Here is a 48,268-nt window from a genome sequence, read left to right as displayed (position 1 = left end):
GCTTTAAGTATGAAAGAACAAAGACGAAAAGCCTTCCATTCCTTTTATCGGGTCTAATCTACACTAAATAAAGGAATTTAAAGGAAAACATAAAGATATAAAGAATCATAAATAATCTGTAATAAAGAAACGAACTTGCTGTAGTGTCAACATAAAGAGCATACTTTTAAAGTGACCCTGATATAATTTGAAGTGAAACTATTAATGAAAATGGATACTTGTGTAATTTGATAAGAGGGATTTACAATTGTATTTTAGAATCGTTGTAGTTATTCATGCAGTACAAAATTACCATTTTATCTATTTATCTACTATAATAAGACCTACAAAAGAAGGAGGGATCTACATTGAAAAAAATCTTTTCATTATTTTTCGGGCTCTTTGCTTTAATGACTATTCCAGCACTCACAGTGAACGCTTCGGAATCATACCCGGATTTAGATCAGGTACCATGGGCAAAAAGTGAAATATTGTACTTGAGCGATCATGGAATCATCAGTGGCTATCCCGATGGGTCATTTAAACCAAAGGAAGAAGTGACTCGGGGTCAAGTAGCCTTAATGGTGATTAAAGACTTATATCCAGAAGCCACTCCACAACAAAGCAATCCGTTTGTGGATGTTCCAATGGGCAAGTATTATACGGATGCGGTTCGTGTCGCGTATGAAAAAGGAATCATTTCTGGATATCCAGACCAGACCTTTAAACCGAATGCATACATAACTCGCGCTGAAGTGGCTCTTATCGTAGACCGTGCCTATTCCATCAATCGTGAAGGGAACCCTCAGGGATTCACTGATGATCATACATTCCCATGGGCACAAGAAAGCATTTTAGACTTAAATTCTAAAGGGATTATTAACGGATACACGGATGGAACCTTCCAACCAGGAAATGATATTACCCGTGCTGCATTTGCCAAAGTGTTAGGTGCTACCATCAATCCGGAGTTTCGTGTACCAGGTTCTCCTGCACGATTGGAAACTACGTTTGACGGCCTTCACCGTTCTTATAAACTTCGGGTATTTGCAGATAATGAGGAAACGACGATCAATGACTTGCCTTGGGCTGGAGCCAACGAAGGGGACATTCTCCATTCAGGCTATTATGAAATGACATTACAGCTAGGCGACTCGTCGCCGATGGATCAAAAAGTTGCCATTGGGGACTTCACTTACAACGAATCACAACAAAATTTGTATGTCCTTGATAGCAATCCTGATGTATTAGTTGCAACAGAAGTTCAGAGCTCCAATGTGACGTGTGGACAATTATTTTATGCTAAAAATGGAGAGATGAATAGAATTGGGGTTATGGATACAGATAACTCTACGTTCTGCTTCGCACAAGACGGAATCAAGCATGTAAAGGAAAACCATTTCCAAACCATCATTTACAATAATTCAACCTGGTCTTTCTTTATTAATGATTGGAGAATTAATTTTGAAAATGGAGCAGCCACGAATACAGCAACCTATGAAGTCAAAGACCAACAAGGATGGAATGTCTTTGACCGCTTCATGAATGATCCTGATTATTATTACAAGCCTTAAACGCACCCATGCCATTACATTTCTCATCAGAAAAAGCGTAGCATCATAAATAGGATGCTACGCTTTTTCCATTTCATCACTTCGAATGGTTCATGGGATATCTGTGCTGATACATTGAATAAATCACAGGATTACTCTAATCCATTTATTGCTGATTTTAATTTACTATTCGTTTCCTCATTTCCAAGTTCATAAAATACCAATATGTTTTTACGCGTGTACTTTTCGTGTTCAGCGACTCCAGCTGCGGCTGATTTTTCTTCAAAATCATCCATTCCTTCTTTTCGTTCATCTGTAGATGGAAATACATAAATAGAAAGTGTATCACCATCTATAAAATAGGCTTCGGGAGAAACACCGTTTAACTCTCTAGTGAAAGCATTGATGCTTGGTAAATCTGCATCCTCTAAAACCAACCCTTGATCTGTAATAGCCGTTTGCACCTCTTCTAATGTGATAAGATCCTCTTCTTTTACGCTTTGTTGGCTGCAGGCACTAAGAACGGAAATGATGAATACATAAAAGAATATTTTTTTAATCATATCATTACCTCCTGGAAATGCCCCTTTTATAGATAAGACACAGTAAATAATAGATATTATTTTTAAAGGTTTTCAATCTATTGAGCGATCACATAACCACATTCTCATTAAAAAGGACAACCACCTACTATACTTATTCAGTAAAAGTACAGGAATTCCTTTCCAGATGGCCATGAACATATCCCTTTCCTAGCTGGGGAGTAGGGGAAGTTTTATTAAAAAACACCTTCACAGTCGTTATAAGACTTTGAAGGTGTTTTATATGCTCAGATTCTATGATGATTAATTATTGTCAGTCAGTTACTCTGAAGCTGTCTTCCAAAACTCTCGCTACAAAAGAGGCAAATTCTGCTCTAGTAATTTCCTGTTCCGGTTTGAAGGTTCCATCCGGGTACCCGACCGTTATATTATTGGCTGCCAGGGTTTGAATATAGGAATCCGCCCAGTGCCCTTTCGTATCGGAGAAAATATTGGTTTGGCCTTGTAATTGATAGGCTCTTGAAACGATGGTTGCCATTTCTGCTCGACTTAAATTTTCATTCGGGTGAAAGGTTCCATCTTTGTACCCTGAGAGGATATTGGCTTTGGCGGCTGCACCAATGTACCCGCTCGCCCAGTGATCTTCTGAAACGTCTGTAAAGTCAGACCCAATCTTCTCAAGTTCAAGTTCCCTGGAAATAACGGTTGCTGCTTCAGCCCTCGTTATATTTACATCGGGCTGGAAGGTACCGTCTTTATAACCCGATAATAAGTTGTTTTCTACTAAATAATTTATTTTGTCTTCAGCCCAATGACCTTTGATATCTTTAAAAGTAACATCATTGGAAGGCTTATCAATCGTTACCTCACTAGACTGGATTGCTTCCACGTTTCCTGCATGATCGACACTACGATAGTCGACGGTATGAGTTCCTTCTTCGCTTACAATAACAGTAGAGTTATATTCCAGCCATTCTCCCTGATTGATTCGATATTCTGTCTTGCTTACTCCAGACAGTGCATCAGAAGAAGCCAACGTTACCTCCACACCACCGTCTCGCTTTTCAGTACTCATAGCTGTACCTGGAGCAGTTGTATCCAACTTAACGTTGACACTTTTAACCTCTTCTTCATTGCCTGCCTGGTCGAAACTGCGATAAATAACAGTGTGGCTGCCTTCTTCATCAACCAACACAGGAGTCGTATATTCTTTCCATTCTCCCTCATTGATCCGATATTCTGTCTTAGCCACTCCTGATAATGTATCAGTGGAACTCAAGGTTACCTCTACTTCGGAGTTGTGCCATTGGTCGCCTACATTACCAGCCGATGTTTGTGGAGCATGATCGTCATATTTTACAGTTATACTCTTAAACTCTTCTACGTTCCCAGCTGTATCGACACTGCGATAGTCAATGACATTCTCGCCTTGCTGCTGGAAGGTAATAGGACCGCTATAGTCTGTCCATTCCCCTTCGTTCATTCTATACTCGATCGCAGCTACACCTGACAATTGGTCTTTAGCTGTTAGTATGATCTCTGTCGCTTTATTCGCCCATTTTTCAGGAACTCCATTAACAGATGTAACTGGTGCCGTTTTGTCTAATTTAATTGTTTCACTTTGAACTTCTTCTACATTGCCGACGTTATCAATACTTCTATATTCAATCGTTGTCGATCCTTCTTGATCTAACTTAATAGGATCACTATAGTCTTTCCAATCACCATCATTGATTTTATATTCGATGGAAGATACGCCTGACAGCTCATCTGAAGATGATAAGGTTAGCGCAACATCCTGACTGGACCAGTCCACCGGTACTTCTTCAGCTGTGGTCACTGGTGCGGTTTTGTCCACTTTAATCACTTTGCTTTGTGTCGCTTCAACGTTTCCTGCATGATCGATGCTACGAAATTCTACATTGTTGCTTCCTTCTTCTTCAACGAGAATAGAAGTATCGTAGGTTACCCATTCTTTTTCGTTCACCCTATATTCCGTTTTTGAGACACCTGACAAACCATCGGAAGAACTTAACGTTACTTCTACATTGGTATTATGCCATTCATCATTCACAGAACTCATTGTAGTTTCTGGGACTCCAAAATCAAGATTAACATCGACAGTCTGAATTTCTTCCTGGTTCCCTGCTTGATCTGTACTTCGATATTCAATGACATGTTTACCTTCTTCATCGATCGTAATAGGTGTATCGTAGGCAGTCCACTCACCTTCGTTCATTCTATACTCAATAGAACTTACACCTGAAGATTCGTCCCTAGACGTTAAGGATAGTTCGATTTCTTCATTACCCCAGCCAGAAGGAATTTCAGAAGTTGTCGTCACCGGCGATGTTTTATCTATTTTGATGATCTCGGTTTGAATTTCCTCTATATTTCCAGCATGGTCTACGCTTCGGTAATCAAGCTGAACTTCGCCTTCCTGGCTAATTTCGAAAGCCTCTGTATATTCGGTCCAGCTTCCTTCATTTATCCGATACTCTACCTTTTTGATGCCGGCTTCTTCATCGGTTGCGCTTAAATTAGCTGTAACATTTGAAGGGTACCATTCATTCTTCATTGGAGTGGAAGAGGTTATATCCAAGCTTGTTATTGGGGCAATCTTGTCCGTTTCTTCTACGACTACATCATACGAACTGAAATCTACATATTCTGAGGTTTCTCGTTTATACTCTGAACCACCATAAGAGTTGTTGTAATAATAATGGTTATCTTGTTCATCTAATACGTATAAAAAATCTATTTTCCAATGTCCCGAAACATCATATTCTCCAATTTCGAAACTACCTTCGTATTTCCCAGTTGCAGAGTTCATATTTAATGTTATGTGCTTGGCTGCTGTTCCTTCAGGTGCTTCATACCTAATACTGACCCTTTTCACACCTGATAAATTATCATTTACATTAGCGGCTACCTTTACGATTTCCCCCCTTGTCACATTTGTGGGGTTTACACGAAGATCGTCAAGCTTAGGTGGCTCTTTATCTTCTTTCGTTCCAGAAACTACTACATCATACGAACTGAAATCTACATATTCTGAAGTTTCTCGTTTATACTCTGAACCACCATAAGAGTTGTTGTAATAGTAATGATTATCTTGTTCATCTAATACGTATAAAAAATCTATTTTCCAATGTCCTGAAACATCATATTCTCCAATTTCAAAACTACCTTCATATTTTCCCGTTGCAGAATTCATATTTAATGTTATGTGCTTGGCCGCTGTCCCTTCAGGTGCTTCATACCTGATACTGACTCTTTCCACACCTGATAAATTATCACTCACATCAGCTGATACCTTTACTATATCCCCTATCGTCACGTTTCTAGGTGTTACTTGCAGTTCTTTTAGCATAGGCGGCTCTTTATCTTCTTCTGTTCCAAACACTACTACATCATACGAACTGAAATCTACATATTCTGAGGTTTCCCGTTTATACTCTGAACCACCATAAGAGTTGTTGTAATAGTAATGGTTATCTTGTTCATCTAACACGTATAAGAAATCTATTTTCCAATGTCCCGAGACATCATATCTTCCAATTTCAAAACTACCTTCATATTTTCCCGTTGCAGAATTCATATTTAATGTTATGTGCTTGGCTGCTGTTCCTTCAGGTGCTTCATACCTAATACTGACTCTTTTCACACCCGATAGATCATCGCTCACATCAGCTGTAACCTTCACTTCATCCCCAACCGAAGCCTCCTGTTTTGATACAGTCAACATATTCAATGTGGGTGGAGTAACATCCGAACCTGCATGACTAACCCCTGGAGCTCCCAGCGAGACAATAAGCGCCAGAATGGCAAGCACAAGAACATGCTCTATTTTTCCTTTTTTAAATAACATACACTCACTCTCCTCTTTCTTTTACGAAGAAAAAACCTTCTCTTTATGTATTCACACATTATTTACACAATCTCTATTTTAGTATAAAAGCATGATGAATTGTTAATTATTTTTAAATAAATACGACTAAAGTTTTTAAATCAAAACAACACTTAAGCTTCATTTAATAAGCTTTAATAACCAATAAAAAATGGCGTAGTACCATCCATAAACGGTTGATACTACGCTAGCCTTTAGTTCGATCTTACAGTTAAAGTTAGCACTATCATTTACTAAGCAAAAAGTCTGTCTGCATTCTCTTACAGACACTCAAAGAGGTGAAATTGAATAAATCTATTATTGATTCAAATTAAATCCATATAAATACTCGACCAACTTGTTAAATTCATCATCAGAGGAACACTCAATTTGTAGATCAATAAAAGTCATCACAACTTCTTCATCCTCAAACGGGAAATGGCTGTTATCTACATTGGTTAGGATTTCCCGCTTGGATAATCCCTTTTTAAGTAAAACATCAACGGCCTGTTTCATCGAAGATACTTCTGCCATGTGTATGCCCCCTTATTTGATATCTTTCCTCGCTTCTGCATCCCTTCGTCAGGTTCTTTTTAATGTTAGGAATAGCGAGGATGACAAGAATTAACGTAGATTCTTGTACTAAATATTTACTACACTATTCATCCAAATTCCTGCTTCTCCTAGAAAAAACGACTTTACAATTAAGAATAAACTTAGCTGGTAATCAACAACATAAGTCTCCAAAAAACACAAATACATATGAAATCGATAAAGATACGAAATACTAGCGAAAAACACTGCTGTTAAGCTTTCTTTTCGTTTTCTAACACGCTTGAGATTGGGCGCCAAATAAAATTAATTTTCACACTTTTCTATAAAATCCATTGACACTGATCCTTTCCCTTGCTAACATGGCACTTAACCAAATAACGAAAGAACATCTTATCCAGAGAGGTGGAGGGACTGGCCCTGTGAAACCCGGCAACCGCTATATTGATAGCATGGTGCCAAATCCTACTGAGTGAATGCTCAGGAAGATAAGAGATTTACATAATCTCTAGCCTCTCTATCACTGATAGAGAGGTTTTATATTTTCAATTGAATAATGTTTTCTTATCCAGAGAGGCAGAGGGACTGGCCCGTTGACGCCCGGCAACCATCAAGCATTCGCTTGAAAAGGTGCTAATTCCTGCAGGAGATGATCCTGGAAGATAAGAAGAGCCAAGAGCCCTCTTCTTATTTTTGTGAAGAGGGCTCTTTCTATTTTTAAAAAAGGAGTGGCTACATAGATGAGTATCGTACTTTTAGATGGCATTCGTACCCCGTTCGGTAAATGGAAAGGGGCTTTGAAAAAGAAATCCGCAGCAGAACTCGGATCGCACGCATTAAACGCTCTAATTGAGAGAAATCCGATAGCCGAAAAGGCGGATGGTGTGTTGCTTGCTCAAGTGATCCAGGCTGGCGGTGGCCAAAACCCTGCGAGGCAAGTCGCTTATAAGGCAGGGGTAGACATCGGTTCACCCGCTATCACATTGAACAATGTCTGCTTAGGGGGAATCGCTACAATCACGGATGCCTCCCGTAGACTGCAGCTGAACGAAGGAGAATTATACATTGTCGGTGGCTTCGACTCGATGACGAATGCTCCTCATACCGCTCCAGTAAGGGCCTCTGCAGGACTCGGTCATAGCATCCTCAAAGACACGTTACTTAACGACGGCTTGTGGTGCGCCTTAACGGATGTATCGATGGGAGCTCTTACCGATGAGAAAAACCGCTCCTTTGAAATCAGTCGAGAAGAACAAGATGAATATGCTGCCCTTTCTCAGCAACGAGCAGCTAAGGCTCAAGAAACAGGATGGCTGCAGCCGGAAATCGCTCCTTTTGCAGGTTTGCTTGAAGAAGATGAAGGCATCCGCAAAGGAACGACAGTCGAGAAGTTATCCAACCTCTCCCCCGCCTTTTCCAACGAAGGCACGATTACGGCAGGCAATGCGTCACAGATGACGGACGGGGCGAGCGTTGGGATCGTTACCACGAAAGAGAAAGCTGAATCACTCGGGCAGAATCCGTTGGCTGAAATCATCGATTGGTCAGAGATTGCCGGACCAGATCCGAGTTTACAGACGAAACCATCGCAGGCGATCCAAGAACTATTAGATAGACACCAGTTGACGACTGACGATATCGATCTGTTTGAAATTAATGAAGCGTTTGCCAGTGTGGTGATCGCCAGCTGCCGCGAGCTTGGCATCGATTATGACCGGGTCAATGTCAATGGTGGCGCAATCGCTCTTGGTCACCCGTTAGGCGGCACAGGATTCCGGCTCGTCTTGACCCTTGCCAATGAACTGAAACGGCGCGGCGGAGGAAAAGGGATCGCTTCCCTTTGCGGCGGTGGCGGCCAGGGAATGGCCCTGTTGATTGAAGTTCCTCATTCATAACCCGAAAGGAGATAGATCTAATGACTACATCGATTACCGCTCAGCGTTCCCCTTATCTATGGGAGCCATCGAGCGAAAGAATAGAACAATCGCATATCAAAGCCTTTGCTGAATTTACCGGCCAGCCGCTTTTTCCATATGAACGGTTCCACCGTTGGTCCGTTTCCCACCTCTCTGAATTTTGGTCAGCTGTTTGGGATTATGCAGGAATTATCGGAGAGAAAGGTGACCGTGTGTTTATCCCTGGACCTTCGATGCCCGATAGTACATGGTTTCCGGAAGCACGGTTGAATTTCGCTGAAAACCTGCTGCGTGGATCTCTGGATCGGACCGTTGCCTATGAAGCAAATGAGACAGGGGTTCAACGAAGCATCACTTTAGAAGAGCTGAGGCAATCCGTAGCCAAAGCCCAGGAAGGGTTAAAACAGTTAGGTGTGCAAAAAGGCGATTGTGTCGCCGGAGTCACGACGAACAATATCCAGGGGTTGGTCGCCCTGCTTGCGACCACCTCCCTCGGGGCGACATGGACCTCCTGTTCCCCGGACTTCGGGACGAAAGGAATCGTCGACCGCATTGGTCAGGTGAAACCGAAAGTATTATTTGCTACTACCTCTTATCAATATAAGCAGAAACCATTCGATATCGTGGACAAAATCAAACAGACAACGGAGCATCTTGAAGGACTATCCGCCCTCGTCACGTTCGGAGGCGAAACTTCTATAGAAGGACTCCAATCTCTATCCTGGGACGAGCTTTGCAACAATGAAGCCAGTGAGCCGACGTTCGAACCCGTCCCTTTTGACCATCCCTTATATATTTTATATACATCAGGAACAACGGGATTGCCGAAAGCGATCGTCCACTCGGTCGGCGGGACGCTCCTGCAACATGTAAAAGAGCACCAGCTCCATTGTGATGTCCAGCAAAATGATGTGTTGTTCTGGTACACGAATACCGCCTGGATGATGTATCCATGGCTCGTTTCAGGGTTAGCCAGTGAAGCGGCAATCCTGTTGTATGATGGCTCTCCTGTAAGGCAGGATTCCCTCACCCATTTGTGGGACATTGCGGATGAAGTCGGCATCACCCATTTCGGCACAAGCCCTAAGTATTTAGATACATTGATGAAAGCAGGCGTCGATCTGAAAAGCAGTCATTCTCTCGACACTTTGAAAAGTCTGCTATCCTGCGGAGCTCCACTAGCACCTGAACAGTACAACTGGATCTATCAAACCATCAAACAGGATCTGTTCCTTGCTTCCATTTCCGGCGGAACAGAAATCATCGGCTGTTTTGTGATGGGATCACCCGTTCATCCATTGAAGCGAGGCGAAATCGCATGCAAAGCTTTAGGAATGGCGGTTGATGTATTGGATGAGCGAGGAGCATCGGTTTACGAAGAGAAGGGTGACCTTGTTTGTACCCAACCATTCCCAAGCATGCCGCTCACCTTTTTCGGTGAAGGTGGAGAGGAACGTTACCGGAAGAGCTACTTTTCCAAACGTCCAGGGATTTGGACACATGGGGACTTAGCGGAACAGACCATCGACCAATCGTTCATCATTTATGGACGTGCCGATACGACATTGAATCCAGGAGGCGTCCGCATCGGGACGGCTGAAATTTACGGTGTCGTCGACCATATCAAGGAAATTAATGACAGCGTCGTTTTCGGATTACCGAAAGATAACGACGAAGAAATCATCCTTTGTGTCGTGACAGAAAAACTGACGGAAGACTTGGCAAAAGAAATACGCAGGCAGATCCGTGCCAAAGCTTCTCCTCGCCATGTACCGAAGCGGATTTATCAAGTGGAGGAAATCCCCCATACCATCAATGGAAAAAGGGTCGAAGGAGCAGCGAAAACAGCCGCTTTAGGAGATGCAGTGAAAAACGAAGCCTCCTTACGTAATCCATCCAGCTTACAATCATTTCGTCATCTATCAGAAAGGAAGTTCGCGTAATGGCCAACCAACCCCAAGGGGCGATCATCGGCATCGGTGAACTGAAGCCCGTCCGTTATTCAGAAGGAAAAACAACCTTAAGTTTGATTGCAGAATCCGTCCGCCTCGCTATTCAGGATGCCGGCATCTCCAAGGAAGACGTCGACGGCCTGCTTGTCGGACCACAAGTCGGGGAAACGCCGCAGCATGTGCCGGCGACGGTTTCTGAGTATCTAGGAATAGATCCCACGATGTCCAATACGGTGGATCTCGGTGGTGCAACTGGCCCGGGGATGATTTGGAGAGCTGCCGCAGCCATCCAGGCCGGCATGTGCGAAACCGTCGTCTGTGTGTTAGCCAATAAAAATGAAAAAGGGGAAACATTACGATCCCCGAACCGCAATCCGATACGCGAATTTGATGTGCCTTTCGGTGCATCAGGAGCGAATACTTCCTATGCCCTCTTAAAAAGACAGCACATGGAAGAGTACGGATCCACGCAGGAAGATTTCGCAAGGATTGCTTATTGGGCCAGGAAAAATGCCCAGTTGAACCCAGATGCGATTTTTTATAATAAGCCCGCCGAAGTGGAAGATATTCTAGCCTCTCCCATGATTGCCGATCCACTTCACCTGTTGGAAATCGTCATGCCAGTCGCCGGTGGTGCAGCCGTCGTCGTCACATCTGCTGAAAAAGCAGCCGAAGGTAAATATAAACCGGTCTATCTGAAAGGAGCGGGTGAAAAAATCACTCACCGGGCAGTCAGTCAGGCTCCGGGAATTGGGGACCTGCCATTCAACTATTCGATCCCAAGAGCGCTTGAACAAGCACGGACGGACGTGGAAGACATTGACCTTTTCTCACTGTACGACTGTTATACAAGTGTCGTTGCCACAACCCTCGAAAGTGCGGGTCTATGTAAGCCGGGTGAGTTCGGGGAGTTTGTCAGAAACCACAGCTTCAGCCATGACGGAGATTATCCATTGAACACGCATGGCGGTCAGTTGGGCTTCGGCCAGGCAGACTTGGCAGGCGGCATGTCCCATGTCATTGAGGCCGTCCATCAATTGAGAGGCGAAGCTGGAAACCGACAAATCCCTAATGCCAAAAAAGCACTCGTGACAGGGAACGGAGCCACATTAAGTGAAACGACCGCTCTTGTGTTAGGAGGAGAACGATGAGCCAACTACAGAACATTTCTTTGCCAGGTCCTACGATTACACCCGTTAGTCAACCTTTTTGGGAAAGCATCCAAGCCGGGCACTTGAGCCTGCAACAATGCGAGAAGTGTGAGGGATGGATCTTCTATCCTCGAGAGCACTGTCCTCATTGTTTTCATGATTCGTTAACATGGAAAAAAGCGTCTGGTCGAGGAAGGCTGAAAACATGGAGCGTTATTCACCGCGCCGGCCATCCCGCCTGGCAGGAACATACGCCCTATGTGGTGGGCGTGGTCGCCCTTGAGGAAGGACCTTCTCTATTGACGCACGTATTAATAGACGAAACAGACTTAACTTATAACATGAAAGTAGAAATGGAAATCAGTGAAATCGGGCCTCACCCACTACCATTCTTCAAAAAACAGGAGGAAACAAAATGATCCTTACTTACTTCATCGCTGTTGCTTTATTCTGGTTGCTTGGATTATTCATATGGAAGAACTTTTACACAACGAAGAAAGGAGAACGATAAACGATGCTTACAGATTCCAGTGTATTGTTATGGACCGTCATTCTTTTATTGGCTGTATACTTTGCCGCTGTAACGTGGGTGGGTAAAAAAGGGCGGGCTCACAGCCAGTCGATGTCCGGATTTGCAACCGCGCGGGGGAAAGTGAGCCCATGGCTTGTCGGAGCAAGTTTTGCCACCTCCTACGCCAGTGCGAACCTATTCATCGGTGTCCCAGGCCTTGCCTACGAACACGGGACCGCCGTGCTTTGGTACACCCTTGGCTGCTTTGGCGTATCCTGGGTCGGACTTCTTCTATTCGCCAAAACGTTCTGGCGTTACGGGAAAAAATTCGGTCACGTGTCGACACTGCCGGAGTGGCTTGGAAAACGTTATAACTCGAAAGCCCTGCAAGCCATCGTCTCTCTTCTGATCTTATTCAATGTTTATTATATCGTCGGACAAAATGTCGGGCTTGCAACCATTTTTGAAACCGTCATCGGCATCCCCTATTTCTGGGGCATTATCATCGGTGTAGCCATCACGATTCTTTACATCGGTCTTGGCGGAGCCTTCGCACAAATCATCACGGACGGCATCCAGGGGATTCTTATGGCGATTACCTCGATCTTCATCGTGGTCTCCTTTTTGTGGACCATCGGTGGAGGTTGGAACGTTTTCGGTGTGCTGACCGACCGCCTGCATAGCATCGACCCGAACCTGACCGCTGCCATTGCCGACGGGGGTCCGTATAACAGTGCGCTCGCCATCATGGCCGTTCAGTTCCTTCTATTCAGTTTCGTATTGATGCCACACTTGTTGAACAAAGTACTGTCAATTGAAAAAGAGGAAGACCTGGCTCCATTCACGTTATCCGCAGGGCTCGTGCTATGCGTCATTTCTACATTGATGGTTCTTGGAGGACTCGCCGCGCGCGTACTCTTCCCAAGCTTGCAAAGTGCCGATGCTGCGATTCCGACTTATGTAATCGAAGCATTCCCAAGTGTCATCGCAGCCATCATGATTGTCGGAATCATCTCCGCGATTTTATCCAGTACGGACAGCCTGTACTTAGGAATTACCACAAGTATCGGTAACGACTTGTACCGGGTTGTCGCACCGTTCCTGACTTCAAGAAAAATGTCTGCGCAAGAACTGGACAACAAGTCATTAAAAGTAGCGAAAGGATCCCTGATTGTCGTTGGACTCCTGTCCCTTTACTTCTCATTAGAACGACCAGAGTCCCTGGCCTTCCTTATCCAATTCAGCTTTTCCGCGATCATATCCGGGATTATCGCACCAATCACTCTCGGTTATTTCTGGAACCGTGCGAATCATTATGGTGCCATCGCCGCTGTGGTTACGGGGGCTTCCTTGTATGTCACCTTTACGTCTCTTAACTTAATTGGAAATATCTTTATTGCGATGTTCTTTAGTGCAGCTGCAGCCTTTGTGATCATGGGTATTGTGAGTGCATTGACAGCGAAAGCGAAAGAGGAGGAGTTGGTGTTGGAAAAATCAGGTTAACTAAACATATGGTTTTCCTACGACAATCAAATCTTATTAATAAGATCTTCCATAAGTGCGTAACACCAGAGGTCAAACCTCTGGTGTTACGTCTTCTAATGCTATGATTGAAATAAATCAGCAACATGTTTCTTATTATTATGGTTTCTACACCATCCCTCCAAATTTTCCTGTTTTTGTCTCTACCCTTGTAAAGCACCAAAAGGCATGACCAAAACATTTGGGCAACCCGCTACACATGGTAGCTGAACCTCCTCCACACTTGCTCAAAGCAAGGCATCAGAAGAAAAATACGCAATATCGCTATTAAATACTTGATACTACGCTAATCCTTACTCTCTACCAAACCAGGGATCAGGATCCTGAAAAGGTTCACCTCAAGTTTTGAGCTGTCTCCAACCCCCTAGTGCGGAAATATCTTCAGCTGTTTCTTCTGCATACCCCTCGCAGATAAACCCCGGCACTTCACTCCCATCCTGAAGCTCTACCTTCCCTATCCCCAAAGGAGCGGGAATAGAAGTAATCAACCGGCCCAGAGAACGAAGAGGCATGTCCCACAATTCGACTTCAATACTTGTTCCCCCATGGACTTGCTTAATCATGCCTGGTTTGGCTGGTTGACCAGGTAGTTTCATAAGCTGATAAATGGGAGCCGTTTTATCTTCTTTGATAAATTCAGCGCCCAATTCTATCATTTGCTTCTCTAAAGAATAGCCTCTCATATGAAGACCACAAACAGCCAGGCAGGTACTCTCCTCTCCAAGTATAGGAGTACGCTCTCTCATACATAACTCTGCCGCTTCCACCATGATGTCTTCCTGGTCGGACAAGCTGAACAACGTAATTCCGAACGGGATTTCCTCTGCGGCATCGCCTGAAGGAATGGCTACAGCGGCCAGATCGAGCAAGTTACAATGATTCGTAAAACGCCCCATATCACTGTTGGCTGAGACTGGATTTTTTCTTACTTCATCTCTTGTCCAAGTTCCACCACAAGTAGGCATGATTAGTACACTCTCACGAAGAAGCTCTTCCGCTTCCCGCTTTAATGATTGCAGCTTATGGATGCTATCAAATAATGAAGCGGCATCATACTGGTCGGGTGCACCGGATCGTATGACTTTTTCTGTGACCGGGTGAAGAGCATCAGGATGGGATTCTAGGAACCCTCCTAAAGCGGACCACCTTTCGGATATCCACGGACCTCCATATAGAATTTCAGCCGCTTGTTCAAATATCCGTGGATTCACGTACTCTATAGGAAGAGGGAGGCTCTTTATCTTTTCTTTCGTTCTTTCCCAGGCTTTCTCATATTCGGTTTTATAACTTCCGAAAAATTCAACCGGCTCGCTCGGAAGGCAGATTTTCTTAAGGGGCGATGTTTTCTCAGAAGACATTTTTTTCGACCATGGGTCAGACGCGTCTTTTGCTCTTACTTGCTGATCAACCATAAGTGCATCATTCAGCGTATGAGCAAACACAGATACTGTATCCACGCTTTCACAAGCAGGTACGACCCCTTTTTTCGACCAGGCACCTAAACTCGGTTTATATCCCACCAAGTTGTTCAAAGCAGCCGGAACGCGACCGGAACCAGCCGTGTCTGTTCCTAATGAAAAAGCAGCCTGGCCGCGGGCAACGGCTACAGCAGATCCTGAGCTTGAACCACCACTGATCATTTCTTTACGTATGGAGTTATGTGTTTCCCCGTAAGGACTCCTCGTGCCCACAAGCCCTGTGGCGAATTGATCAAGATTCGCTTTTCCAACTGGAATGGCACCCGCACGAATCAACCGCTCGACAATCGTTGCATGTTCGTCCGGGGTATACGCATACTCCTCACAACCAGCTGTCGTAGGTACATCTTTTAAATCAATGTTATCTTTGATAGCAAAAGGCACTCCCCATAAGGGGTGGTCTTTAGGGTCCAGGTATTCCAAACGCTTGAGATAAAACTCTATTGTTTCTATATTAGGAGGTGTAATCCAAATGTTCATGTCTGTATCTTTCTCAAACCGATCTATGATTTCATTGATAATTTCACGAGGGGTCACATTCCCTTCTCTGTAGTTTTCCTGCAGCCAATGAATGGTTATATTCCAAGGAATCGTTCTCAATGGGCCGCCACCACCTTTTCTTCTTTAATACTTGCAATCAATTGTCCTGCATGCACCTGGTCACCAGGCTTTACACTTACAGATACGATATACCCATCACAAGGAGCCTGTTGTGGGAACTCCATTTTCATACTTTCTTCTATTATAAGAGTGTCTCCTTTTTGTACATAATCACCAGGGGAAACGAGAACTTTCCATACACTGCCCGGCATTTGGCAGCGGGCGGCTGTTTCTCCTTCAGGTACGTCTTCTTCAATTATCGATTGACCTGTATCTTCCTCTCCTACATGTTCAGCAATACCGAGTTCTTTCCATCTTTCTCTTTCTGCTTGAAATGATGCTTGCTGATGATCTTTAAATTCCTTTGCACTCTCTTTAATAGATTCCTGAAATTCGAGATACTCTCCCAGGTTGAAGGTGGTTTCTGTAATATCCGCTTCAAAACGTCCACGCAGGAAGTCTTCTCTTAATCTCATTAATTCATCCGGTTCTACTGAATAATATTGAATTTGATCAAAAAAGCGGAGCAGCCATGGCTTTCCTGGTTCGAAGCTTTCTGTGGAGCGAAGCGGGTTCCACATTTGAATGGTCCGCCCTACAAATTGGTAGCCCCCGGGCCCTTCCATTCCGTAGACGCACATGTAGGAACCACCGATACCAACAGCGTTTTCCGGCGTCCAGGTTCTGGCCGGGTTATACTTCGTCGTAACAAGTCGATGCCTTGGATCGGTAGGAGTAGCGAGTGGTGCTCCTAAATACACATCTCCAAGACCGAGCACAAGGTAATTCGCGTCAAACACAACCTTTTTCACATCTTCAATGGTCTCAAGACCATTGATACGTCTGATGAATTCTATGTTATCCGGACACCACGGAGCATCAGGACGAACATTCTGCTCGTAGCGTTCGGTCGCCAGCTGGGTAGATGGGTCGTTCCAGGATAACGGAAGCTTCACAATTCTTGATGGAACCTCAAGCGATTCAAGCGGTGGCAATTGTTCATCAATTTCCATGATTTTTTGACTCGCTTCCTTGACAGACATTTTCAACGGATCAATGTGGACCTGGAGAGAACGGACGCCTGGGGTCATCTCGATAACCGGAAGACAATTTTGCGATTTAATTTCTTCCATTAATACTTGCACCTGGAAACGAAGCTTCAAATCCAATTCCATTTCTCCGTATTCAACGAGGAGATATTCATCCCCACTGCAACGTATGGTAATTGGAAATCTGCGTCCTGTTTCTTCATACTTAAAAATCGGATAGTTTGAGTCCAGTTTAGGATTGGGTACAGGAAGCGCATCTTTGGTAATATCCGCCCATTCTCCCGAACCGATGCCTGCCAGTTTTTCTTCTTGAATCTTACGGAGATCATTGGCCTCCTCTATACTTAACAGTTGAAAACGTATGGTATCGCCTGGGGATAGCTGACCAATCTTCCAAAATTCAGCAGAAGCTGTCGTTACCGGACAAACAAACCCACCAAGGCTCGGCCCATCAGGCCCAAGCAGAATCGGCATATCCCCCGTCAAATCAAGTGTCCCTACAGCATAAGCATTATCGTGAATATTAGAAGGGTGAAGTCCTGCCTCTCCTCCGTCCTCTCTCGTCCAATGAGGAGCTGGTCCTTTTAGACGGACTCCAGTGCGGGAGCTGTTAAAATGAACTTCCCACTCCGTTTCCGTCAACTGATTCAAATAATCCTCCTGCAAATATTCCTCTGTACAATGCGGGCCTGGTATAACTCCAATCGTCCAGTGATTCGTTAACTGCGGCTGTTTCTCCAAAGGGACTTCCTGCACGATTCCCGGGTGGATGCCTCCACGAATACCCAGCACATCACCCGCACGAAGGGCCCTTCCACTGTGACCACCGAATCCACCTAGCGTAAATGTTGAGGAACTTCCGAGGATCTTCGGCATATCAAATCCGCCTTCAATTAATAAATAAGTGCGCATGCCTTTGCTGGTTTCTTTAAATGACAAGGTCTGGCCTCTTTCGGCTCGAACAGGCTTATAGAGTGGTACTGGATTTCCATCTAATTCTGGCGTCATATCTGCACCTGTTACACAGAACCACATGCCGCTTCGAAAACGGTAGGCACCTCCCCTTAAAGTAAGCTCTAATCCAGGGGCATCTTCGTCATTTCCAAGCAATTGATTGCCGATGCGGAAGGAATAAGAATCCATTGGACCGCATGGGGGAACGCCTACATCCCAGTGCCCGGTCCGTCCTGGATAATCTTGAACGGTTGTCTGCACCCCGCCATCAAGGACTTCCAAGGCATTCTCTTCTGGTTGGAAATCCGCCAACAGCTGCGTGAATACGTCGCCTTTTTGGAACCTGGATTCGCCCAGGAGAGACTGGAGATATTGAATGTTCGATGTGACCCCGTACATCTTTGTTTGGGACAGGGCCGATTTCAGTTTATCAACCGCTTCCTGCCGGTCGTTGCCGCGGACAATTACTTTAGCAAGCATAGGGTCGTACAACGTGGTAACCGTTACTCCGTCATTCACCCATGTTTCATTTCTTGCTTCACTTGAAAACGCCACTTTGTCTAAAAATCCGGCGCTCGGGCGAAAATCATGCAGGCAGTCTTCCGCGTAAATTCTCGCTTGAATACTGTGACCTTGAGTTTGCAATTCTTCTCTGTCAAGATCACCTAAATCTCCTGACGCTTCTTTAACCATCCATTCCACTAAATCTATGTTAAAGACCTCTTCGGTCACGCCATGCTCGACTTGAAGCCTTGTGTTTACTTCTAAGAAATAAAATTCACGGGATTCAGGGTCATATAAGAATTCCACCGTACCTGCGCTGCTGTATCCAGACGCTAAAGCAAGTCGTTCAGCTGCTTCAGCCATGCTCATTCGTGTTTCTTCTGTCAAACCAGGAGCAGGACTTTCCTCAATCACCTTCTGATTTCTTCGCTGTATAGAACAATCTCTTTCTCCTAAAGCCACTACTTTCCCACTTGATTGTCCGAAGATCTGAACTTCCACATGACGGGCTTTGGCTATGAATTTCTCTAAGAATAGTCCTCCATCTTTGAAATTCGTCTCGGCCAGGTGCCGGACGCCTTCAAAGGCCGTACTTAATGCTTCTTCATCCGCACAAACACGCATGCCTATGCCGCCGCCTCCTGCTGTACTTTTTAAAATAACCGGATAACCGATCGAATTCGCCGCTTCTTTCGCTTCTTTTAAATTCTCTATCAAATCGGTACCTGGAAGTAATGGGACCCCTGCCTTCTCAGCCATTTCCCGCGCTGAATGCTTCAACCCGAAGGTCTCCATCTGATCAGCTGTAGGGCCGATGAAAACAATGCCTTTTTCCTCACAGGCGCGGGCAAACGCTGCATTTTCACTCAGAAAACCATATCCGGGGTGAATAGCTTCTGCTCCTGTTTTGACCGCCGTTTGGAGAATAAGATCAGCATTTAAGTAGCTCTCTCCCGCAGGACCATCTCCAATCTCCACCGCCTCATCCGCATGGTCAACGTGAAGGCTGTCCTGGTCCGCTTTCGTATAGACAGCTACAGAAGCAATCCCAAGCTTTTTCAAAGTCCGTTCAATACGTACAGCAATAGGTCCGCGATTGGCAATCAGTACTTTAGAAAAAATAATAATAACCCCTCTTCATTTTATTATAAGAATGTTCCGACAATTAAACGTACACTATTGGTCCCATACGAGAAGACGGATGGATGTCGGGTTGTATCCGCTACAAGGATTGTTCAACTGTGGGCAGTTACTAATCAAGACTTTCGTACGGCATTTCGCTTTCATTTCCACATAATGCCCCGGCCCTGATATTCCATCTTCAAACGATAATCCACCCGATTGAGTAACCGGGACATTCATGAAGAAATTGATGTTTGGCGCAAGATCCCTTTTCGTGAAACTCTCTCCATGTTTCGCAAGCTGGAGCATGAAGTTGTCCCGGCAGTTGTGCATAGGAAGGCGGTCATGTGCATATCTAACCGTGTTGCTTTGGGCTGAGCAAGCTCCTCCCAATGTGTCATGGCGGCCTACTGTATCTGCGACAATTTCAAGGAGTTCCTTCCCTGATTCAGCAAGCAGTTTAGAACCTGTTGTTAAATACACATTCTGCTGCTCAGAAATCGTTTGGATTGCACTGTAATGATCCTCGGGATGGTCAGCATCATAGAAAAGTGTGTCCGCAGCCTGATTCCCTTCTGTATCCACGATGCGTAATACTTGACCAGGCAGTAATTCATACATCCACCCTTCACCTGCTGGAAGGCCATAATCATAAACGGCCTCAACTGCTTCGCGGGAACTTTTCACTTTAGTTAAAATAGTCATTATATAAATTCCTCCTCGGCTTTCTGAAGTTATTGAGTTACTAGCTTGTAATAATCCCATGTATTTTCAAACGCTCTTTTATTTTCCGGACGATTGTTTACACAGTTATCATCTTCCTTAATCGGTTCAGCAGGAAAGACCTCCAATAGGATCGGAACAGACGGATAATTGGTCCGCGGGTCATGGGGGTTCGGTGTGTTAGAAAGGAGAAGGACGAGATCCATTTCAGTTCTTAGAGTCACTGCATCTCCTTGTTTACAATGATCCTCCACGAAATGCATCGACCCTGAATCATCGACATGGATTTTAGAAAAAAGATTAAAGACAGGCACCATATCCCTAGACTGCAAGCCATTCCTCATTAATTCCACCGCCAGATTTTCTTCCCCGCTTCGGAACCATTCGTTTTGATTTTCCTGAAACGTTGTTGCCCCATACTTCTTATCTGTTCCTCGACGGGTGGTATAGCCTCCAATAGGGTCGTGCCAATTCAGATCATCCTCAACAAAACTCGCCATCGCCCGTCCGTTGTCACTCATTAGGACATTACCTTTCGTTAGTCGCGAGATGTGCTGTCCTTTTAATGTATCAGGCATGTTGTAACTTTCGGTTAAGTCTGCGGCATTGAATAGAAGTCCTGACAGGTTCGCTCCATCTTCAAGCGCTGTTACTCGAATCAGCTTCCCTTTTGAAATATTTCCAGACCACTTTGCACCGGAACCAAGTGTTAAACTCCAAAGTCTTTCCATTTTGACTCCTCCTTAAAATTTGATGAGGGAAAAAGATAAATAAAAAAAGCCTGGAAGATTTGTCATCTCCCAGGCTTTTGTCCCTCCGTGTATATAGGTTTTCCCTATATCGCTTTCTCTCGGACCAGACTTGATCATTTTCAATCAACGGAACCCTAGAAAGCTTTTTTGTTCTCTTATTCGAGAACCCTTATGAAATTTTGATGTTGTGAGCAGTATAGCTAATCCAATTCCCCTCTTCAACTACTATGTTAGATTTTCTGACATACTTTTTTCCCGAATTTTACCAGAGGCTTTTTCTAATTTATATCCATCTATGAAATTCCGCAGATTTATCAAAAAACTTTCTTTGGGCTGTAACCTTTATCCCAAGCCAATGAAAAGGCATTCATTACCTTAAATCATCTCTCAGCTTATGTTAGAAAATCTAACACAACTGTTGCATTCTTCTAATTTTATCCAAAGAATAGAGTTTATAAGTTTTTCAATCGAAAGGCTCGAGGTAATCACTTACGACTCTAGAAAGGGGTAATTATGAAAAAACAAACAGAATTGAAGAGGACATTGACGTTGTGGCAGGTCATTTTCTTAGGTCTCGCTTGGAATACGCCGATGATTTATTTTTCCGTATTCGGTGTCGCTTACGAAGGATCGAACGGTTTTCTTACAGCTTCCTATATGACGGCCGTTCTCGCTGTACTTTTCACAGGAGCAAGCTATGCCATTATGGCCAAGAAAATCCCTATTTCCGGGTCGGCTTACACTTTTGCCAAAAAAGCGATTCACCCAAATGTAGGGTTTTTAGTAGGATGGGTACTGCTTCTTAATTACCTTTTCGCTCCTATTATTGCCTGTATTACATTTGGAATTTTCCTTCATGCCGAAATTCCTTCTGTTCCCACCTATGTGTGGATCATTGGATTGATTGTCCTTCTTGCTGCGATAGCGATCAAAGGGGTGAACTCTTCTGCGAACATCAGCCGCCTTTTCGTTATCATGCAAATCATTTTTATGATTGTTTTTTGTGCCTATTTGGCCTATGGATTGCTGCATTCAGATGGCGCTGGCAGCTTAGTAACCCTAGAGCCATTTGTAAATGTTGATATGTCCCTTCCTGTTGTTCTGGCAGGAGCTTCGATCGTCGTATTTTCCTTCCTTGGATTTGACACCATGACCACCCTCTCAGAAGAAACCATTCAACCGAAAAAAACGATTCCAAAAGCCATTTTTATTATGATTGGCATTATTGCATTTCTCCATGTCGGCACGTCCTACTTCATCCAGACAGCTCTTCCCAATCTAACCTTTGCCGATCCTGATTCTGCTGCCCTCGAACTCGTCGGGGTGGTTGGAGGGAGTTTTCTCCGCTCTATTTTTATCACTGTCTTAATTGCAGCCATTTTCACTCAAGGGCTTGCTTCTGTCACAAGTGTTTCAAGATTGCTTTATGTAATGGGACGAGATTCCATCCTTCCAAAGAAATGGTTCGGATTTGTTCATCCTGTATCTAAGACCCCTGTCATTAATATTGTGATTGCTTCAATCATTTCTTTATTAGCGATCTTCATCAGTATTGATGACGCGATTCGATTTGTGAACTTCGGAGCACTCAGTGCCTTCTTCTTTGTGAACGTATGTGTCATCACATTATTTTTCAAGAACAAAAAAAGTACGATGAATGGAATGGTGACGAACATGATTTTCCCTTTCATAGGAGCAGCTTTCATTGCATGGCTGTTAGCTTTACTAGACTTTCCCACCATCATAGGGGGATTATCCTGGGTAGCTGTTGGTGGTGTTTATCTCATCTATTTGACTAATTTTTTCACCAAACCTTTACCAGATACCGAATTTGTTAAAGTTGAAAGCCCTGATCAAGCTAAAGAAGCTATTTAACCAGTGGATTCACAAAACCTCCTGTTTTTTTACTGGAATGGACAGGAGAGTTTATATATGATTACAAACATTTGCGTCAACGAATCGTTGTAACACACGCCAACGATAATTCGTTGGCGTATTAACATGATGTCTGATCCTGGCCATATGTGCAAAGTTGGCACTCTTACTGGCGAACGACGTAATCGTTTGGATCTCTTGTTTGATGTTACTCTAAGAGGAAATAAAAGTGAATAATCTCTATAGTGATTCCTAAGTCCTTTGTGTTTTGTATTTTATGGGCATTAACAAGTGTTCAATTGAGTATAATTTCATGATTGCCTTAATTCCCAAACGAAAGGAGGAGTACATAAGCAGCACTTATACTCAAAAAGGAGTGATTGCTATGCAACACTGCGCTAACTGTGAAGCAGCCTATCAAGGAGGGAAATTTTGCGGGAACTGTGGCAGGTCTTTCGAACCCCTGGAAAACGAAGCTAACCCGGACACAACTTTCAATAGCAGCGATACTAATTCAGCCAATCCGGAAGCAAATCAAATTGCTCCACAACCATTTGGACAAGGAGGCGCAGCTTTACCGGCTGTAACCAGAACAGGAAGTATCCAGGGTACAAAAGGAAATTTTATTGAAGGGACGAAAAGTTATTTCGAGTATCTGAAAGTGGTTTGCAAAGAACCCACCAATGCTTTCCAACAGGGAATCGATGATAACTTTTCGAAAGCAAGGAATACGTTTTTATTATTCCTTCTTTTCTCCGTACTTACGGTTTATATTGCGACTCAAAAAGTAACGGATATGTTCGGACTTTTTGGCTTCGGTTTTGATGTTCCGTTCATGGCCGTATTTTTCCCAGTCTTGATCACAGCACTCCTAGCCATCACATGCGTCTGTGTCACCATGTTCTTTTTACTAAAAATAAAAAATCCTCAAGCTCCGTCCTTTAAAGAAGTATCCGGGAGGTTCGTTACCTTTCTGACGATTCCAATGATCTTACTAGCGGTCACCTGCTTACTTTTATTACTCGGACTTGTGTCTTTGGTTCCATTCACAAACGCGCTAATATTGTTTGGACTCGGAGCTAGTATTCCATTTACTCTTTACTCTTTGCATCATGACAGAAAGCTTGGCCTGGACCCTTTCCTCCATACCATGCTTACTTATTTGATTCTATTCATCCTCCTTCGCGTGGTAGTGAACCAAGTCATTGCCAGCATGACCGATATGTTCATGCCCTTTTAATGGATAGAAAAAGAACAGGTTGATCTTCAAGAGAATGGAAAAAGCGTGGCATCAAGATTAGGAAATCTTGATGCCACGCTTCTTTTATATCGTATTAGTAATAGTACACTCGCTTACGTCACATTTTAATGTAAAAAAAGAGACGCTAAGCGCCTCTATCAATCTCGTGCAGTTTCTAGGATGTCAATTCTCTCAATTTTATAGTTTCCATCCTCATCTAATATGAGCGTGTACTCTTTCTCACGATCATAGTAAGTTTCGTCGCCATTATGAGTAAAAATAAACTTTTCATGCATTAAAACAGTTGCACCATCATCCTTTGACTCCACATTCAATGGTTTGTTCAGTGTAAAATTAAAGTCAAAAGCATCCTCGACTTCTGTTTCCATATAGCCCTTCAATTCATGGTAGGCGGTACTATCGTCCAGCAAATAATCCTCCGCGATTGAAAAGTCCACGGCATTTAAAGCAGCCGCATACGCATTTCTGAAATCAATCACAAACTGGGCAGCATCCGTGGTTTGTAAATTTTGAACGGATTCTTCCACCGGTGTCTCTTCCATAGAAACCTCTAGCTGAAATACTCCTGAGTCTTCCATTATGGGAACTGTTTTCTTAAAGTCCTCCTCAAAGTCCATAGAGAAATATTCTTCATCATTTATTTTCCAACCATCGTCATAAACCATGCTATAGCTTATGGTGTTATTAAAAAATCCAGGATCTCCCGGTCCGTCTTCGGTTATAAAATGACTTTCAAAAGCTTCCATCCTTACATCTACCTGGATAAAGTACTGACCATTTCGCTTAGTCAGATATTTATCTCCCCGCGCCATTTCAAAATTCTTCACCCAGAGCTGAGTTGTGTGTCCTTCCTGGTTCCATCCATCAAAACGATCCTGTACATTTTCTCCAAAATCAGCGGTTGCCTGTTTCAGCGGGAGTTCTCCCAGGGTTTCAAAGGATTCCAAGTAGGATTGATAATATTCCCCGACGATTTCTGCGATTTCACTTTCCATCTCTTCAGTAAATTGGAAGGTTACCATCACATCTTGTTCCTCCAAGGCGATCGGGTCTGACTTCATGACTCCCCAAGGAAATTCCGCCTCCACTTCTGCTTTCATCGAACCATCCAACATGACGGGTCCATAAGCTTCCCCTGAAAAAGGATCGAAGTCGACCAGCTCTCCATTTACATACAGCTTGGCTGAATCAACAGGCATGGATTCTGTTTGAAAAGTGACCGTGTCTGCTTCCATTTGGAAGTAAACGTCATCATTGTAACGATCCCAAAGCTCCACGTCTTCTGTAGTTTTCAAATCAGCTGTTTGATTTTTATAAGCAGCAGAAAATTGATAGGTTCCGGGGAATAGCGGTCCATATTCCTGTCCTTCATCGTCTTCGGAAGCGGTGTACACCTCTTTTTCTCCGTGGCTCACTTTTGTTCCTTTGTAATCCGTATACAGTGTGACATAGACCGGCTCCACGGCAAGTCGATATCGGTCAAAAAATAAGAACTTCCCATCCTGTACAATGGTGATGAAATAATCTTCATCCAGCCATTCATCCCAGAATTCATCTTTCCTCGTCTTCGGCTTATCTAACTGCCCTTCCAGTTCCTCCAATAAGACTTGTGCTTCCTCCGGATATTCTTTAAGATAATCCAAAAACGCCTGTGTGCCCTCTTCATCTACTTTCTCAGCGGAGTCTTCAAAAATAAACAGATCAGCCAGTGCCTTCGCATCACTCTGCTCGATGGCCGTTTCATACTTTTGGACAAGCTTAGTTTTCGAAGTCATATCGACTGCTATTATGTATGCTGTGACTAGAAGGAGAAACCCAACGCTGCCAACTGCCCACCATAGTTTTTGTTTCTTTGTAAATTTCTTCTTCGGACTCCTGGTTTGTGTTGGTGGCTTTTGAAAAGTTGGATCAGATCCAGAAACGACTGGATGCCCACATTCCAAACAAAATTTATTACCTTCGACCAGTGCCTTTCCACACTCTCTACAATATTTCATAACACCCTCCTCGGTCATAGGAATTTTGACGGGTCATACCCTTCAAAGCATCCTATGAAGATGGGAGGATAATCATACACTGATTTAATTTGTTCACTTACATTATTTGTTTGTAAAGTATCATCCACTTCAGTAGGGGAAAGGCAGTACGACTCGAAGGTAAGTAGGTAGTCATTTCCCGGGTATTGTTGAAAGAATGAGCACAAGTTGTATTGTTCTCATGCTCATTCTTCAAAAATTCAAGCCGAGAAATTCACCGATTGCTTGTCAATCTATATACAATTATCGTTTTTCCCTCGGCTGTTTCTCTTCTTTACGATCATGAATTTTTGCATTTTTATTCGAACGTTTCTTGTTTCCTTGCGCCATGATTATCCCTCCCTTCGCTCTTATTATTTCGAAAGTGAAATGTTTTATTAATGATAAGCATTCTGTGTTTTAGTACTTTTTTTCCCGATCTTGTGTAATGTATAGATCCAATGTACACAATTAATTGGAAATAAAAAAGACTTCCTCCTCTTATAATTAGACGATTTTATTAGAAGAAAATACGGGGATTGAATAAAAAAAGATTGAAGGAGAGTCTAACAGGTACTGAAACCATTCTTAAGCAAACATGCATATATGCGCAAACACACATATAAACTCCAAAAAAAAAGAGCGTAGTATCACCTAAGAACCTTTGATACTACGCCATCCTTTAATGATCTAACGCACTGGGGGTCAGGCACCGAAACCTTAATTTAAAGCACGATACAAGAAAGCACTGAATTCAGCTCTAGTTGCTTCCTGATTAGGGCGGAATGTGTTGTCATTATATCCTGAAGTGATAGAATTCGAAGCTAATGTATACACATCATCATAGGCCCAATGAGAAGAATTCATATCCTTAAAACGATAAGAATTGCTTTTATTGCTAAATTCGAAAGCTCTATTGATGATCGCTGCTATTTCAGATCTGGTAATCGCTTCATCTGGTTGGAATGTACCGTTCTCATAACCAGTGATCAGACCAGCATTCACAGCCGCATTGATGTAACCATATGCCCAGTGTGCAGAAGAAACATCCTTGAATTGGGCAGAAGAAGAAGGATTAAGATTTAATGACTTGCCCACCATCATAGCTACTTGTGCTCTAGTGACATGATCTGTAGGTCCAAAACTTCCATCAGAATATCCATTGATGATTCCTTCGTTATTTAATTGTTTTATTTCATCATAAGCCCAGTAATCACTGGATACATCATTGAAAAAACTGTTATGTAAAAACCTTTTGGCACCCGTGTACTTATCTCCCCAATAACCAGAGAAGACAGGGTCAATGGCAACTCCTCTACTTTTAGTAGCCGAAATCATTTTCCCGTCTCCGATATAAAACCCTACATGGGAAATTCCTTGTTTATATGTACCCGAGAAGAAAACCAAGTCACCTTTTTGTAGGTTTGATTTCGATACATAGGTCCCTTGTTTATATTGATCATAGGAACCCCTTGAAAGACTAATTCCTACTTTGTCCATTATGTAATAGGTAAATCCGGAACAATCGAACCCAGCGGTAGTTTCTCCACTCCACTGATATGGCGTTCCAAGTTGTTCTTTTGCAAGTTTGATTACTTCATCGCCTGAGACGGATGCTGCCTGAGTATGTGGTACAAATAAGACCATGGCCATAAGACTTGTTAACACGACACTGAAAAATTTCTTCCCCAAAAGATTGTACCTCCTGATTATGTATGAATGGATTGTTTTTTCTCCTCTACCATCGTAGCACACTATATTTCGACATTATTTTACAATTATGTAACAAAGCCTCTATCTTTCTCCTTATTACCAATGAAGCTATACTAGCTCTCAGTAGTTTTAAAGGGAGAATAATATACCATTTGGATTAAATAGAAAATCCCATTTCAGCTATGTTTTCTATGTGCGCCATCTCTGGCACCTACAAAAAGTGCTTATATGAACATATAAGCATATAAAGCGTGAAAAAGCGTAGTATCAAGGACGAACCCTCAACCCTACGCTCCCTTTCAGCCTCACTTGGGGTCAGCCTCCAAAAAATACAGACTCAGTCTCTTACAACGATTCGCTCTCTTTCTTCTTCCGTCGAAAACGTATTTTTTAGTATTATTTTCCATCTGTCCTCTTCACTCATAAGTAGAAGACTCCACAACAACAACCCCTTGCCCCAGTGTGTGTTGTTCTATCGCTTTTCTTAAGGCTTCAGAAGGATAAAGATCCGCACCATCCGGCTTATTCTCCGGAACGACCTTTATCTTATCCCCATTGGCTTGACCGGGGTAGGATTCCTCTACTCCCCCATCTAACCAAACTTCTACCTCAGCGCCAACTTCAGCATCTGTGTTCATCCTTACTCGAATAGCTTCGTGGTAATCTTCTTCTTTTTTAGTATGCGAGAAGTCTTTGCCTTCCGGATTTACCACCAGGATTCCGTCCCTATCTTTTTCCATGATATAACCGTAAATATCTGGAGAGTCGCCTGGCAACAATGTGTTAGGTTCATCGTTAGAACCGACAGCCCCATAACCACAAGCAGTAAAGAGGAGAGCAACGGAAATCATGATTAACGTTCTCAAAGAATCACACCTTCCATATAATGACCAGCTATATTAATAATACATTTTCGTGATTACCCAACCGCAGAGCAACCTACAATCACCATAATAAGCAGTATCCCTATAAGTGGTTTCATAACCAACCTCTCACCTTCGTTCTTAATGTTATTAGCCACTATACCTTTCGTTTCGTAATTTAGATCCACTATGTACGAGGACCAATACTCACGATTAAAAAGATTTGTGTTCCTTATTACGTACTCCTCAAAAATTTGTTAATCCCCACTGTTCAAGGTCATAACCTTTTCAAAAAGATTCAATTCTCTCTTACTTAAGCTCTATGCTTTCATTGCTCTCACTGTTTAATTAGTCCAAGGTATAAATGATTTCAAAAAGCTGTTCATAGGGGCGATCAAGTTAACCTCTCCATCTCCCCTTCCAACTTTCTGCCATATCGGATAAACTTACAATTTAATCCCTTACACTCCAATAAGTCGATTGCAGGATGGAAAAAGTTTCAATGATAGGGGGAAATTAAGCATATAAATTCTATATAAAAACAACGTAAAATCACCTCTAAATGTTGTGGATACCGAAGATGTCAACTTCGGGAACGAAGGATTGTAAAAGTGCGATGATTGTGCTAATCTGATGCGTGGCTCTTCTTGTCATTTTTTAGTACTTTTACCTTTACATATCAAACTATTGTTGTCGCTGTTCCTTAAATAATTAATAGTATCTATGAATATATCAATGAAAGCACTCGTTGAATCCCAGTCCTCTCCTTTATTGGGGAGTCAGAGCCCTTTCAAAAATAATATAAAGGATGAATGTTTTGAAAAAATTAATGTTTATGACGTCTGTTGTTATGGTTTTCTTTTTAATTCCTAATCTCCAAATTCATGCTTATCCATTTGAACCGGTCGATATTGAAGGGCATTGGGCTTATGAAGAACTGGACCAGTTTGCGAAAGCTTCTCTTGTTGAGGGGTATGAATTGTCGGATGGTAGAAGAGAAATCCGCCCATACCAGTCGATTACGCGCGCAGAGTTCGTAGCTATTTTGAATCGTGCCTTAGACCTGAAGAAAGTAGAGGGTGGAACGGATTTTAAAGATATTAAAGGAAAGTGGTTTGAAGAAAGCGTCCGTATTGCTTCTTCCCATGGACTCGTTTATGGGATGGGAGAAAATATGTTTGAACCAAACCGTCCCATTACTCGTGCAGAAATTGCTTCCATCGTTATTCGAGCAATGGAAGACAGTATTGACTTTTCTAAAGGATCTGCCAAAAGGTTTGAAGACGTATCTCAGCACTGGGCATTAGATGCGATTAATCAGGCGAGTAAAGTCGGTATTATTCACGGGGTATCCACGACAGAATTCAAACCAAATCGAAACGCTAACCGTGCGGAATCCATTGTGCTGATCAAGCGTGCGTTAGACAAAGAACAAAGGAATGCTCCTACGGAAGAATATCTGGTGAACCTCATTCACCAATTATCCGAAGAATGGACGTCTGCTCTTGAAACAAAGGATTATGAAAAATTAAAAGCGACACAAGATCGGACGACTGGATATTATGAAGCGATGCAATCGATCAGTATTTCATACGATATCAAAGGAATGGAAGATGGAACTTCAGTGGAGTATGATATTACTACTCCGAAACAAGGATATGCAGTTCATATTTCCAATCGATTCGCTGATGTGAAGATTACCCAGGGGGAAATGGAAAGAACGGTCACTTTCCCATATGAACGAAACGGAAGTAATGTTTGGACTTCCTCCGTCTCTGAGGTTGGGACCTACCGCTTCTATAAGGAAGATGGAACATGGAAGATTTACGACATACAGTCCCAAGAGGAAGATGAATTACTGCTTTATTAACGTACTCCAAAACCGCTCCAAAGCTACTATGCTTTGGAGCGGTTTTTTATTTGAAAAAAAGTTTTTTCTAAAGAGTCGTTTGTTAGAAATTCCGCTCAATATATTCACGTTCTTCTTCTTTACTCATAAGCCCCGTTGCCCTTCCAATCGTTCCGTTCTGCCATTCCCATATGGTATTGTGGACAGTTACGGCATTGGAGAAGTCACCTTTATCCCATGCTTCCAACGACTGCTTGTAAAAATCGAAATGTTCGTAATGGTCTTCGGTCTCTTCAACTGACTTCAATATTCCAAGCATACGGTCAATTTGTTCCGACGTCATTTGTTGGCTTCCGTGCTTTTCGTTTGCTCGAACCTTTTGATGTGTCATTTCGTGTATTTCCTGCCTAAAAGAACGTTCAGAAGGAATACCGTCTTCTTCAACTGCTTTTATTTCTTTTTGTTCCGTTGGTTCGTTGACCTCCTTCATAATCTGTTCTTGTTCTTTCGAAATGGAATTACCTTCTGTTTGAAATCCTGAAAAAACAACCCAAACAATTGCCCCAATTACAATAAGAGATACTGCTCCTAACGAATACAATGACCACTTCAGAATTTTTTCCGCCATATAGTTCCCCGTCTCCTTTGATTGTTTATTTCCAGTGTAAAAACGCAAATAAGTCGTTTAACAATGCGCCTTCGTTGATTTTAAAATTTTATTGGTATGCGTGTTTTATGATCGTTCATCATTCAACCAGCACGTGCAACTAACTTCTTCGTTTCCTTCCTTTTCTATGAAGTTTTTTTAACTACGAATTCTTTACAGTCACTTGAACGAAGCAGCCCTTTCTTCAAGCGTTTCTTCTTTCCATTTTTATTTGTTGAGACAAAGTCATAGCAAAATGACAGCTTATTTCCCCAACCTTATGTAGTGTATTACTCCAATGTACCCAATTAAATAAAAAAGCCTTCCCCCGCTAACAATTAGACGATCCTATTAGAAGAAAAGACGGGGATTGAATGAAAAAATAATTGAATAAGAGTCTAACAGATACCGTTATCGTTCCAAATTTATATGTATATATGCCCCCCCGCTGCGTTAGAGTGTTAAAGGATGGCGTAGTATTAAAGGTTTTTAGGTGATACTACGCTCTTTTTTATAGCTTGTATATGTGTAACTGCGCAGGCACCGACCTTCAAAACCGCTCCAAAGATAAGAGGCTTTGGAGCGGTTTTTCATTTGTATGCGCAGGGCCAGTTCCACTTAACTCAAATGAGAAATAACAACATAAAATGAAGAACCCTACAACCAATTTGGTTCGTAGGGTTCTTCTTTGTTTAATAGACTGAGTTTTGTCCCAACCTCTTTCATTTTTATTAATGACTTAGATGTCAGTCCCGCCCGTTGATGCATCCACTTCAAATTCAGCACCATCTTCGTTGTTCTTGAACACATGGATTTCGGTAGTATAAGAATCTCCATCATAATCCTGTGTTTCTTTCTCATACGTGTGCAGGTAAGTGACATCAGTTACTTTAAACTGATCATAAATTCTCTGCTCGGCCTGTTCTACGGTCAGATCGAGGTGGCGATCAGCGTCAAAAACTTCACTGTCAATCGCATCCAGCTTCCACTTGCCATCTTCTTTGATGAGAGTAATGGTTTTAAATGAACCCGTGTATGTGAACGCTTGCAGCTGTGCCGTTTCAACAATGACCTTATCACTGTTATTCTCCATCACATTCATATGAATGTCCCAAGCGAAGTTATTGTCATAGTATAAGGTATCACAGCTTAAGCATGCTTCATAATAGGTTTCTTCGACTTCTTCGTTGAAGTCACTCGTTATATACTCAGCCATTTCGTCTTCAATTCTTTGATAATCACGGTCTTCGCTATCTGCACCGTATTCCCTTAAATCATCGTATAAAATTGTAAAAACTTCTTCCTGCAAAGTTTCTGTTTTTTGAGCGATTTCATTCTCACTCAAATGGTCAGATCGGAAGGAAGGATCAATGGTTGCAGCCAGCACTCTGGCGAATTCCGCACGCGTAATATCTTCTAAAGGAGCAAACGTGCCATCAGGCTTCCCATGGATGATCTGCTGGGAGGTCAGATCAAGGATGCTCTCGGTTGCCCATGGAACATCTTCAGCATCAGGAAAACCATCGACTTCTCCATTTCTTTGTATGTTGTAGGCACGATCAACCATAGCGACTGCTTCTGCACGGGTGATTGGATCTTTTGGTCTCATATTTCCGTGGTAACCTTTGATGATTCCTTCTTCATAGGCGACCCCTACTTCATCAGAATAATAAGCATCTTTGGATACATCATCGAATGGTATGTCCCCTTCATGGGTCTGATTTGGGTAAAGATCACGTATAAGCATGACTGCTACCTCTGCACGTGTCACATTGTTCATCGGACGGAATGTACCATCCGGAAATCCGTAAACAATCCCCTCTTCATTCAGATATAGTATTTCATCCTTTGCCCAGCTTACCTTATCCAATTCCGGAAAAGTCTCAGCAGCACTAACACTTGTAATGGAAAGAGAAAAGAGAATCGAAAGAGAGAATACCAAAGTCAAAAGTTTCTTCATACGTTCACATTCCTCCTTACAATTTTTTACTAACTTAATTGTACTATAAATAAAGGAAAAAATTCCAAACTATTCATATATTCGTAGGGTTTATAAGCGATCTGAAACAAATGACTTAGTTTGATAGGGTGCTTCAATTGATGATAATTCAACATAGCCGTTCTCTTTTACCAACAGAAAAATTGATTACACAACAGAATCTACCACGAACATAACAGCCTATGAAGTAATAGACAAACATGGATAGAGTGTTAACATTGCCACCCTTTAGCGCTCTAACGTAGCGGTGGTCAGGCACTCACAAAAAAAGATCCTCCACTCAACTAAGCGAAAGATCTCTTATTAACCGTCATCTTACTTCCAAATTTACTTTATTCCCAAATTTCTCAAAGGACTGCAAACAAAAACGGAAAGTGAGCATACACACCGGAACGACTAGAAAAAACATTAAGACTGGCATAACATAGACCATTGTTCCAGCCGCCAGCCACAAAAGCATAACGCCGAACGAGGTCGAACCATCTACGAATGCCTGAACAAATGAGTGTTTGATCAGTTCCCAGCCACGTATCTCAAAATGAACGAATATGGGTAAGAGAAATGTGGTGGTTAAAACGAAAAGGATAAATGCCACTCCTATAATGGATGAGAGGACAAGTTTAACTATGCCTTCCATCTGCAAGAAAAAGAGAGTATCCAGTACTAATACGAAACCTACTAGAAACCAGGCCGTTACAATCCACCCGGTTTTTATATAGCTTCGTAAACTACGAAAGTAATTTCTGCATACACTGTCTTCTTGGTCGACTTTCCAACTGCGGATGACATAGACCATAGCGGCGGTAGAAGGACCGATGGTGATGATTGGTAAACAGCCGATTACCCATAGAAGATTCAGCACAATCATATTGGAGATCGTCTTCACGAAATTCGCAGCTTTTCCGTCTATTCCGAACATGTTACTCGCTCCTTCTTATGATTTCTCCGCCTTCTGAAGAGCGGTGGATAATTCCTGTACTTGATAATCAACCTTAATTTCTGAATCTCCGGCTTCCCACTCCAGCGTAAACAACTCTGTATCCATATAGAAAAGCTCTGTCATTACGATTGTCCCTTGATTGAGGAAGATTTCCACCGAGCACTCATCTATGATCAACTCCATATCTTCCATATGCTTTAAAGAAATCGAATCGACACTGGCAAAATGCTCAGAAAACTGGGTATTCTTCACCTCTGTCCGGTCTAAAGAAAAATTACTTGTGGATGGATCAAATTTCATTGTTACTTTTTCTCCTTCTCCTTTTATAGAAAGCTCAAATGGAACAGAAGGATACTCGTAATCAATGATTACATGGCTTTGCTTTGATAGTTTGTGAGAAGCAGTTTCTGCTGCTACCAAATGAAGAGACTTGGATTCTGTCCTTTCTGCCAACGGGGATACGTCTACCGGTTCTTGAACGAGTTGGTAGTCGCCTTCCACTTTTCGGAGAGAAAGTTTGCGCGGACTGGACATCGACCCGCGGAAGGGATGTGTAGGGACTTCGTTCGCATACTGCCAATTACTCATCCACCCAATCCATAGGGGATAAGAAAGATTGCTCCACGTAACCGCGGCATAGAAATCTCTTCCAAAATCAGCCCATTTCACTTGTTCTTTCGGTTGATCACAATGAAAGACTTTCCCATCAAAGTCACCTGTGAAGTACTGGATGGCAGAGCCTCCGTTAGGTCCTCCAGGATTGATGCTGACGATCAGCACCCATTTTCCTCCCTCTTCCGTTTGAAAACGAATCAGATCTGGACATTCCCATACACCACCGTGGGTTCCATACGCTTGACCAAACGAGGAGACATATGCCCAGTCCAGCAGATTTTCCGATTGATAAAAACGAATGTGATCCCCACATGCAAGAATCATCATCCATACGTCCTCATAGCGAAACATCTTTGGATCGCGAAAGTCTTTCAATCCCGGATTTTCAATGACAGGGTTATGAGGATACTTCGTCCACGAGCGCCCTTTATCTTTGGAATAAGCGATGCTCTGGGTTTCGTGCCCTTCCTGATGATGGGTGAACAGGGCGATCATCACAGGTGTTTCGCCTTCCTGCAAGCCGCTGGTATTTTCCTCATCCACCACGGCACTTCCTGAAAAAATTTGGCCATTCTCATCAGGATATAAGGCGATCGGCAGGTGTTCCCAATGAAGAAGATCCCGGCTGACAGCATGTCCCCAATGCATCGGTCCCCAAACTTTGCTTTTTGGATGATGTTGGTAGAATAAGTGGTATTCTCCTTCTAAATAACATAATCCGTTCGGGTCATTGATCCAGTTTGATTCTGGGATGAAATGAAAATGCGGTCGATAAAGTTGTTTTTCCATCTTTTACATCCTCCTTTTGTTATCCTTTCACACCGCTTGATGTGATTCCCTGTACGTAGTAACGCTGGAAGAAGATAAATATCAATACAACAGGGATAGTCGTTAACGTCAAGGCAGCCATGATCTGACCATATTCAATGTTGTTATCTGTAAACAAGTACTGGATTCCTACCTGAACCGTGCGAATCGACTCATCTGTCGCGACAATCAACGGCCACATGAAGTCACTCCAGTGGGTCACAAAGGATAAAATCGCAGCGGTCGCAAACACAGGCTTCGAGTTTGGAACGACAATTTTCCAAAAAACCTGGAACGGATTTGCACCATCAATCTGTGCCGCTTCCTCCAGTTCATTCGGGATTCCTTTGAAGAATTGAATGAATAAGAAGATGCTAAACGCTTCTGCAATGAAAGGCATGATCAAAGACGGAAATTCATTGATCCACCCAAAGCTGTTTACCACAACATACAAGGGGATCAAGACACTTTCAAAAGGAACGACATAAAGAGCGATAATGACGACTAAAATGAACCCGCTTCCCGGAAACTTGAGCTTGACCAGGGCATAAGCACATAACGAATTGACGACTGTTCCGAGTATGACAATCATTCCAACGGAGAACAAACTGTTCCACATATATTTTAAGAAGTTCACACTGTCAGTGAATAAGATTGCTAAATAGTTTTCAAAGCTTGCTTGCTTCGGTAAAAACGACTCCAGTCCCATGTCTTTGAAGATCAGCGTTTCTGGTTTTAATGAGGCAACAATCATCCAAAGAAGAGGGGATATGAATAAAAGACCCAGCAGGACAATAACAAGGGAGACTCCCAGTTTGTTCATACGTTTTTTCCATATTCGATTCATCCATCTTCCCTCCTATTGGTTCAAGACTTTCTTCAAAATCAGCGATACACTCAGCACAACAAGGAAGAACACAACCGCTATCGCAGAGGAATAGCCGACATCCCTGAACTGAAAGCCATTTTCATAAAGCATAAAGACAAGGGTTTTCGTCGAATCACTCGGTCCTCCATTAGTCATAACGTAAGGTTGGATGAATAATCGGAAGGCCTGAATCGTCGTGATCATCAAGACGAACCCCGTCACATTCTTTAAAGAAGGCAACGTAACATTCCAGAACTTTTGCCAGGCATTAGCTCCGTCGATATCAGCAGCTTCATATAAAGTCTCTGGCACATCTTTTAGACCAGCGAGAAATATCATCATCTGAAACCCTGCACCCTGCCATACGGACATAAAGATAATCGAATTCATTGCCTGCGCTTCACTCAGCAGGAAAGGTTGATTCGGGATACCGAAGAAATTCAGTGCACTATTGATCAAACCGCTGTCGACGTTATATAGGAACGTCCACAAAATCGCGACTACCACCATGGATGTCACCACAGGACTGAAGAAAAAGACCCGTCCGATGACTGCGGTTTTCACTTTTTTATTCACAAGAATAGCTAAACCAAGAGCCACGGCACACTGTAAGGGCACGACGAGCACAGAAAAATATAAGGTATTCTTCAACGCTGTAAAGAAAATTGCATCCTGAAACAAACGGGCATAGTTGCTTAGACCTGTGAACGTCTTCCCTTGTGGGTTCAACATGTTGTATTCCATAAAGCTGTAAACGAAAGCCAATCCGACAGGTAATATAAGAAAAGTAAAAAGTAACACAAGAGCGGGCACAGAGAACAAGAAACCCAACCACTTTTTCTGCTGACCATAAGTCAGTGAGAGGCGAACAGTTTTTCCTCCTTGAATTCTACTCAACAACCATTCCACGTGAGTCACCACCTATACATGTATTGGAAGGAAGGCAGACAGGAACAAGAGGCCTCGTCCCCCCATTCCCATCATTCCTTTATTGACCTTTACGCTGCATATCCTTTTCTACTTCTTCAGCTACTTTGTCCAACTCTTCCTGGACATCTCCTCCGAGGAAAATATTCTGTACTGCTTGCCCGTACTTCGTACTAAGTACTGGGTAAGATGGAGTGGTCGGACGCGGGTGGGCACTATTCAGCACCTGATCTTTCAATACATTCAAAGGTTCTTGCTCCCATTCCTCAATCATTTCAAAAGAAGAATGGCGGGCTGCCGGTTTGTTCTCCACTTCTGAAATCTTCACGACATTTTCTTTGTCCATCATATAATTCAACAATGTAGCAGCTTCTTCTTTGTGCTGAGTGCTTGTTGAGATTCCCCAGTTCCAATCACCTGAAGGAGAAACCTGCTCACCGTCTGGGCTTTTCGGATAATAAGTGATGCCCCACTCGGTATCAGGATAGTCCTGCAACTTCGACCACTCCCAGGAACCCATCAGCATCATCGCTGCTTTTCCGTCTTCAAATTCGGTCGGCGTCGGCTGCAAATTAACCAGCCCTTCTTCCGTGAACTTTTGCAAATACTCAAGCGCTTCGACAGCTTCTGGTCCATTGACATACCCATCAGCGGCTGAGCCATCTTCCGCGATGTAGCTTCCGCCATTGCTCCATACCGCAGGTCCTGTGAAGTAAATGATCCATTCTCCATAATCAAGTGTCCAATTGACACCATAGATGTCTTTTTCTTTATCTGTCAGCTGTTTAGCAGCTTCATAAAACTCTTCCCATGTCCAAGCTTCCTCTCCTGCTTTCGGCGGTTCAATCCCCGCTTCGCTCAACATATCTGCATTGTAGAATAAAGCGACCGTCGATTCTGTCGGTCCGACCGTGTACAACTGATCTTCAAACGTACCCTGTTGGATGATGGAATCGACGAAATCGTCTTGATTTTCCACCAGTCCATCGATTGGCTGGATAATTCCAGAATCTGCATAGTTCGCTACATTAGGACCATCCAGGGCCAGAAGATCCGGTAATGTGTTACTCGTCGCTCCTGCCGACACTTTATCTTCATAGGCGTATTTGTTTCCACGTGGGATAAAGGTCATTTCTGCCTCTATTTCACCTTCGTATTCCTTATTGAACTCCTTGATAATTTCCTTATAAGCCTCACTCGTATCCCCCTCTGGATGCCATAAGGAAAGCTTGACCTCTCCTCCGTCTTCCCCTGATGCTTCTTCACTTGAACTACACCCGATCAACACTCCCATAAACAACAGAAACATGATTCCTAAAGAAAATTTTTTCATTCATGAACCCCTCCCTTTATTAGTAAATCGCTTCCATGTATCTATCGTAAATTAATGAAAGCGCTTTTATAATGAGGTATATCTATGATGAATGTTTAAATTTCTACTGAATAGATTTACAGCCATACATCATAAGCAATCCGAATTAAGCACCTCTAAAAGTCGGATTACTTAGGCGTTTCGTGTGTTTCAAATCACTTGAGTCTTTATTGGTGTTGCATTCACTGCTTGAACTTTTAATTTCTTAGACCACAAAAAACAGCTGTCCTCTACAGAACAGCTGTTTTTTCTTATTGGTACTGCTTCCGATATTGGCTCGGGGTCATGTTCATCGTCTTTTTGAACACTTGGCTGAAGTAACGCTGATCGGTATAGCCGACTTTTTCAGCAATCCGATAGGTTTCTAAATCCGAATTTCTCAAAAACGTACAGGCATACTTTACTCGTTCCTTTCTTACATATTCAAGAAAAGTCACACCTTCTTTTTGTTTGAATAGCTGACTGAAATAGCTAACACTGATTCCGACTTGATTTGCAACTTGCTCGATACTCAAATCCTCTTGGAAGTTGTGTTTGATGAACGTTGTCGCTTGATTGATCGCTTCCGCCGCACTCGCTTTTGGGGTATAAATATGTTCAACCAGCTCTTTTGTAATCACTTTCATATTTGTAAAAGAGGCTAGTGAAGCTAATTCCTTTGCCTCATCGGAAGAAGCCTTACAGGAATTCAACCCTTCCACAACGCTGCCGACAGTCCAGACACTGCCTTCTATAATCTGAGCCCCTTTTTCAGCGAAAAGGCTTACGTTCTTTCCGATGTCCACGGACTCTTCCAACTGTAGAACAAGCATGGCCTTCTTACCGCTCCACGGATAAAGGAAAAACTCCCCTTTCCACTCACCCAGAAAAGCTCGAAGATCCTGTAATCCTTCCTCTTCCTTCCTGTGAGGGTGCCATACCAGGAGCGCGACATAAGAATATAAAGGTTCCTTTACTGGTGCATCGGTCCCTGAAGTAATTTGATCATAAATCCACTGCTTTTTTTGATCATAGGATTGTTCTCTCTTTTCCTTAATGATTGTGATGGCCTGAGTTATACACATTTCCAGCTCATTATAATCGATCGGCTTCAAAAAGTAGTCCAAAGCATTATACTTCAATCCTTCACGAGCATAGGAGAATTCATCATACCCGCTTAGTAAGATTGACAGCGGCGATGATGGCCATTTGTGAATTTCTTTCAATACTTCTAATCCTGTTTTTTCCGGCATGGAAATATCCGTGAGTAAAAGATCGACGTGATGTTGCTGCAATGTTGCCAAAATTTCTTTCCCATTTTTCACACAAGCGATAACTTCACAATCCAATCTTCCCCAATCAATGATCCCATTCAGATTTTTCAATATCAAAGGTTCGTCATCCGCAATCACTACTTTAAACGTCATCCTTTTCACCCTTTAAAGGAAATTTGATTTTAATGATTGTCCCGTGCAAGGAATCGGAACAGACAATCAACCCATAAGCTTTTCCATAATAAAGCTGTAAACGCTTTTGAACATTCATTATCCCGTGTCCGAGTTTAGCTTCGCCAACTCCATTCAAGCTTTCTAGGATTTCCAGAGGCATCCCATTTCCATTATCCTCGATTTGAATGACAACATCGTTTCCCTTTCTATATCCTTTAATAGCAATCATTCCAGTGTCTTTGGAATCGAACGCATGCAAAAGGCTGTTTTCCACTAAAGGTTGCAAAATAAGTTTCAGTACGTAAGCCTTCTCTAAGTCCTCATCTATCTCGACATGAAACTGGAAGGCATGATCATAACGAATTTTCTGGATTTCAAGGTAGCTGACGACATGCCTGAGCTCATCTTTTACCATGACTTCATAATCCCCATTGATACTGATTCGCAGCAGCTTCCCTAAGTTGATGGTGATCTTACTAATTTCCTTCTGACCATTCATGGCAGCCAACGCATTGATCGATTCAAGGGTATTATAAAGAAAGTGGGGGTTAATCTGTTCTTGAAGGACTTGAAACTGTGCCTCCCGTTTATCAATCTGCTCTTTCTTAACATCCTCTACCAGCCCGCGAATCCGTTCAATCATGTGATTGAACCCTGTCGAAATAGCCTTCAGCTCTTTCAATTTGAAGGACTTCATCCGCACCTGGAGCGACCCTTGTTCCACCTGCTTCATGCTCGCCAATGATTCCTGAATGAACTGGGAGATGCGCCGTAAATAGAAGATGTTGAATAACAGGGCGATGAGAATCGCAGCGACAGAAAGGAAGATGGTTGTATTACGGATATGAATCATATCACCAGCTAACACGTCCCAAGGCTTGATGGATACAAGTAAGAGATCTTCCGATCCCATCGTTTGAAACTGGGACGGAATCGTAGTCACTAAGCTTTTTTGTCCCTCCCAGTCTGTCAGCACATACCTGCTTTCCCGGGAGGAAAAAGAGGATATGTCCATAGCCAGTTCCTGTCCGATTTTTTCATGATTTGCCGAATAAAGGATGCTCCCGGTTTGATTTACGATAAATTCTTGAGAGGGATTCATGCTGACCTGATCAAAAATATCATCAAACAACCGAATCTTCATGTTCATCACTAAGTAACCAATGTTCTCTAACGTCTGAGGATCCTTGATTACGCGCCCCTGTGTGAGGAGCGGTTCTTCTCCACTTGTCCATTCTCGATTTTCAGTTGGAGGCAGCCATACCGGGCGACCTCCTTGGGCGACCATTTCAACATAAAATGGGCTGTCGAGCAACCCTTGAAACGTGGGGACGGGAGAGTTCTTCAAGTGTAGCTGTCTACCGTTTTTGCTATAAATAACAAAATCATCAATCCGCACATTTCCATACATCATACCGGCGATCGATTGCTGTTGATTATAGAAATCAATAATGGAAGCTGGTTCATTGACTTCCAGAAAGGTTTGGATCGTCCTCGTCGCCATCACATAATCCGAGAATGAATTCACCTCAGAAACCTCATTCATCAAGTTCCGGTCGACCGCCTGTAATGTCTGTACCGTCTGTTCACTAATATTTTTCTTCAATGCCGAGGAAGAAATCTGGTAGGAGACACCTCCCAATATAAGGAGGGGCACCAGTACAAAACCTAAAAAAGCGAATAACATTTTTCTACGGAAACTCATGGGCACCCACCTTCATTCCGCTTCATAGCGTTGGAACATCTCTTCTAAATCGTTTAAATAAACGTTGATATCCTGATCAATAAGGAATTGAAGCGTGAGTTTCCGATACTCTTCTTCTGCTTCCGTTCCCCCATCCCAATAATGGTTCGGCCAATTGACCGTTTGGCCGGAAAGAATTTTCTTATGGAGGATTTCTATCTCCTGCCGATTCACCTCCACCCCTTTGATCGTGCTAATCGACCCTTCATAGCTCGATAACCGGGAGGCTTGTTCCTTCTCCGTTAAAAAAGATAAAAAAGTTTTCGCTTCCTTCGGATGTGGAGTTTCAGAAGAAATCGCAATGCCGATATCTACCCCTCCAAGAACATTATGGCTGGCCGAGTCATCTGCCGGAAAAGGAAAGATGCCATAATTCAAATCTGGGTTGATCCGCTCGATCAACGGCAAAGCCCATGTCCCCATCACCAGCATCGTGCCTTCTCCCTTGGCAAATCGTTCATTTGTGGCATAATACCCATCCTCAAAGGAACCGGGTTGGCTATAGGAAAGTACTGATAAAATCTTCTTTGAACTCTCTCTCCAACGATTATCGGCCGCCAAATCCTCTTTATCCTTGTTCCAATACGATGCTGAAAATTCATCAGCAACAAGGTTCAACGTAAACACACTCGTTTGTTCCACATCTTTGTTCGGCATCAGTAAAGGCGTATATCCTTTCTGTTTCAATTGCTCCATTCCTTCCACCCACTCCCTCCAAGTATCCGGTGTGGATAGACCTGCTTCCTTAAAATGGTCTTTATTATACAGTACTCCAACCGCATTTTGAGTCAGAGCCGCCCCATACATGCGGCCATCTACCAAGTAACGTTCTTGAATCGCTGGTTCAAGCCGGGATAAGAAAGGTTCATCAGTAAGATCCATGACATACCCTTTTCGTGCTCGGGTGAGATAATCTTGTTCAATCGGATAAGTGATGAATAAATCAGGAGTATCCCCCCTGGCTATTCTTGTTTTCAAAACCGTCATTCCCCCCGGAACGACAACTTGCCTCACCTCAATGTCCGGATGCTGTTCCTCGAACTTCTCGATTAATTGATTGAAAACCTCTTCCGTTTCCACTTTCGGTGTGAAAAACTCCAGTACCACCGGCTCCTCATATGATTGATTCATAGAGATTTCACTTTCATCGCAAGAGGATAAAAGCAGCAGACTTCCGAAAAACAGAAGGAAGCATTTCTTCATAACCATCTCCACCTAGATAAGTATTTACCTAATTATAGAGTGGGTGACCCCCGTAAAGAAAGGGTTTTCAGATAAGTAAAGGAGAAACTTCGTAATTAATAGATTTTCTTCTATTCTTGTTAATAGAATCCCACATTAATTGCCCATTCGATAAACGTTAAACAACCAGACTTTGATCCATTTTATATACCTTATGTACACCATTATATTCCCCCAAAAGTAGTAAGCAAAAAAGCACAACTCGATGACGAGTTGCGCCATATGTGAAAAGGAAGCGCAGGGACGGTTCTTGCGCTTCCTCATCTCAATCAGGTCTGTCCTTCATGAAATGGAGGAGTTCTATTATGAAGATACATCATTCTCTGTATAAAGATAAAATGGGCGGGGAAATTGACCGTCGAGTGAGCACGACTGATGGTAATCATTCCATTTTCAAGTGGTTGTCTCAACATATCCAACGTCTTCTTCGTGAATTCTCCAAGTTCATCTAAAAAAGAACGCCCCGATGAGCAAGCGATACTTCTCCATGCTTAGGATTCGATCCTCCGCCAATAACCGAAACAGAGGAGGCAGAATGATGGGGATGGCGATAAGGAGGAAGATTAAAGGAGGAATAAGACGCTCCAGAAAGTTGATAGAGGCATAACATTCTAGCTGTGCTTCTTTCGATAATGGTGGCAAAATGGAGCGGAACGTATCAGCAAGTAAACTTTTACCACAGCCTGGGGGCCCTTCCATTAAGAGGCGGTGTTCCCCACTTGCTGCAATCTCCATTGCCGCTTCGCAAAAGGCTGACCTGTCATACCAGGGAGCCTCATCAAAGCAAGAGCTCAACACCAGGTGTCTCACCTACAAAAAAAGCCCAGCATCAAAAACAACGATGCTGAAATGGGTAGAGGGCTGCTCTTATTGATTCAATCTTGCCTAGTTAGTCAACACGGTAAAACGGGCCCACTGTTTTGACAACCAACAGTGGTATGATGAATGACTCGTTTCACACTTTGCCGGTTCCAAAATACATCAACCTTATTCCCCAATGTCTTGTGTCGGTTCATAAGTTTTCACCTCCCTTCATAGGTATAAAGCATTCTTCCTACCTCATGCCATGAGTATGGTTTTCCATCGATAATGATGAAAGGCTCTCCGTGCTTTTCCCCTGCTTCTATTTGACCCATAAAGGAACCATCTTTGAGAGCTTGATAGAGTTCACCGTTAGGAAATTTTCTTTCTTCCACATATGAAGTACTGATTCCATTTTTAACCTTAGCTATTAACTTATGAAATAGTGCATGTTGATCTACACCGAGCTCACCAAATACGGAAAAGCTGTATCCATATTCGTTTTTTTCTTCCGCAACGATAAATATCCCCAATGGATCTATCTTTTGTTGGATAGAAAATTCACGTATGACACCCTTATCGTCTTTTAAATAAACTTCATCCTCATGATGGATGAGATCTACGCCGAGTTCTTCTGAAATCATTTGGTTATAGCATGTCATACAAATGCTGACGCTTTCGCCATCCGCTTCTGTATGAACGTTTCCTTGTCTCTTTTCACACCATTCACAACCCACTATACATCCGCCTCCCTGGTAACTTTATAACTCTCATTTTACCATGTTCGTTAAACCTGAATCTCCATTTCGTGATCTTCTTATTAATACCCCGTTTCTATGGAACCAAGCAAAAATACAGCCTCTTCCGAACATCCATTCAGCGGCACTGCTTATGAAAGATGCCTACCATGCTTCTCCACTCAGTAAGCAGATGCAACCTATATCCTTAAAGTTCGTTCTCCATCTTTATCTCACACAAAAAATCACTTTTTTTATGATAAACCTTCAACTTGACTCATCGTCTATGGTTGTTCATCCCGTTCCATACGATGATTTTCTTATGAAACCAATACCTCATAAACTCATTCAAAAAACTGTCGGAAAACAATTAAGAACACTAAGGTTGGAACAAGGGCTTTCCCAAGAAGAACTTGCTTACCGAGCTGGCATGCACCCTACGTATATTAGTGGCATCGAAAGAGGGCGAAGAAACCCGTCCATCACGAACTTCTACTATTTAGCTCATGCCCTGGAAGTTCACCCTAAACAATTGATCCCTTCCATTAAATTGGACAGCGCAGGGGAGGAATTTGATGACTGATTCTCTAAAGAAAGAGTATCTACTCCTCCCAATTTCAAATCCTTCTCTTTATATAGAACTCCTCGGCCAAAATCCTACTATGGCTATAACCACATGGAAACACACCCATTTCAAAACAGAAGCACCTACCAAATCCGAAGCCGTTCAAAAGATAATAGCTATGGTTGAAGAAGACACTAGTCCTTTCAAAAATCAAATCGAAACATGTATATATGTACACTTACACATGTTAATTCTATAAAAAAAGCGTAGTATCACGAACAAACCGTTGATACTACGCCATCCTTTAACGCTCTAACGCAATGGGGGTCAGGCACCGACCACAAACCTGACTGCAGCCATTGCCGACGGCGGTCCGTATAACAGTGCGCTCGCCATTATGGCCGTCCAGTTCCTTCTCTTCAGTTTCGTATTGATGCCACACTTGTTGAACAAAGTGCTGTCAATCGAAAAAGAGGAAGACCTGGCTCCATTCACACTATCCGCCGGGCTCGTGCTATGCGTCATTTCTACGTTGATGGTTCTCGGCGGACTCGCCGCCCGTGTCCTTTTTCCAAGCTTGCAAAGTGCCGATGCGGCCATTCCGACTTATGTAATTGAGGCTTTCCCGAGTGTCATTGCAGCCATCATGATCGTCGGGATCATCTCTGCAATTCTATCTAGTACCGACAGCCTGTATTTAGGAATCACGACAAGTATCGGCAACGACTTGTACCGTGTTGTCGCACCGTTCCTTACTTCAAGAAAAATGTCAGCAAAAGAATTGGACAATAAATCGTTGAAAGTAGCAAAAGGATCCCTGATTATCGTCGGACTCCTGTCCCTCTACTTCTCCTTAGAACGACCAGAGTCGCTGGCGTTTCTGATTCAGTTCAGCTTTTCAGCGATCATATCCGGAATCATTGCACCTATTACTCTCGGGTATTTCTGGAACCGAGCGAATCATTATGGAGCCATCGCGGCTGTGGTCACGGGTGCTTCCTTGTATGTCACCTTTACGACTCTTAACTTAATCGGAAATATCTTTATTGCTATGTTCTTTAGTGCAGCTGCGGCCTTTGTGATCATGGGTATTGTGAGTGTACTAACTGCTAAAGCGAAGGAAGAGAAATTGGTCCTGGAGAAATCCAGTTAACTAAAAGTTTCAACTTCGTACTACATTTGAATTTTCTATAAGGTAACCCATAAGTACGTAACCCCAGAGGTCAAAACCTCTGGGGTTACGTACTCTTCTTACAATCTAATACATAGAGCAGTAAAACTGATATTAGTATCTTTCTAGTGTGAACCCGCAAGCATCTATTGATATATCTCCCATGAGCACCAACGCAAAATCAGACATTAAGTAACATCATAATAGAGGCAATCGGTATTCCGCTTAGAAAGGCCAGAGAAATAAAAATAACGGCTTTTGTCTGTGATTGATTTTCCTCGGGACTGAAAGAGATGCTTTCTCGTCCTTTTACGTACAGTTTAGCCAGGCCGATCATCCAAAAAACGACGATGATAACAATAGATACATACAAATGAAGATCCACAAGCTCTCCAGCAAGAAGGTTCACATAAGTTGAAGCAATGATAAAGATTGGGATTACCTCTACAATTGCAGCTGTAATAAAGAACCTCGTCTGAGATTTTTGAATTTCCTCTTGAGAAAACGTTCCTTCCACTAAGTCATTAAACATTTTACTACCGACGAAAAAAATCCCTACCACAGCTAAAATGCTGGCGAATGCAAAAAGATACTCCACTATAACCCCTCCAATAAAATTTCAACACGTATTCTAACATCAGGAGCGGAGGAGAGATAATGGTAAAATCCAGCTTCTACCTCCTCATTTTTCACGATAAATATCCTACTTACCTCATTGAACTTTTGCTATGGACATCCAGGTAAATAAGGGGAACTCGACTATTAATGAAGAGATCTAATAATGAAGAGATCTAATAATGAAAATATATGTGTGTTATCTGATTAAAGACTGTTTTTGAGATTGATTGATCTCAAAATATAGTTTCAATATTATATAGAATAAACCTGTTATTTAAAGGACTAAAAAACCATTCTTATTTATCTTAAATCCTTGTGTGTACTGCTCGTAGTTTCCTGAGATTATATCATTCATATCTCTCCAAATCGGCTTTTTACCTCTTAAATGCACACTATTAGGTTTCCAGTTCATAAAATGAAAATACAAGAATTTTTTATTCCCGTTCTTCTCATTTGTTAATTGACCGTTATGCCAATACCATTCAGTAGGATGGTCCTCCCAAACCTCACCATCTATCCAGGGCATTCTAGTATATGGAGTTGTGTACTCTTCTCGAAATAAAAATCTCTTTTTAGCATGTCTAAGCCTTCTTAAGTTTGCTATTAAACGATTTTCCTTCCCCAAAATCTTGCTTAGTATTCTATACCTACCAGCTAACATTATCCCAAAATAAAATTCATCAAACGCAACGTGTTTATCACTTTCTAGTATTCCTCTCCAATTTTTTACTTTCTTGAAGTACTCTCTATATTTCTTTGTGTTCTTTAAAAGTGCAAAATGCCCACTCAAAAAATTCTCATGTGTAGAGAGAACTTCATACTTACTAAGTAAATCATCAGTATAGATGCTTTTGATATCTCCGTATATTAAATCTATATCTCCATACCCAAAAAAATCATAACCCGATAAATATTCTTGATGTATATATCCTAGAGCTGGCTTCAAGTCACAGAGTTTGTATGAGCTAGATGGATTGAAATTGATCATTAATCTTTTCTGGACTATTTTTTTATAGTCTGAAAAAGTGATTTTATGAAACTTTACATTCTCTGCCTTATTTTCTGGTTCATCACAGTCTGTGAAAAATAACCAATCTATTGAGGGGTTGTGTTTACAAGATTCTATATATAAATTAAACCAGCTAGGCCATTTACCAAAGTACGGAATGATTATCAATATCTTTTTCAACTAAATCTCCCTTTCTATTTCTTCTCTCTTAATATTTTTATAATAGGAAATATTTGTTTTCTATAAGAGAGTATTATGAATAATAGGATTAACAAAGCTAATAATGTATTATAAATAGACCAAACATAAAAAGTACTATAAAATGCGTATAATAGCAAGATAATAATTATCAAGTAAGTTAGTTTAAGATTATACACTACCTTGTATAACCTTTCAGATATAATAGTCCTTAGTGTAAAAAACAGTATATATGAG

General features: G+C 42.5%; 34 protein-coding genes, 1 pseudogene and 3 riboswitches. Of the genes and pseudogenes, 11 read left to right on the top strand and 24 right to left on the bottom strand.

Translation table 11 applies throughout. The features are described 5' to 3' along the window. Positions 1-347 precede the first annotated feature (347 nt). On the top strand, positions 348-1,553 hold the full coding sequence (locus tag DYE48_RS18735; protein WP_115824894.1) for an S-layer homology domain-containing protein: 1,206 nt from the start codon (positions 348-350) through the stop codon (positions 1,551-1,553). A 131-nt stretch (positions 1,554-1,684) separates the two neighbouring features. Here DYE48_RS18735 and DYE48_RS18730 read toward each other — a convergent pair whose 3' ends face one another. From DYE48_RS18730 to DYE48_RS18720, 3 genes are all read right to left on the bottom strand, one after another. Further along, complete coding sequence (locus tag DYE48_RS18730; RefSeq protein ID WP_115824893.1) at positions 1,685-2,095, bottom strand: hypothetical protein; 411 nt, start codon at positions 2,093-2,095, stop codon at positions 1,685-1,687. A gap of 292 nt (positions 2,096-2,387) precedes the next feature. Then, positions 2,388-5,945: an S-layer homology domain-containing protein gene (locus DYE48_RS18725; RefSeq protein WP_115824892.1), complete on the bottom strand. Its 3,558-nt coding sequence runs from the start codon at positions 5,943-5,945 to the stop codon at positions 2,388-2,390. 336 nt (positions 5,946-6,281) lie between these two features. Next, positions 6,282-6,497, bottom strand: coding sequence for a hypothetical protein (locus DYE48_RS18720; RefSeq protein ID WP_115824891.1), 216 nt, complete (start codon positions 6,495-6,497; stop codon positions 6,282-6,284). 408 nt (positions 6,498-6,905) lie between these two features. Then, a riboswitch (SAM riboswitch) is annotated at positions 6,906-7,010 on the top strand. A gap of 66 nt (positions 7,011-7,076) precedes the next feature. Further along, positions 7,077-7,184, top strand: a riboswitch (SAM riboswitch). Positions 7,185-7,255: 71 nt separating this feature from the next. Between DYE48_RS18720 and DYE48_RS18715 the strand changes: the two genes are divergently transcribed. From DYE48_RS18715 to DYE48_RS18695, 5 genes are all read left to right on the top strand, one after another. After that, the gene (locus DYE48_RS18715; protein ID WP_115824890.1) at positions 7,256-8,410 is read left to right on the top strand and encodes a thiolase family protein; all 1,155 of its coding nucleotides are present in this window, start codon (positions 7,256-7,258) and stop codon (positions 8,408-8,410) included. Positions 8,411-8,430: 20 nt separating this feature from the next. Then, entirely contained in the window at positions 8,431-10,374 is a 1,944-nt protein-coding gene (locus DYE48_RS18710; protein WP_115824889.1) for an acetoacetate--CoA ligase, read from the top strand. Next, positions 10,374-11,534, top strand: coding sequence for a thiolase family protein (locus tag DYE48_RS21265; protein ID WP_167449552.1), 1,161 nt, complete (start codon positions 10,374-10,376; stop codon positions 11,532-11,534). Before DYE48_RS18710 ends, DYE48_RS21265 begins: the two co-directional genes overlap by 1 nt. Continuing rightward, positions 11,531-11,953: a Zn-ribbon domain-containing OB-fold protein gene (locus DYE48_RS18700; RefSeq protein ID WP_115824888.1), complete on the top strand. Its 423-nt coding sequence runs from the start codon at positions 11,531-11,533 to the stop codon at positions 11,951-11,953. The genes DYE48_RS21265 and DYE48_RS18700 overlap by 4 nt, the downstream gene beginning before the upstream one ends. 95 nt (positions 11,954-12,048) lie before the next feature. Next, entirely contained in the window at positions 12,049-13,548 is a 1,500-nt protein-coding gene (locus DYE48_RS18695; protein ID WP_115824887.1) for a sodium:solute symporter family protein, read from the top strand. Positions 13,549-13,925: 377 nt separating this feature from the next. Here DYE48_RS18695 and atzF read toward each other — a convergent pair whose 3' ends face one another. From atzF to DYE48_RS18675, 4 genes are read right to left on the bottom strand one after another with little or no spacing between them, the layout of a single operon-like run. Then, a complete protein-coding gene (atzF, locus tag DYE48_RS18690) occupies positions 13,926-15,665 on the bottom strand; it encodes an allophanate hydrolase (protein WP_115824886.1) in 1,740 nt (579 codons plus the stop codon). Further along, positions 15,662-19,294: an urea carboxylase gene (gene uca / locus DYE48_RS18685; protein WP_115824885.1), complete on the bottom strand. Its 3,633-nt coding sequence runs from the start codon at positions 19,292-19,294 to the stop codon at positions 15,662-15,664. The genes atzF and uca overlap by 4 nt, the downstream gene beginning before the upstream one ends. A 54-nt stretch (positions 19,295-19,348) precedes the next feature. Then, complete coding sequence (locus DYE48_RS18680) at positions 19,349-19,999, bottom strand: urea amidolyase associated protein UAAP2 (protein ID WP_115824884.1); 651 nt, start codon at positions 19,997-19,999, stop codon at positions 19,349-19,351. Between the two features lie 29 nt (positions 20,000-20,028). Next, positions 20,029-20,748: an urea amidolyase associated protein UAAP1 gene (locus DYE48_RS18675; protein ID WP_115824883.1), complete on the bottom strand. Its 720-nt coding sequence runs from the start codon at positions 20,746-20,748 to the stop codon at positions 20,029-20,031. 64 nt (positions 20,749-20,812) lie between these two features. Next, positions 20,813-20,918: riboswitch (guanidine-I (ykkC/yxkD leader) on the bottom strand. 364 nt (positions 20,919-21,282) lie between these two features. On the opposite strand from DYE48_RS18675, the gene DYE48_RS18670 reads away from it, so the two are divergent. Next, positions 21,283-22,644, top strand: coding sequence for an APC family permease (locus DYE48_RS18670; protein WP_115824882.1), 1,362 nt, complete (start codon positions 21,283-21,285; stop codon positions 22,642-22,644). Positions 22,645-23,029: 385 nt separating this feature from the next. Next, positions 23,030-23,884, top strand: coding sequence for a hypothetical protein (locus tag DYE48_RS18665; RefSeq protein WP_115824881.1), 855 nt, complete (start codon positions 23,030-23,032; stop codon positions 23,882-23,884). Positions 23,885-24,042: 158 nt separating this feature from the next. On the opposite strand, the gene DYE48_RS18660 is transcribed toward DYE48_RS18665, so the two are convergent. The 3 genes from DYE48_RS18660 to DYE48_RS18650 form a co-directional block, all read right to left on the bottom strand. Then, entirely contained in the window at positions 24,043-25,902 is a 1,860-nt protein-coding gene (locus tag DYE48_RS18660) for a zinc ribbon domain-containing protein (protein WP_167449551.1), read from the bottom strand. A 738-nt stretch (positions 25,903-26,640) separates the two neighbouring features. After that, a complete protein-coding gene (locus tag DYE48_RS18655; protein WP_244199479.1) occupies positions 26,641-27,612 on the bottom strand; it encodes a C40 family peptidase in 972 nt (323 codons plus the stop codon). 437 nt (positions 27,613-28,049) lie between these two features. After that, positions 28,050-28,499, bottom strand: a complete 450-nt coding sequence (locus tag DYE48_RS18650) for a DUF3221 domain-containing protein (protein ID WP_115824879.1) — start codon at positions 28,497-28,499, stop codon at positions 28,050-28,052. Positions 28,500-29,313: 814 nt separating this feature from the next. Between DYE48_RS18650 and DYE48_RS18645 the strand changes: the two genes are divergently transcribed. Beyond that, entirely contained in the window at positions 29,314-30,366 is a 1,053-nt protein-coding gene (locus DYE48_RS18645) for an S-layer homology domain-containing protein (protein ID WP_167449550.1), read from the top strand. 82 nt (positions 30,367-30,448) lie between these two features. Here the strand turns inward: DYE48_RS18645 and DYE48_RS18640 are convergent, their stop codons facing one another. The 12 genes and pseudogenes from DYE48_RS18640 to DYE48_RS18585 all read right to left on the bottom strand — a co-directional run bounded on the left by DYE48_RS18640 (position 30,449) and on the right by DYE48_RS18585 (position 44,470). After that, positions 30,449-30,973 (bottom strand): DUF6241 domain-containing protein, encoded by a 525-nt coding sequence (locus DYE48_RS18640; RefSeq protein ID WP_115824877.1) that lies wholly within the window; start codon positions 30,971-30,973, stop codon positions 30,449-30,451. Between the two features lie 757 nt (positions 30,974-31,730). Continuing rightward, positions 31,731-32,951 carry an S-layer homology domain-containing protein gene (locus DYE48_RS18635; RefSeq protein ID WP_115824876.1) on the bottom strand — a complete coding sequence of 407 codons (1,221 nt, stop codon included), beginning with the start codon at positions 32,949-32,951 and terminating at the stop codon, positions 31,731-31,733. A gap of 349 nt (positions 32,952-33,300) precedes the next feature. Continuing rightward, positions 33,301-33,909, bottom strand: a complete 609-nt coding sequence (locus tag DYE48_RS18630; protein ID WP_115824875.1) for a YesL family protein — start codon at positions 33,907-33,909, stop codon at positions 33,301-33,303. A 15-nt stretch (positions 33,910-33,924) separates the two neighbouring features. Continuing rightward, positions 33,925-35,334: a glycoside hydrolase family 32 protein gene (locus DYE48_RS18625; protein ID WP_115824874.1), complete on the bottom strand. Its 1,410-nt coding sequence runs from the start codon at positions 35,332-35,334 to the stop codon at positions 33,925-33,927. A 19-nt stretch (positions 35,335-35,353) separates the two neighbouring features. After that, a complete protein-coding gene (locus DYE48_RS18620) occupies positions 35,354-36,199 on the bottom strand; it encodes a carbohydrate ABC transporter permease (RefSeq protein ID WP_115824873.1) in 846 nt (281 codons plus the stop codon). A 12-nt stretch (positions 36,200-36,211) separates the two neighbouring features. Then, positions 36,212-37,129 (bottom strand): carbohydrate ABC transporter permease, encoded by a 918-nt coding sequence (locus tag DYE48_RS18615; protein ID WP_244199478.1) that lies wholly within the window; start codon positions 37,127-37,129, stop codon positions 36,212-36,214. 79 nt (positions 37,130-37,208) lie between these two features. Next, positions 37,209-38,480, bottom strand: a complete 1,272-nt coding sequence (locus DYE48_RS18610; protein ID WP_115824872.1) for an ABC transporter substrate-binding protein — start codon at positions 38,478-38,480, stop codon at positions 37,209-37,211. 290 nt (positions 38,481-38,770) lie between these two features. Beyond that, the gene (locus DYE48_RS18605; RefSeq protein ID WP_115824871.1) at positions 38,771-39,925 is read right to left on the bottom strand and encodes a response regulator transcription factor; all 1,155 of its coding nucleotides are present in this window, start codon (positions 39,923-39,925) and stop codon (positions 38,771-38,773) included. Continuing rightward, positions 39,915-41,651, bottom strand: a complete 1,737-nt coding sequence (locus DYE48_RS18600; protein ID WP_115824870.1) for a cache domain-containing sensor histidine kinase — start codon at positions 41,649-41,651, stop codon at positions 39,915-39,917. The genes DYE48_RS18605 and DYE48_RS18600 overlap by 11 nt, the downstream gene beginning before the upstream one ends. Positions 41,652-41,663: 12 nt before the next feature. Then, on the bottom strand, positions 41,664-42,893 hold the full coding sequence (locus DYE48_RS18595; protein ID WP_167449549.1) for an ABC transporter substrate-binding protein: 1,230 nt from the start codon (positions 42,891-42,893) through the stop codon (positions 41,664-41,666). A gap of 356 nt (positions 42,894-43,249) precedes the next feature. Beyond that, positions 43,250-43,670, bottom strand: a pseudogene (locus DYE48_RS18590) (ATP-binding protein); the annotation flags it as partial. 284 nt (positions 43,671-43,954) lie between these two features. Further along, positions 43,955-44,470: a DUF7686 domain-containing protein gene (locus tag DYE48_RS18585; protein WP_115824868.1), complete on the bottom strand. Its 516-nt coding sequence runs from the start codon at positions 44,468-44,470 to the stop codon at positions 43,955-43,957. A 322-nt stretch (positions 44,471-44,792) separates the two neighbouring features. Between DYE48_RS18585 and DYE48_RS18580 the strand changes: the two genes are divergently transcribed. Both DYE48_RS18580 and DYE48_RS18570 read left to right on the top strand, forming a co-directional pair. After that, complete coding sequence (locus tag DYE48_RS18580) at positions 44,793-45,053, top strand: helix-turn-helix domain-containing protein (protein ID WP_115824895.1); 261 nt, start codon at positions 44,793-44,795, stop codon at positions 45,051-45,053. Positions 45,054-45,432: 379 nt separating this feature from the next. Beyond that, positions 45,433-46,188 (top strand): sodium:solute symporter family transporter, encoded by a 756-nt coding sequence (locus DYE48_RS18570; RefSeq protein WP_115824866.1) that lies wholly within the window; start codon positions 45,433-45,435, stop codon positions 46,186-46,188. Positions 46,189-46,387: 199 nt separating this feature from the next. Here the strand turns inward: DYE48_RS18570 and DYE48_RS18565 are convergent, their stop codons facing one another. Together DYE48_RS18565 and DYE48_RS18560 are read right to left on the bottom strand one after the other, a co-directional pair. Beyond that, entirely contained in the window at positions 46,388-46,804 is a 417-nt protein-coding gene (locus DYE48_RS18565; protein WP_115824865.1) for a hypothetical protein, read from the bottom strand. Between the two features lie 294 nt (positions 46,805-47,098). Further along, positions 47,099-48,013 carry a DUF6625 family protein gene (locus DYE48_RS18560; protein WP_115824864.1) on the bottom strand — a complete coding sequence of 305 codons (915 nt, stop codon included), beginning with the start codon at positions 48,011-48,013 and terminating at the stop codon, positions 47,099-47,101. Positions 48,014-48,268: the final 255 nt, after the last annotated feature.

The organism is Halobacillus trueperi (assembly GCF_003386945.1).
In the GTDB taxonomy this organism is placed as follows: Bacteria; Bacillota; Bacilli; order Bacillales; family Halobacillaceae; genus Halobacillus; species Halobacillus aidingensis.
The sequence above is the reverse complement of the archived record's forward strand: the minus strand, read 5'-3'. Positions and strand labels throughout refer to the sequence as shown.

What these genes read in the sequence shown, in the direction of transcription:
- DYE48_RS18730 (WP_115824893.1), bottom strand. Translation starts at nt 2,095, where the DNA reads ATGATTAAAAAAATATTCTTTTATGTATTCATCATTTCCGTTCTTAGT.
- DYE48_RS18725 (WP_115824892.1), bottom strand. Translation starts at nt 5,945, where the DNA reads ATGTTATTTAAAAAAGGAAAAATAGAGCATGTTCTTGTGCTTGCCATT.
- DYE48_RS18720 (WP_115824891.1), bottom strand. Translation starts at nt 6,497, where the DNA reads ATGGCAGAAGTATCTTCGATGAAACAGGCCGTTGATGTTTTACTTAAA.
- DYE48_RS18715 (WP_115824890.1), top strand. Translation starts at nt 7,256, where the DNA reads ATGAGTATCGTACTTTTAGATGGCATTCGTACCCCGTTCGGTAAATGG.
- DYE48_RS18710 (WP_115824889.1), top strand. Translation starts at nt 8,431, where the DNA reads ATGACTACATCGATTACCGCTCAGCGTTCCCCTTATCTATGGGAGCCA.
- DYE48_RS21265 (WP_167449552.1), top strand. Translation starts at nt 10,374, where the DNA reads ATGGCCAACCAACCCCAAGGGGCGATCATCGGCATCGGTGAACTGAAG.
- DYE48_RS18700 (WP_115824888.1), top strand. Translation starts at nt 11,531, where the DNA reads ATGAGCCAACTACAGAACATTTCTTTGCCAGGTCCTACGATTACACCC.
- DYE48_RS18695 (WP_115824887.1), top strand. Translation starts at nt 12,049, where the DNA reads ATGCTTACAGATTCCAGTGTATTGTTATGGACCGTCATTCTTTTATTG.
- DYE48_RS18680 (WP_115824884.1), bottom strand. Translation starts at nt 19,999, where the DNA reads ATGACTATTTTAACTAAAGTGAAAAGTTCCCGCGAAGCAGTTGAGGCC.
- DYE48_RS18675 (WP_115824883.1), bottom strand. Translation starts at nt 20,748, where the DNA reads ATGGAAAGACTTTGGAGTTTAACACTTGGTTCCGGTGCAAAGTGGTCT.
- DYE48_RS18670 (WP_115824882.1), top strand. Translation starts at nt 21,283, where the DNA reads ATGAAAAAACAAACAGAATTGAAGAGGACATTGACGTTGTGGCAGGTC.
- DYE48_RS18665 (WP_115824881.1), top strand. Translation starts at nt 23,030, where the DNA reads ATGCAACACTGCGCTAACTGTGAAGCAGCCTATCAAGGAGGGAAATTT.
- DYE48_RS18660 (WP_167449551.1), bottom strand. Translation starts at nt 25,902, where the DNA reads ATGAAATATTGTAGAGAGTGTGGAAAGGCACTGGTCGAAGGTAATAAA.
- DYE48_RS18640 (WP_115824877.1), bottom strand. Translation starts at nt 30,973, where the DNA reads ATGGCGGAAAAAATTCTGAAGTGGTCATTGTATTCGTTAGGAGCAGTA.
- DYE48_RS18635 (WP_115824876.1), bottom strand. Translation starts at nt 32,951, where the DNA reads ATGAAGAAACTTTTGACTTTGGTATTCTCTCTTTCGATTCTCTTTTCT.
- DYE48_RS18630 (WP_115824875.1), bottom strand. Translation starts at nt 33,909, where the DNA reads ATGTTCGGAATAGACGGAAAAGCTGCGAATTTCGTGAAGACGATCTCC.
- DYE48_RS18625 (WP_115824874.1), bottom strand. Translation starts at nt 35,334, where the DNA reads ATGGAAAAACAACTTTATCGACCGCATTTTCATTTCATCCCAGAATCA.
- DYE48_RS18620 (WP_115824873.1), bottom strand. Translation starts at nt 36,199, where the DNA reads ATGAATCGAATATGGAAAAAACGTATGAACAAACTGGGAGTCTCCCTT.
- DYE48_RS18610 (WP_115824872.1), bottom strand. Translation starts at nt 38,480, where the DNA reads ATGAAAAAATTTTCTTTAGGAATCATGTTTCTGTTGTTTATGGGAGTG.
- DYE48_RS18605 (WP_115824871.1), bottom strand. Translation starts at nt 39,925, where the DNA reads ATGACGTTTAAAGTAGTGATTGCGGATGACGAACCTTTGATATTGAAA.
- DYE48_RS18600 (WP_115824870.1), bottom strand. Translation starts at nt 41,651, where the DNA reads ATGAGTTTCCGTAGAAAAATGTTATTCGCTTTTTTAGGTTTTGTACTG.
- DYE48_RS18595 (WP_167449549.1), bottom strand. Translation starts at nt 42,893, where the DNA reads ATGAAGAAATGCTTCCTTCTGTTTTTCGGAAGTCTGCTGCTTTTATCC.
- DYE48_RS18580 (WP_115824895.1), top strand. Translation starts at nt 44,793, where the DNA reads ATGAAACCAATACCTCATAAACTCATTCAAAAAACTGTCGGAAAACAA.
- DYE48_RS18570 (WP_115824866.1), top strand. Translation starts at nt 45,433, where the DNA reads ATGGCCGTCCAGTTCCTTCTCTTCAGTTTCGTATTGATGCCACACTTG.